Genomic DNA, 55,530 nt, shown 5'->3' on the forward strand with positions numbered 1-55,530 from the left:
GATCAGCAGGCCCGGAGCCAGGCTGAGCACAGTAATCAGCAGGATCAGCTGGATCGAGCGGGCGGAGATCGATTCGCCGTCTGCCAGCGAAAGGCTCAGTTCTTGAGCCAGGGCGGTGTGCGGCATGGCCAGCAGGATTGCTGCAGCCAGGGCCGCCCGCACAATAGTCTTGTGTGTCATCCCAAACCGCTTTGAAGATCAGCAATTTCTGTCAGGCGCACGGCCAGCTGGCCAGCCTGATCTCCCTCCAGCTCTTCGAGCTGGCCACGGGCGACCAGCCGGTCGCCGACGTAAAGATCCACGGGGTCTTCAACCCGTTTATCCAAAGTGAGAATCGCGTTTTCGCCAAGGCTGACCAGGTCACGGATCAGCGGCCGGGCTTTGCCGACCGAGACAACTACTTCGACGGGAACCGAAACAAAGGGATTGTTTGCATCAGCGGATTTCATATTCAGGTCGGCAGCATCATCCATACTGGCTGTCCTCTTTCGCGTGATAGGTGAAGGCCTCTATCGAGTCCTGGATCGATTCTAGAAGGGCGTCGCAATTGATTTCGCATTCGGTGCTGCCAATGCGCAGATAGGCTTGGCCGGCAGACAGCACACTGTCTTCCTGCACTGTGACCGGAACGGAAAAATTGTCCGGCAACAGGCTGCGCACTGGTGCCGCCTCCCCGGGAGCGACCACGATCTGCATCGGCTGGTCGGTCTGGCCTTTGGCCATATCAGCAAGCTGATCGACGATATGATGCCCGAAAGAGGCAGCCATGGCATCTGGCAGCACTGCACTGGTCAGCACCTTGAACATCGGGTCCAGCGAATCGAGCAGCTGACTTTGGGCTTCGTGATAAGTGAAACTGAGATCTTCCAGAGAATTGGCCAGCTCGGTCGAAATACGGCTGCTTTCCTGGTCTTTGGCCGTTACGGCATCATCCCACCCGGCGCTGTAGCCGTTCTCAAAGGAAGCCAGCCGCTGCTCTTCTATGAGTTCCTCGGAAACCGCGGGCAGGGCAGGCTCTGCCGAGGTGTTCATTGCGAAGTCTTCGAGCAAATGTGCAATCGTCATCAGGCTTGCTCCTTGTTTTCTTCCAGCCAACCGCGCAGGATCTGGACGGTTTCTTCCTGCCGCTCGCCAATCAAGTTGCGCAGACGGTCGACCGGGTCATCCATGCTGCCGCCCAGTGCCGGAAAACCGGCCGCCCCCATCATGTCGCCGCCAGTACCCATTGCCGGCAGGTCGCCCAAGGGTTCGAACTGTCCGGTTTCGTTGTTTTCAATTTCACCCTCTAGTGCGAGTCCCGAACCAAGTTCAGGCGCAGTCATGAAGCCGTCGCCGCCAACACCTGGCAGCCCGGGCAGCCCGCCACCATCCGGACCAGTCAGCGCCGCCACCGGAGCTGCCTGATTCGACAGGATCGGGCGTACGACGAACAGGCCCAGGATCAGGCTGACCAGGGCCAGAGCCGCAAGCTGGATCAGCGACATAGCATCAAAGTAGAGGTTGTCCATGAACCCCGCAGTGGCCACGGACCCCTGCGGTTCCACTGTCGGCAACTCCATGGACTTGAGCGTAATCACATCCCCGCGGTCTGCGTCAAAACCGACAGCGGCGGAAATCAACTCCCGCAAGGCGGCCAATTCGTCTTCCGGCCGGGGCTGGAAGACAGTTTCACCTGCGTCATTTGTCACCGCAGAGCCATTGACCAGCACTGCAACAGTCAGGCGCTTGATAGCCCCGGGACCGCGGAGGATCTCTTTCTCGGTTTCCGAAATTTCATAATTGATTCGCTCCCGGGTGGCGCTGGTATTGGCTTTTGACCCCTGGCCAGAGGCCGCGTCACCGTCGGGGATATTGGAGGCAACCGTGACCTCTCCGGATTGGTTGGTAGAGGAGTCGGCGCGTTCCTCGACGTCAGTGCTGACGGCGACACGGCTTTTCGGGTCCACCCGCTTTTCCCGGATTGATTCGGTGTCGGTGACGGTCGCGACACTCACTTCCACCACTGCATTGCCCTGGCCGACGCGTGCCTCAACCAATCGGATGACACGTTCGCGCAGCGTTTGGGACCGGTCATCGGTCCCGGCACCGGCGGCTGCAGTGGCATCCGAAGACCCGATCAACGCGCCGTTGGCATCAATCACTGCAACGTTTTCAACGGCAAGGCCGGTCACCGCAGACGAAATGAGGAAGCGGATCGCATTTGCTTGCGCAGGTGTTACCGGGGATCCCATCGGTACGACTGAAACCGACGCGGTGGGTTCTACGGTGCGCTGAAAGGGATTCGAGCCGGCATTGGCGATATGCACCCGTGCCTGGCTTACATGCGGGCTGCCAACAATAGTGCGGGCCAGCTCGCCTTCCTTTGCGCGCCAATAAGCGGCGTCAAACATCTGCGAGGTGGTGCCAAAGCCACTGAGCGAATCGAGCAGCTCGTACCCTTTGCCGCCATTGGCGGGCAGGCCTTCGCTGGCCAGTGTCATCCGAAATTCGTCACGCTGCGTTGACGGCACGTAGATTGAGCTGCCACGCACTTCATATTGGGCACCGCGCTGTTCCAGCGCCCGCACCACATCTCCGGCCGAGCCGCTTTCCAGCCCGGCATAGAGCAGTGTCATTGTTGGCTTGCTTGCCACATGGGACATCGCGATCACGCTGAGAATCATGATTACCGTGGCACCCACGGCTATCAGACGCTTTCGCATGTCCATTTCAGCCCAGACATTCTTGATCTGCTGCACATTAACCTCCGTCGCACCGGCGTTCTCTCCGGCGTGCAACCCTTTTGACGGATCGGCCTTAACATTCGGTTAGTTCCTCGCAGGTTATGAAGATGCTGCACGACGTTTTAGGGATAGCCATGACAGACGCTGCAGTAGACACACAAGCAGAAGCCCCGGCCAAGAAAAGCAAACTGCCCCTGATTATCGGGGTGGTGCTGGCATTGGCTGGCGGCGGCGGCGGTTTCTTCGCCGTACAGTCAGGCCTTCTTCCCTTTGGTCAGAAAGCAGCGCCAGAACCGGCGCATGCGGCCGAAGAGGCGCCAGAAGGCGTGGACAGTGGTGAGACGGCGGAGGATATCGCCAATCTTGCCTTTATCGAAATGGACCCGATTGTGATTACCCTGCGTAAAGCCAGCGGTATCAAGCATTTGCGGTTCCGCGCGCAACTTGAGGTCGATCTGGCTCACCAAGCCGAGGTCGAGAAAATCCTCCCGCGGGTTATCGATGTCCTTAACAGCTACCTGAGAGCACTGGAGCTAGAGGATCTGACTGATCCGATGGCGCTGCCGAAACTGAGGGCGCAGATGCTGCGGCGGATCAATATTGCAACCGGCCAGGGCCGGGTGCGTGATCTGCTGATTATGGATTTCGTACTGAATTAGGAGGACAGGATGGAAATTATTGCTGATATCCTGCTTGCGGCCGGTGCGCTGGGTGCCGGATTCTATTGTCTGGTACTGTCGCGCAGGCTGAAGCGGTTCAATGATTTGGAAAAAGGTGTGGGCGGTGCAGTTGCCGTCCTGTCTGCCCAGGTCGATGATCTGAACAAGTCACTGCAATCGGCGCAACAGGTGTCCGACGGCTCCAGCAAGGCGCTGCAGCAACTGACGGGCCGGGCCGAAACAGTGGCTCAGCGGCTGGAACTGATGATGGCATCCATGCATGACATCCCCGAGGCCGGAACTGCGGCTCCGGCAGCTAAACCTTCGGCCGAGGACGACGCGATGGCGGCCGCATACGAGGCCGATTCGCAGCCGTCTGCTGAAGAACAGGACGAGGCAAAGCCTTCCGGCTTGATGTTCGTCCGGCATAACCGCAGCCAGAATCGGGTGGCGTAATGGCAAAGGCAGCAAAGAAAACCAGGCGGTTCCGGCGCAGCGGCACCTTGATGATGCTGGCGGTGCTGCTGATGGGATCCGCTGCGGTCCGGCTGGCTCTTGAAGCGGGGCCTGCAATTGCCCGTGAAGTGGCCAGCCTGCAGGAACCCGGCGGCGACGCGCAGCCTCACAAGGGGGAGCCGCAGCGCGAATCGATGCCCACATCTGCAGAGCTGCAAACAATGCTGGCAGCCTTTAAGGAGCGGGAACAGGCTCTGGCCGCTCGTGAAGCGGAAATTCAGGACCGGATGAAAGCCCTGGAAATTGCTGATCAGGCAATCGACAAGAAACTGGCTTCGCTGGAACAGGCCGAAGAGAATTTACGGGCAACGCTCGCGTTGGCGGATGGTGCGACCGAAGCGGATGTGACGCGTCTTACGTCGGTCTATGAACAGATGAAACCCAAAGAGGCCGCTGCTTTGTTTGAGGAAATGGATCCTGCCTTTGCGGCTGGTTTCCTCGCCCGGATGCAGCCCGAGGCTGCGGCGGGAATCATGGCAGGGCTGAGCCCGGAAGCCGCCTATACTATCAGCGTTGTTTTGGCTGGCCGCAACGGAGCAGTGCCGAAGGAGTAATTCGGCCGCCGCCGCTTAGTCTTTCCTTAGGAAGACTCGCCTAAGCTAATAAAAACCAATGGAATTCGGAGTGGACCCATGATCGGGATTGTAGGCATAGTTGTGATCTTTGTCATGGTGTTCGGCGGCTATCTCCTGGCCGGCGGCAAGATGGCGATCATTATTAAGGCCATGCCCTTTGAGTTGATGATGATCGGTGGTGCCGGAGCCGGTGCTTTTCTGATCGGCAACGATATGGGCGGCATCAAGCATACGTTGAAGGACGTCGGTAAGGTGTTCAAGGGCCCTAAGTGGAAACCGGACGACTACCGCGACTTGCTGTGCCTTCTGTTTGCTCTGATCCGGATCGCGCGGGCGAATCCGGTTGAAGTGGAGCAACACATTGAAGACCCCGAAAACTCCTCTGTCTTCAATAAATACCCCAAGATTCTGGCAGACAAGGAAACAGTGAACCTGATTTGCGACACCATGCGGTCGGCCTCGATGAACTATGACGATCCGCATCAGGTGGAAGAAGTGCTGGAAAAGCGCATGGAGGCCAACCTGCACCATGCAATGCACTCCAGCCATGCTTTGCAAACCCTGGCAGACGGGCTGCCGGCGCTGGGAATTGTTGCGGCGGTGCTTGGTATCATCAAAACTATGGGCTCTATTGATCAACCCCCGGAAGTTCTGGGTAAACTGATTGGCGGCGCTCTGGTCGGTACCTTTCTTGGCGTGTTCCTGGCTTATGGCCTCGTGGGTCCCTTTGCGACCAAGGTAAAAGCGGTAACCGAGGAAGACGCGCATTTTTATCAGCTTATCCGTGAGGTTCTGGTGGCCAATCTGCACAACCATGCAGCAGCAATCTGCATCGAAGTCGGGCGCCAGAACACACCTTCGCATTTCCGTCCCGGCTTTGCTGAACTTGAAGAAGCCCTCAAATCGGTGAAACAGGACGCAGCATGATTTGGCGAGCACTTGCCATTGCAGTCGCGCTTCTGACGGCAGGAGCTGTCCAGGCGCAGACAATTGTGACCCGGTCAGGAGAGCACAACGGCTTCACCCGCCTGGTGATGCGCCTGCCGGATGGCGCGGACTGGTCGCTGGCTCAAAGCGGCACGACGGCGACAGTGAACATTGACGCGCCACAGGCAGTTTTCGATACTTCACGTGTCTTCAACCTGATCCCTCGCACCCGGTTGCAATCACTCGTGCAGAACGGGCCAGGTCAGCCGCTTCGATTGCAGCTAGGCTGTGACTGCACGGTCACGTCTTATGTTCAGAAGAATGGCTACTTGGTGCTTGATATACGTGATGGCGGTAAACCGGAAACACAGCGGCAGTATTCTGCAACTAGCAGTATTCTGCCACTCACTCCGCAGGCCACACAGAGCGGTTACAGGTTCAGTTTCTCTCAATCGGCCGCAGCTGACGCGCGGATGGCTCTGGAATTGGCAGCGGCTGTTGCGGGGCGAGCGGATCCGGCGCAAACAATCCGGCCGCAGGACGCTGAAGAAGCACCGGAACTGAGTGCAACCAAACAGCAAGAAGAAGCTGTAGAAGTCGTCTTGCCGTTGGATGGCAACAGCTTTCCGGATCAGACAGAAACCGCTGAAGCCAATGCGGCTTCCGGGCTCCCTGAGACCAGAGTGCTGCTCAACCTGGAAGAAACTGAGCGCGCGGCCGCGGTCCAAGATTCCGAGCAACGGTTGCTGCAACAGATTGGTCGGGCTGCAAATCAAGGACTTTTGAGTGTTGCGGCAAATGGGCTTCCTGGTGCCGATAGCACTGCTGTATTGGATCCTCTGGGCCGTGCAGACAGGCCGTTGAACCCTTTGGATCACATCTCCGTGACCTCTGCAATCGATCGCGAAACCGGGCTGAAGGCTGCCCTGACTGGTGGCAACGGAGAAGCAGAGCATTGTTTGCAAAACCGTGATGTTGCCATTCATTCCTGGGGCAATGAAAGCCCGTTTGCGGATCAGCTGGCACCGGTGCGCAGCGCATTGGTCCGGGAATTCGATGATGTGAATCCAGCGAGTGTATTTGCACTCGCACGGATGTATCTCTATTTCGGCTTTGGTGCCGAAGCTCGCTCCATTTTGACTATTCTCCCTCCAGAAAATCAGGATGCGCCGGATATAGCCTTTCTTGATGCAATGGCGATGCTGATGGATGGAGCAGTTCTGCCGGTTAATCACCCGTTCTCAGGACAGCAAGGCTGCGAAGGCGATAGTGCCCTGTGGGGCGCTTTGGCGGATGGCCTGGTCAAGAAGAGCGCCAACACCGACGCCATTCAGCAAGCGTTCTCCAAAATGCCGACTCACCTGCGGGTGCACCTGGGGCCTCGGATCAGCAAGATGTTTGCCGAAGCCGGAGATAACCATATCGCCGAGGCAGTGCTGAGAGCGGTTGACCGGACCGGGGTTGAGGACGTTCCGGAAATCAACCTTGCTGAGGCGGCGATTGCCGAATTGGCAGGCGATACCGAAAAGGTGGCCGAAGAGCTGACCAGCGAGGTTGCAGAACGGAACGGCAATGCACCGGCCGCACTGATCGATCTGGTTGCTCTTAGCGTCAAGGAGCGCAAGGCGCTGTCTCCTGACGTGCCGGATTTGATTGCCTCTTACGAACTTGAAAACCGCGAAACCGAGCTGGGAGCGGAGTTGCGTCAGGCGCAGGTCGCTTCTCTGGCCCTGATGGGGCAGTTTCAGGATGCTTTTCAAGAACTGAACAGCCTGTCTGAGCAGGACGGCCCGAATGCCCGGTCGGCAGCGCTGGAGCCGTTGATGCTGCTGTTGGCAGAACGTGCAGATGACGTGACATTTTTGCAGTACTCACTGGTTTTCTCTGGTCAGGCCAGCGCGGCTGAAGCCGCATCGGTAGCTCCGGCCGTTGCCCGCAGGCTGCTGGACCTTGGATTTGCCGAACAAGCACAGGGCCTGCTCACCAAGCTTGCGCTGGAGCCGGAAAACGAAGCCCGCCGCCTGATGATGGCCGAGGCCGCATTGGAGCTGGACAAGCCGCATCGGGCCCTTGTCGAGCTGATGGGGCTGGAAAGTTCCGAAGCCAACAAAATGCGTGCGGCGGCCTTGTGGCGCAATGGTGAATATGACCGGGCCGGTGAGTATCTTCTTGCCGAAGATGAGGCCAACGCAGCCGCCCGCGGGTTCTGGCATTCCGAAAACCTGGGCGCCATAGAAGCGATGGAGACTGGAGATGACGCGCAATTCGGTGCTGTTGCTTCTGTCACCACGCAAATTGGCGAAACTGCGCAAGATCCAGAGGGCTTGTCTCCTTTGGCTCACGCACGGGCCTTGGTTGAAAGCAGTGCGGGCACACGTGGCGGCATTGCTGATCTGTTGAGCAAAGTTGGCACAGACTTGGAAAGTCCTTAGTATTTTCAGCGATCTGACAGAATGTTAACACAAACAAAGGCCGCCCGGATCAAGGGCGGCCTTTGTTTGTGCTGATAACACTTTGTCAACGGGCTGCCGGTAACGTGATGATCGGGTGAATCCTGATTTGGACGGGCAGAATGCCGGAAAACTATTTAGTACTTTGCCTGAAAGGGCTGTTTCTGCGCGCAATTGGCGCAGAAATCTGGGCGCGCTCTGTAACGAGTTCCGTTCTGAAATCTCACTTGATTGAGACTGACAGGCACCGATTGCCGGCAACCGGTATCGCAAAGCCTGATCGTCGGCACCGGTTGGCTGGCAGACGGCTATTGGCGCGGCAACCGCAGGTGCTGACAAAGCTCCGGAAAACGGACATGCGCTTCAGATTGGATCCTTGGGCACCAATCCAGGCATTCCATAAGTTTGAATCTAGCAATTTGCGGGGCCTGAACTGTGCCTAAGCTTACCACTGAACAACTTTTCAGCCCGACCGTCCTGCTGGCGCTGGCGCTTATGGCGATTATTGTGATGATGATCCTGCCGATGCCGGCCTGGGTGCTGGATGTTGGCCTGGCGGCCTCCTTTGGGCTTGCCATCCTGATCTTCACCATCACCCTGTTCATTGAACGGCCGTTGGATTTTTCCTCATTTCCGACGATCCTTCTGGCCTCGCTGATGCTTCGGCTGTCACTGAACATATCCTCCACCAAACTGATCATCGGCCAGGGGCATTCCGGCACCGACGCGGCCGGCAATGTGATCGAAGGTTTCGCCCAATTTGTGATGGGGGGCAGCGTATTCCTGGGTCTAGTGGTGTTCGGAGTTTTGTTGATCGTCAACTTCATGGTGATCACCAAGGGGCCGCCAGGATGGCCGAAGTGGGTGCCCGTTTTGCACTGGATGGAATGCCAGGCAAACAGCTGGCGATCGACGCCGACATGTCAGCCGGCGCCATCGACCACCAGACCGCCAAGGAACGCCGTGAGCGGGATCAGCAGGAAACCACTTTCTTTGGTTCGCTCGACGGCGCGTCGAAATTTGTCAAAGGCGACGCCATTGCCGGGCTTTTGATCACCTTGCTGAACTTGGTCATGGGGCTGATCATGGGCGTTCTGGTCCATGGCATGCCTGTTGGCAGCGCGTTTGAAACCTATGCCATTCTGACTGTGGGCGACGGTCTGGTGTCGCAGATCCCATCTGTGATCATTTCCATTGCAGCGGCGCTGCTGCTGGCTCGCGGTGGCACCACCGGTGCCACCGATACCGCCCTGTTCGAGCAATTCGGCCGCCATCCCGCTGCGCTGACTACTGTCGCGGTGCTGATGGTCCTGTTTGCACTGGTTCCCGGTCTGCCATTTCTGCCCTTTGTGACCGGTGGCAGTGTGCTGGGCTACGCGGCTTTCCGGATGGCAAAGAAGAAGCAGGATGATGCAGAGGCGGAGATCGAGGAAAAGATCGAAGAGGCCGCAGATCCTACTGCAAGCCGGCCGCTCGGAGATATTCTGGATCTGGATGATCTGCATCTGGAGTTTTCACCGGATCTGGTCAGCATGGTACTTGATGCCGGCACCGGGCTTGATGCCCGCATTGCCAACATGCGGTCCCATATTGCCACCACCTTTGGTCTGATCCTGCCGGAAATCCGGCTGACTGATCAGCATGAGCTGGAAAGAGGCACCTATGTGGTCAAAGTGCAGGGGGTTGAGCAGGTGCGCGGCACTTTGCATCCCGACATGGTTCTGGCCTTGATGCCGGACAATCATGACGCGTTGCCACCCGGCACTGATGTGACTGAGCCGGTCTACGGCGCGCCGGCCCGCTGGATCTCAGCCAAGTCGCAGGAACAGGCCGCCCTGGCCGGGGCTACTGTGGTCACACCGCCGGAAATCCTGGCAACCCATCTGCTGGAGATCATCAAACAGAATTTCTCCCGCTTGCTGACACTCAAATCGCTGCGTCGCCTGTTGGATGAGATGACGCAGCTTTCCGATAACTTCCGATCCGAAGCGAACCGCAAGCTGCTGGATGCGCTGGTGCCGGACAAGGTTCCGATGGATACACTTCACTCGGTGCTACGTCTGCTGCTGGAGGAGCGGGTTTCCATCCGCAATATGCCGCTGATCTTGGAATCGATTGCCGAAGCCCGGCAACACACCACCCAGCCCGAGCTGATCTGTGAACATGTGCGCCAGCGGCTGGGGTTCCAGCTGGTGGCCGAGATGAAACGCGAGGACGGGACCATTCCTTTGATCCAGCTGGCACCGGAATGGGAAGACAAATTCTCAACGTATCAAGTCGATGCGCAAGGTGCCGGGTTGGACATTGCCTTGCCGCCCGACTTGTTCAATATGCTTGCGGATGGGCTGACCGAGAAGCTGTCGGCAATCACCGACCAAGGTGTGTTTGCGGCGGTTGTGACCTCGACCCGCCGCCGCCGTTACCTGAAGACCATTTTGAAATCACGGGGTATCAGCAACCCGGTTCTATCGTTCGAAGAAATCGGCCTTGAGGCGCGGCCTGCCCTGGTTGGAATGGTGCAAGCATGAACCTGAACTTTCTGCCGCCAGAGCTTATAGCGCTGCTGGGGCAGGGTTCTGGCATGCTGCAATCGTATTTCTGCGGGTGTCGGCCATGGTATCGGTGCTGCCCGCGGTGGGTGAGCTGTATGTCCCCTCCCGGGTCAAACTTGCAGTTGCTGCGGCCTTTACTTTTGTGGTGGCGCCTGCACTTCCGGCCCTTCCTGAGCCGGATGGTGCGATAGAATTTGCCCGGATTGCTGTTGCCGAAGCGATCATTGGCCTGGCACTGGGGATTGGTGTCCGGATCTTTGTATTGGCATTGCAGACGGCCGGCACCATGGCGGCGCAAAGCACGTCGTTGTCACAGGTTCTTGGCGGCATCGGTGCAGAGCCAATGCCGGCTCTAGGGGCCGTTCTGATGATTTCCGGTGTGACCCTTGCTGTCATGATGGGTCTGCATATCCGGGCGGCGGAATTGCTCATTGGCTCCTACCGGCTGTTTCCTGCTGGTCAGTTTCCCGCGGCTTCCGGCTTGGCGGAATGGGGGGTGTACCGGGTTTCGCAAAGCTTTTCGCTGGCGTTCACGCTAGCGGCGCCTTTTGTCATTACAGCGGTGATCTACAACTTGGCGCTGGGCGTGATTAACCGGGCTATGCCGCAGCTGATGGTGGCCATGGTCGGCGCGCCGGCGATTACCTTCGGCGGCCTGTTTATCCTGATGGTCGGCAGTCCGATGATCCTGGATGTTTGGTCCAGGGCTCTGATGACGTTTATGTCGAATCCTGGAGGCGGAATGCCATGAGCGGCCAGGACGACGATTCAGACAAGTCATTCGAGCCGACGGAACAGAAACTCCGCAAGGCCCGGGAGAAAGGCGAAGTTGCCAAATCTACGGATCTGTCCGTCGCCGCAGCCTATCTGGGTCTGATCATCGCAGTCTACACTGCCGGAAGCAGCAGCGTTGAGGGGATAGGCACTGCTCTGATGGCCTTTCTGGACCAGCCGGACAAGCTGGCCCCGCTGTTTTTTGAAGGGTCGGCTGCGGCCCCCGTGGGGGGCTTCATCGAAAGTGCCGTGCGCCCTGCTCTGCCATGGTTTCTGGTGCCCTTTGCATTGGTTCTGTTGTCGATTGTCGGACAGCGTGCGCTGGTTTTTGCGCCCAGTAAGCTGGAGCCGAAGCTGTCTCGTATTTCTCTCATCTCGGGGGCCAAGAACAAATTTGGCAGATCCGGGCTGTTCGAGTTTTTCAAAAGTTTTGTGAAGCTGGTGCTCTATTCGATCTGCCTGGGCGTCTACCTGTCTTACCGGCTTCCGGACATGATCGCTTCGTCCGGCACTGGCCCGCAGTCTGTTGTCTTGATGCTGTCGCAGCTGGCGATGGAGTTTTTGTTTTTGGCGCTGCTCATCGCGATAACGATCGGTATTGTGGATGCGGCCTTTCAACATGCGGAACACCACCGCAAAAACATGATGTCCCGGAAGGAGATCCAGGACGAAATGAAGGAGTCCGAAGGCGATCCCCATATGAAAGGCCAGCGCCGTCAGCGCGGCCAGCAGATCGCGATGGGGCAAATGATGGCCGATGTGCCCAAAGCCGACGTCGTGGTTGTCAACCCGACTCACTATGCGGTGGCCCTGCAATGGAGCCGCGAGAAGGGTTCCGCGCCTGTCTGCGTTGCCAAAGGGGTTGATGAAGTGGCCGCGGCGATCCGGCGTGTTGCCAATGAAAACGGCGTTCCGATTCATAGTGATCCGCCAACAGCGCGGGCATTGCATGCCACGATTGAGATCGGCGGCGAAATTCTGGAAGAGCATTATGCACCGGTGGCGGCGGCCATCCGGTTTGCCGAAGAGATGCGCAAGCGTGCTAAAGGAAAGATCACATGAAGCAGAAGATGCTGGATCAGATGGCGGCAGTGACTGCAGCGCAGTATATGCAGGAGCATGCGAAAATACAGCCGGCTCTGGCCCGGGAGGCGCAACTTCGCGGCCAGTTGGCCAAACTGAACAGCCAAGTGCAGGCCGCCCGGGAACCGGCAGACAGCGATCACACAATGAAGGCTTTGGGGGCAGATCTGTTGTGGCAAGGCTGGCATACCCGCACCCGGCGCCAATTGAACCTGGAGCTGGCGCAGGCAACGGCACAAAAGCTGCGGATGATGGATCAGCTGCGCAAAGCCTTTGGGCGCAAACACGCGGTGGAAACCATGGCGGCCTCCGAACGCAAGCGGCACAAAGCTGAGCAGGCAAAAGCCTTCATGGACCGGCTGTTGGACGGTTGAAATACCTTGAGTATGGCGTAAAGCAAAAAGGCCGGTCCTTAGCGGGACCGGCCTTTTCTATGTTGGATCGGCTGCTCGCCGGTCAGACGTCCTGCCGTGATATTTCCATGATCAAAACGTCATAGACGCCTTTGCCGATATGTTTCTGTGCCGCCTCGCGCAGCGCCGTGCGCAGGGGTTCCAAGACATCTGAGCGGGTAAACGCCCCGCGGAAACCGCCCATATTGGCGTGGTCGAAGAGAACTTGCAGAAAAACATCCCGCAACTTGGGCGCGTAGGAATGCACTTTTTCCGCAATACCTTTCTTTACCTCAAGGCTGAGCGAGATCACCACCAGGGATGTCATCTGGTCGCGCTCCACAATCGGCACAACAAACTGGTCGCCGACTTTGATGTATTCGCGCTGGTTTTCTTCGCTTTCTTCAGCGGTTTCCTCTGCGGCCTCTTCCGGGGCCGGCGCGGCCTCGCCGCCGGCAGCGGCTTGATTTTCTTCAGGCGGAGGCGCCAGCATGATGCCGGCGCCAATGCCGCCTCCGGTCCCGATGATCAGCAGGATGACTGGAAGGAGTTTAGACAGCATGGCAACCCTCAGAACGGCAGAATGGCGTCGAGCAGCTGCTGGCCGTAGCGCGGCTGCTGAACGTCAGTGATTTGGCCACGGCCGCCATAGGACACACGGGCCGAAGCGATCTTGTCATAAGTGATCTCGTTCTGGCGGCTGATGTCTTGCGGCCGGACATAGCCGGTCACCAAGAGCTCGCGCAGCTCGAAATTCACCCTCAGTTCCTGGGTGCCGCTGATCGCCAGCACGCCGTTGGGCAGAACGTCGACAACAGTCGCAGCAACTCGCAATTCCAGCTTTTCGCTGCGTTTGACGGATCCTTTGCCGCCGGCAGAACTGGAACTGCCCAGTTCCACGGCGTCGGCGGAGGTGGCACCTTCCGGCAGTTTTCTGTCCAGACGCTGGGGCAGGCCAAGGAGATGCGGCATGTTCAGGCTTTCAGCCCCCGAGCGTGAGCGCTGGGTGTCGTTGGAAATTTCGGCCTCTTCATCGATCTCGATCACCACTGTCAGAATATCGCCGCGCTTGATCGCGCGGCGGTCGCCCAGCAGTGATTGCTGCGAGCCGCTCCACAGGGATGCGCCATCAACGGTGCGCCGGTTCTGTGTCTGTGCAGGCAATCCCTGGTACAGCATTGCAACATGTTCAGAGCTTTCATTGGACGGGGTGAAAGAGGGCGGTTTGCCCATATGATCCATCCGGCCGCAGGCACCCAGCAGGGCGAGCCCGAACAGCAGCGGTTTGACGGGGGAAAGTTTCTTTTTCATCAGTTTACCTCAACGGAACCGTCTGCCGCGATCCGCCCGGTTACGGTGGTGCGGGAGTTAAGATTCATGACCCGGACGGCCTCGCCTGCAGCGCCGCGTCCCAAGGCGCGGCCTTCGGCCGCTATGGTCAGGACACCCTGGCGGAAGGTCAAAGTGACCAGGTCATTGCGTTCAATGATGGCCGGCGGGCCGATATCGCCAGCCCGCAACGGCCGACCTGCGTATAGTGCGACGCGCGCCTCCTGACCGACAACCGCTGCCGGGTCCGACAGTGCACCAAGGATCTCGCCTTTTTTCAGAGCCAGGTCCTCGGCATTGACGATCGCCTTTGCGCGTATCGTACGCAGCGGGATCAGATATTCCGCCCAGGCGGGCGGTGCGCAAAGCGCCGCGGCGGTCAGACAGGCAAGAGCAAGTTTCATCAGCGCACCTGTGTTGTTGCGCCCATCATCTGGTCGACAGCCGAGATGACCTTGGCATTCATTTCATAGCCCCGCTGGGCTTCGATCAGCTCGGTGACCTCGCGCACCGCATCCACTGAACTTGCCTCCAGATATCCTTGGCGCAGGGTGCCAAGCCCGTCTTCGCCGGCCGTAGATACAGTGGCAGCACCAGAGGCCTCTGTTTCGGTGAACAGGTTGCTGCCGATCGCCTCAAGGCCTTTGGGGTTGGTGAAGCCTGCCAGAGTGAACTGGCCCAACAGCTGGCCTGCCGAGGTTTCATCAAAGTACCCGTAGACTTCGCCCTCAGCGTTGATCGAGATACTGACAGCATCATCAGGAATGGTGACTTCGGGAGAAACTGCAAAACCGTCCGACGTCACGATCAGCCCTTCGGCTGAGCGTTTCAATGCGCCGTCGCGGGTATAGGCGGTCTGGCCGGAGGGCAATGTGACCTCAAGATAGCCCTTGCCGTCGATGGCGAGATCCAGATCATTGTTGGTCTGCTGCAGCGCGCCTTGCGACAAATGCACCGAGACGGCGGCGGGGCGCACACCCAGGCCAACCTGCACGCCGGTCGGCAGCACCGTGCCATCCGATGCGTTGACACTTCCGGCCCGCGAGATCTGCTGGTAGTGCAAATCGGCAAATTCGGCGCGCCGGGCGTTGTAGGCTGTGGTGTTCATATTGGCGAGGTTGTTGGAGATAGTCTCCACCCGCAATTGCTGAGCGCTCATGCCGGTCGCTGCGATTTTCAAGGCACGCATCTGGATTCTCCTAGGTCTTGATCAGGTTTTTGATGGCATTGCGGATGCGTTCGTCTTCCGCCTGCAGAAAGCTTTGGCCCATTTCATAGGCGCGCTGGACTTCGATCATCCGGGTCACTTCGGAAATCGCATTCACGTTGGAGCCTTCGAGAAAGCCTTGCAGCACTTTCGCATCAAAACTGTCCTCAATCTCGCCGTCGACGCGGAACATCACTCCGTCCTCGCGCACCAGCGTGTGCTGCTCCATCGGCTTGAACAGGCCAAGCTGCCCCAGCAGCCGCCCGTTTGCACTGAGCGAACCATCCGCCCCGACTTCGATCTTGCCGGCATCCGGCGGAACAAAGACCGGCGCGCGGCCGGCATCCAGCACCCGGTATCCATCCATGGTCACCAGATCGCCATCAGCATTGGGGGAGAAGGCACCTGAACGGGTCAACCTTTCGCCTTGCGGCGTTTCCACCATAAAGAAGGCGTCGCCCTCGATTGCAAAGTCAAACGAGCCGCCGGTTTTGGTCAGCTGACCCTGCTCCATCGAGGTGTTGAAGATATTCGCGCGCGACATAGACAGCGACTGCTGACCGGGCGAGGACTGCACAAATTCCGAAAAGATCAGGCCCTCCTGGCGGTAGCCGGTAGTGGCCGAGTTCGCGATATTGTTGGCAATGACGCGCATCTCCCGCATCAGGCCCGTTTGGCGTGAAAGGGTTGCGTAGCCTGCATTTTCCATTACGAACCTCCGGCAATCATCGGAACAACGTGGCCGTGGAAGAAGGCCACCAGCGTTTGTGTCATGAAGCCCATTGTCATCCAGAACACGACCAGGATCGCTGTCAGTTTGGGCACGAAGGTCAGGGTCATTTCCTGCACCGACGTCAGAGCCTGAAACAGGCCGATGGCCAGACCGACAACCAGTGCAACAACCAGGATCGGCGTCGACATGGTGACGGCGGCCCACAGCGCTTGGCGCAGCGTGTCATAGAAGAGGCTTTCGCTCATCATGGCTTAGACCGGCATCCTCAGGATTTCCTGGTAAGCTTCGACGACCTTGTTGCGCACGGTAACCGCAGTTTCGACTGCCAGTTCGGTCTGCGCCAGGGCCTGCACCAAAGCGTGCGGGTCGGCGTTTGAGGTCATCGCCTGCATTGAGACCTGTTCACTTTGCTGCAAAGTCGCCGCGAAATTCTCAAAGCTCTCTTTCAGGCGGGGGCCTGCGCCAGTGCCCGCATATTCGGGATCGGCTTTGGTGGCGGGACGGGCAGCGGCATAGCCGGTTGCCGCGGAAAGACTGCGAATATCCATTCTGGATCTCCAAATGTTTTGGTTAACGTCTCAATAGGTCCATGAGTGATGCGGACATTGTGCGGGTCTGCTCGAACATCTTCAGGTTGGCTTCATAGCTTCGCTGGGCTTCACGGGCGTCGGCGATCTCGATCATCAGATCGACATTGGAGCCGTCGTAATGCCCGCTTTCATCGGCCATCGGATGCGAAGGGTCGTAGACTTCTTCCAGATCGCTGCGGTCCAGCGTGACCCGGCCGGTGCGCACATGCTCCACATCGGTTTGCAATTCGCGCACCGCTTCAAACGGTACCGTTTTGCGCCGGTAGCCCGGAGTGTCAGCGTTGGAGATGTTTTCCGACACGTGGCGCAGACGCGAGGCTTGCGCCTTGAGACCGCTGGCAGTGACGGAAAGGGCTCTTGAAAATTCACTCATCTCTCATCCTCCCTTAGGTTTTGCCAAGGCTTGCGCGCAGGACATTCATCGAGGATTTGTAGATGGCCAAGGCCCGCTTGTGCTGCCGGGAAACTTCAACGCCTTTCAGAAGTTCGGTTTCGACAGACACTGAGTTGTCATTGGGATCGCTGCCGTCCTCGCTTGAAGTGACGGCCCAGTCCATACCGTTGCCGGCGGTGCCGTTCAGATGGCTGCCGCGGGTTGCGATCATGCTGCTCGGGCGGGCCCCGGCTGCAAAGACTTCCTTGAATGGCTTGATGTCCTTGGCGTGGTAACCAGGCGTATCGGCGTTGGCGATGTTCTGGGACACCAATGCCTGGCGCGTCCCGGCATGAACTGCCATGGCGTGAGAAATTTTGAATACGTTCAGTTCTGTGAACACCAGGGCTTCTCCCTTGATCGATTTCAATCAAGGCTTAACCCCGATTCCTTTAGAAATTGTTTTCAGGACATCAATGGAGGCCGCTGCAATGAAAGCAGAGCTGCAAGCACTGACCCGTCAAATAGCCGGAAAACGCCTGGCAACACAGATGGGCAGGGTTACCGCGATCTCTGGCGGGGAAATCGAAGTCAGCGGGTTGGCTTCTGCCGCGCGGATCGGTGACCGGCTGGTGCTGCGGCGCGGCCCGCAGGACGAGTTGAATGGCGAAGTTCTGAAGATTAATGGAAGTAATATCAGCATGTTGCCTGATAGGGCGCCTGATGGCGCTGCTGTCGGTGACCCGGTGGTGCTGCACCCCTCGCCTGAGTTTTTGCCCAGCGATCACTGGATTGGCAGGGTGATTGATCCTTTTGGGGAGCCGCTGGATGGCCGCCCCTTGCTGCCGGGATCCGCGCCGCGGGATCTGATGGCGTCCCCGCCCAAAGCCGCCGGCAGGCGGCCGATGGGAGAGCGTTTGGCGACCGGGCAGGCGGTATTGAACACGATTCTCCCAATTGTGCGCGGCCAAAGGGTGGGTCTTTTTGCGGGCTCCGGCGTCGGAAAATCGTCTCTGTTGGCAAAACTGGCCCAAAGCATGGAAGCGGATGTGGTGGTCATGGCGTTGATCGGGGAACGCGGCCGGGAGGTGAATCACTTTGTCGAACAGGTTCTGGGACCCGATGGCATGCGCCGGGCGGTTGTGGTGGCTGCCACGTCCGATCAGTCCGCGCTGGTCCGGCGCCGTTGCGCCTGGGCCGCCATGACAGTTGCCGAGCATTTTCGCGATCAGGGTAAGAATGTGCTGTTCCTAGCCGACTCGGTTACCCGTTTCGCCGAGGCGCACCGGGAGATTTCAGCCGCTTCGGGCGAAGCACCTGCCTTGCGCGGATACCCTCCATCGGTAACACCGCTGATCACCGGCCTGTGCGAGCGGGCTGGCCCTGGCGCAGACGGGCAGGGTGATATCACGGCTGTGTTCAGCGTCCTGGTGGCCGGTTCCGACATGGATGAGCCGATTGCAGATATTCTTCGCGGTGTTCTGGACGGTCATATTGTATTGAACCGGGAAATCGCCGAACGCGGCAGGTTCCCGGCGATTGACGTCTCACGCTCAGTCTCCCGCAGTCTGCCTGCTGCGGCCACTGCCGATGAAAACACGGCAATCCAGGATGTGCGCAAATTCTTAGGCGCTTATGAACAGTCGGAAGTGATGATCAGGGCCGGTCTCTATGCTGAGGGTAATGACGCGGTGCTGGACAAGGCTGTGAAACTGTGGCCGGAACTGGACGGTTTTTTCGGCCGCGAAGATCCGGAAGGAATCACCAGCAGTTTCAATCGGCTGCTTCTGTTGCTGCGCCGGGCCAAGGCGGGACGGTAAGCGGCGCGTTGGCTCCACCTACCGTCTGATCATTTGATCGGCGAGTAACTGCGGCGATGGAATTTCTCACAGGGATGCTTCAAGGATACCCCTACTGAGGTATTTACATACTTCTGATTTGTAATGGGTCGGTGCGAACATCTGCGTTGGCCTGATGATCTGAAGGCACTGATTGTCTCTGAGACTTTGGAACCTGAAGCGACCGCAAGTAGCGTGCCATGGTATTGAAACATGCGCCCAATCATTTGCCGGCGTAGCGTCGGATGGCGCGCTGGGGGCCTTTGTGGTGTTCTGCATGGCCGTCCTGAAGGACATGAAGTGGGCCGAGCTGAAATCGGCACTGCTGGAAACGGCGAAATTGACGTGATGATCTTCACCATCATCTGGGGCGTGCAGGATATTTTCAAAGGCGTGCCCCCGTTTTTCATCACCGACGCCGTGAGAATTACGTTGCTGGTCGCTTCCCGGGAGTTGTGCTCAATCTGCCGCATCATCGGCAGGTGCGAATCTATGCACGACTGGGCGTCGAACTGGGCTGCACCATGTTGGCGGCATGGGTGGGCAAAGCCGCCTATGAAACGACCGCGGTTTATGCCGCCCAGCAGACGAATCTCAAAATAGCCCACCAAGCTCTTCAGGGACGAGACCACGGCCCCTGGCCATAATCCTGTCAGAAGCAAAGTAAAGAAGGGGTATCTCTGGGCTCTCGCCCGCGATATCTGACCTTGGGGCAGCAACTGTCCACCCAGTTGCCCTAGTGATGGTCGCAGGATTTCGGACCAGTGGCTAAGCTGTATCAGGGTGCGTAATCCGGTGTGATCCGGCCACCCGTTCCAATCACATCCGGAGACCTCTATGACGTGTTGCTGCAAGGCCATCTGCTTGCGGTTCTTTTGGGACCGGAGGGAGCGCGATGAAGAGATTGCCCCCTCTAGGCAGCATGCGCGTATGCGCCTGCCGGGCAGTGGATACGGAAGATACGGGACGTACTGCGGCTTTCAGCCGAGGGCCTGTCGGCCCGCCGGATGGCGGCGAGCCTGGCGATTGGCCACACCACGCTGCTGGGTTATCTAGGGCGTGCCCAAGAGGCAGGCTTAAACTGGCCGCTGCCGCCGGAGATGGCGGATGCCGAGCTTGAGCGGCTCGTCTCTCCGCGAACTGCCCGGGAGGCGGCGCGGCGCGCATTTCAGCCAGATTGGGCATACGTCCACCGGACACTGCGGCGAAGCCGTATCGTCATACTGACGTGTCAGCTCGATCATGTCCGCAACCGGATGGTCTTCGTCAGCCCGACCAACCGGCTCTCGTCTCTGTGTGGATCGGTGCTGGCCCAGGACGCGGCAAACGCGACGCTTGGAGACCTTCATTTGGCTGCTCAAAAAATCAATGCAAGCATGGCAGCGCGAGGGGCTCAGGGGCTCCGCCCGTTCAGGGCTGAAACGGTCTGATGAATGTTTCCGGGACGCTCTTCGCTCCCTTTGCGGCCTCGGACAGAATCAATTTGTCCAACGTCAGGTCCGATACCACCCTGCGCAGGCGCTCGATCTCCTTCTTAAGCCGCTTCAGTTCCTTAAGCTGCTCTGTGCCCATTCCGCCGTACTATTTCTTCCAACGGTAGTACGTTTGTTCAGTCACACAGGCCTGACGGATTGCAGCAATCCGGGGCATGCCTTGCCCCATCAGGACTTCAATCTGCCGCAACTTCACGTCAATCTCTCCGGTCTCCTTTGGCCATCTATGGTCATCCGCATTCCTAAACATAGGCGCGGACCACTTCATTGGGGAGGCTCTGCATCAAACGCGCGACGCGCAAGCAGTATTCATCGGAAGAGAAGATCAGGAATGTGCTGGACGGCCAGGTGCAGGGCATTCAAGCCGAAAGCGGGGTTTACAGGCTGTTGGATTGCGGCTCTGACTTGGTGAGGCAGCCTGAATCTGCCGAGGTATGAAGGATTCTTTGATGGGTGAGATTCTGTTCACATTGCAGGACGCACCGGTGATTCCGGTCGCCGGAGAACCGGCGGGATACCCGGTCGGGCGGATTTTCTGCGTTGGGCGCAATTACGCGGCTCATGCTGCCGAAATGGGCAGTGAAGTGGACCGCGAGGCGCCATTTTATTTCACCAAGACGGCGGTCAATGCGGTGCTGACGGGTGCGGTTGTGCCCTATCCGCCGGGGACTGAAAACTTCCACTATGAGATGGAGCTGTCTGTGGCGATTGGCGCCCCGGTGTTCCAAGCATCCGCCGAAGAGGCGAAGGCTGCTGTCTTTGGCTATGGATGTGCGCTGGATATGACCCGGCGCGATCTGCAGATCCGTGAGCGGCAGAAACAACGCCCCTGGGATCTGGGCAAGGATTTGGAGAACGGGGCGGTGTTTGCGCCGCTGACCCGGGCAGCAGATTGGGGCAGTCCGCCTGGCCGGCGCATTTGGCTGGAGGTGAACGGGGGGATCCGGCAGGACGCCGCGCTGGAGGAAATGATCTGGTCCGTTGAGGAGATTATCTGCCATCTGTCCGGCTTTTATCACTTGCGGCCCGGAGATGTGATTCTGACTGGAACGCCGGCCGGTGTTGGAGCCGTTCAGGCAGGCGACCGGATGCGCGGCGGGATTGATGGTCTGCCACAGGTCGACTTGACGCTGGCTGCTGCGGAATGACGTAAGGCGGCGGAAAGCCATGATTTTTGTTGCCATGCGGCCATCTTAATATGTATCAATTTGAATGTGAGTGCAGGGGGCTTTGTAACATATAAGCTGTGAAACTTGTCTGAGTTCAGGAAGCGCAGGCAGATTTCATGAGTGGAAAATGCATGATCCGCTGTTGATAGTTACAAATGCACCTAATAGCAGGGGGCAACTGGTTCGTAAAACGAACCCTGCGAGGGGCCTTGGTGGCGGATACGGAAAGAATTCTGCCATCTGCCGCAGTAATGTTGCGAGAGCGGCGGACCCTGCAAATAATTTGGTCTAAGGGAGGACAGACATGACTACTCGGAGAAAGCTATTGGGGCAGCGGGGGCAGCGGCCTTGGCAATGTTCGGCGCAATGCCGGCATTTGCTCAGGAGGTGACCCTGAAACTGCACCAGTTCCTGCCGGCACAGGCAAACGTGCCGAAACTGATCCTGGATGTTTGGGCGGACAACGTCGAGGAATCCTCGGGCGGGCGCATCAAGGTTGATCGCTTTCCGTCGATGCAGCTGGGGGCAAGCCGCCTGAGCTGATGGACCAGGCCATTGATGGCGTGGCGGATATCGTCTGGACCGTGGTAGGCTATACCCCGGGCCGCTACCCTTCAACCGAAGTGTTCGAGCTGCCATTCATGATGACCAATGCGCGCGCGGTGTCGCACGCCTATTGGGAAATGTTCGACAAGCACATGAAGGACACCGAGTTCAAGGATGTCCACATTCTGGGCACTTGGGTGCATGGACCCGGCTTAATCCACACCGCCGACCCGGTGGAAACGCCTGAAGATCTGGAAGGCATGAAGATCCGCGGCGGTGGCCGGTCGGTCAACGCATTGCTGACTGAGCTGGGTGCAACCCCGGTGGGGATGCCGGTTCCGGCTATTCCGGAAGGCCTGTCCAAGGGCGTGATCGACGGCACCACCATTCCGTGGGAAGTGACGGCGGCGCTGAAGGTCCCGGAGCTGGTGGAGAACCACACTGAGTTCACTGGCAAGGCGCTGTATACGCTGACCTTTGTTCTGGCGATGAACAAAGAGAAGTATGAGAGCCTGCCGGATGACCTGAAGAAGGCGATCGACGATAACTCCGGCTTGGAATTCTCGGTCTTTGCCGGCGGCACTCAGGCGGATTCGGATGGTCCCTCACGCGAGATGGCGCTGGATCTGGGCAACACTGTGATCACCCTGGACGAAGAACAGACTGCCGTCTGGCGTGAACGCTCGCAACCGATCTACGACAAGTGGATCGCCGACATGGCCGAAAAGGGTATCGACGGCAATGCGCTGATCGAAGAAGCCAGCGGGCTGATCGAGAAATACACGCCGCAGTATCAGTAAGGCGTTTTGATTGATAAAAGTGAAGGGCCGCACGGCATTGGCACTGCGGCCCTTTGCATACCGGAATAAGGCAACTGAATAATGCACAAGCTCATGATGCGGCTGGCCAAATCCATGGCCTACCTGGGCGGTGCGGTCCTCACTCTTCTGATCATTTTGACATGTGTTTCGATCGCCGGGCGTTTGCTCAACGGCGTCTTCCATGGCGATTTGATGGAGCGGATTGCGCCGGGGTTCTCAAAGTGGATGACCGGCTGGGTCGGGCCGGTCAATGGCGACTTTGAACTGGTCGAGGCCGGTGTGGCCTTTGCGATCTTCGCCTTTCTGCCGCTGTGCCAGATCACCGCAGGCCATGCCTCGGTTGATGTGGTGGCCAATACGTTTCCGCGCGGAGTGAACCGGTTTTTGCGGATGGTGACCGAAATAGTCTTTGCCGCGGCGCTGATTCTTATCGCCTGGCGGCTGGGGGCTGGGCTTGCGAGCAAGTTCTCCAATGGCGAGACCTCCTTCCTGCTCGAGTTTCCGGTTTGGTGGGCCTACGGCGTCAGCATGGTGGCGGCTGTCGTCGCCGCGATTGTGGGTCTCTACATGGGTGCAATCCGCACCATCGAATTTTTTACCGGCCGGATCCTGATCTGGGACGGCGTGGAGGGCGAACAGTGACGGCTCTTGAAATTGGCATCGCCTCCTTCCCGGTTCTGATGCTGCTGATCTTTCTGCGGGTGCCTATCGGGCTTTCGATGTTTCTGGTCGGCCTTGGCGGGCTGATCTGGGTCACGGACGGCACCCAGGTTGCGTTCGGGCGGCTGAAAAGCGAAACCTATTCGACCTTCTCCTCCTATTCGCTGACCATTGTGCCGATGTTCCTGCTGATGGGGCATTTCGCGACGCTGGGCGGCATGTCCACCGCGTTGTTCAAAGCGGCTGAAGGATTCCTCGGCCACCGCAAGGGCGGGGTTGCGATGGCGGCCATCGGCGCCTGCGCAGGCTTTGGTGCGATCTGCGGCTCGTCCTTGGCCACCGCGGCCACGATGGGCCGTGTGGCATTGCCAGAGCTGAAGCAATACGGCTATGCCGGCGGATTTTCGACCGCGACGCTGGCGGCGGGCGGCACGCTGGGCATCCTGATCCCGCCTTCTGTTGTGCTGGTCATCTATGCCATCCTGACCGAGCAGAACATCGCCAAGCTGTTCCTGTCAGCCTTCATTCCGGGCTTGCTGGCAGCTTTGGGTTATGTAATTGCAATCTCGGTCTATGTGCGCCTGTTCCCTGAAAGTGCCGGCACCCGCCCGCCAGTTCCGATGCGCGAGCGTTTCGCCGCGCTGGTACATGTCTGGCCGGTGCTTCTGGTGTTCGGCCTGGTGGTGGGCGGCATATATCTGGGATGGTTCACCCCGACCGAGGGTGCAGCCGTGGGCGCATTTGGCACCGGCTTCATCGCCTGGACCAATGGCGGGCTGAACCGCGAAACACTGGCTGACAGCTTTTTGGTAACAGCGCGGTCCACTGCGATGATTTTCTTCATCGTGCTGGGTGCTGGTTTCTACAATGGTTTCCTGGCGCTCACAAAAGTACCGCAGGAATTGGCTGATTACGTTGTGAGCCAGGGTCTTAGTCCTTGGATGGTGCTGGCACTGATCCTGGGATTCTACTTGGTCTTCGGCTGCCTGATGGATTCGCTGTCGATGATCCTGCTGACGATCCCGATCTTCTTTCCGGTGATCTCGGCGATGGACTTCGGTCTGCTGTCGCTGCCAGCAATGCAGGCGGATGCAGCGATGGAGGTGCTGAAGGCCGGCGTGCCTGAAGGGATGGGGCAGAGATGCTCGCCTCGATCAAGGACGCCATTGCGGCCGGAGCAGAACTCACCCGTGAGCAGATGAAAGAGCTGGGTATCCGGGTGACAGAAGGCCGGGTTAACCGGATCGAGGCGGAATATGTCGCTATCTGGTTCGGGATCCTGGTACTGATCGTGGTCGAGGTCGGCCTGATCACCCCGCCAGTGGGCATGAACCTGTTCATCATCAGCGCAATGGACCGTAAGACCAAGATGATCGACACTTACAAGGCGGTGATGTTCTTTGTTGCCTCTGATCTTATCCGGGTGGTCATTCTGGTTGCCTTCCCGATTATCACGCTGCTGCCGCTGATGCTGATGCAATGACGGGGCTAGTGTGATGGCGCAGAACAGTACAGGGCGGCAGCCGGGTTTCGAGCATGAAATCCGCGTGGGCTGGGGCGATTGCGACCCGGCCCGGATTGCCTATACCGGGCGGCTGCCAGTTTTCGCGCTGGAGGCGATTGACGCTTGGTGGGAGCATCACCTGGGCGGCGATGGCTGGTATCAGATGGAGCTGGACCGCGGCACCGGTACGCCATTCGTGCATATGAGCATCGATTTCAGGTCACCGGTTACCCCGCGGCACAGGTTGAAATGCGAGGTCTGGCCTTCGGCACTGGGTGGTAAGTCGGTGACTTTCCGGGTGAAAGCGCGGCAGGATGGGGTGCTGTGCTTTGAAGGCAAGTTTGTTTGCGTTTTCATAGCTCCGGAGAGCTTTACTGCAAAACCCGCGCCGGAAGATTACCGGCAGGTGATCGAGGCCCAGCTACGGCCCGAATAATACCTCAGCGCAACCAGCCGTCAGCGAAACTCACTCTGCTGAGGCCGGTAAAGCGCGCAACCCGGTCCAGTTCTGCCTCCAGCCGCTTGGTGCGGGGCAGGGACCATTTCACATCCCGTTCAGGCCATACGACGGTGACGCGCAGGACGCCCGCGTCCCGGTCTGCCTTCATATCGATCCGGCCAACCAGGCGTGTGCCCTCCAGCAATGGAAAGACGTAATAGCCGTACTGGCGCTTGGGTGCGGGGGTGAAGACCTCGATCCGGTAATGGAAACCGAACAGCCGTTCCGCCCGCTTGCGGTCGCGCAGGGCTGGGTCAAAGGGGCTGAGCACCCGCATCCGGCCCGGTGCCGGACCCAATTCCGCAGCGGCTTCCACGGTGCCCGGACGGGCGAACACTTTGCGCAGCTTGCCGTCCGCCTGCAATATCTCGATCTCTTCCAGCTCTCCTTGGCGCAGCTGTTCGGCGCACCATACCTTGGCTTCCGCCGGAGAGGCGGTGTCCCAGAACGATGCGAGTTCGCCGGAGGTGGCAAAGCCCAACCGGTCCATCGCAGCAGAGCAGAGCCAGTTTATGGTCGCAGTCGCGTCGCAGGAGGTGCTAGGGCGCAGATGCTCCTCAATCACTCTCTCGGTCAGGTCATAGCGTTTCTGAAAACCTTCACGCCCCACCACTGTCAGCGCGCCGGAACGCCAGAGATATTCCAACGCGGTTTTGGACGGATGCCAGTCCCACCAGCCGCCGGAACCCTTTTTTTCATCCTTGCCAAGGTCAGAAGAACTGACTGGGCCGTGATCCCGCACATGGTTCAGGACGGTTTCGAACTGCGCCTCAAACCCGTCGCGCCGCCAGTTGCGCCAGCGTTTGCGCAGCAGCCCGGTGTCACGCTGAAACCGCAGATGCCAATGAGGGTAAAACACCATCGGGATCATTGCGGCGTCATGGGTCCAATGCTCAAACAGCCCGCGGTCCCGCTCGTAGAGCTGCTTCAGATGTTTGGCGCGATAACCCGGGCGGCGTGAATAGAGGATCACGTCATGGGCGCGCGCCACCGTATTGATGCTGTCGAGCTGCACAAACCCCAAACGCTGGATCAGCGCTAGCAAGTCCGCACCCTTGGCAGGGCCAGAAGGCTGCTCCAGCAGGGCGTGGCGGTCCAGGAACAGCCGCCGCGCGCTTTGATTGTCCAGCCGTTGCAGCGCCATCAGCGCCGTTTCAGCGTGTCGCCATAGGAAATGGTCGGGGTCAGCGTGACATGCTTATCGATCTCTGTGTCCGGATCGTCCAGCTGTGCCGCAATGATCTCAGCCGCTTTGCGTCCGATGTCCAGGCGGCAGGCGTCCATGGTGGCCAGCTTGCGGGGCAGCCCCTGCAGCAGCTCCACCCCGTTGAACCCGGCCAGGCCAATCTGGCCCGGCACATCAATGCCCTGATCGAGCAGATACAGCAACCCGCCCGCGCCGATCATGTCATTGGAGAAATATAGAAAATCCAATTCCGGTGAGCGCTCCAGCATGGCTTCAGTCATCTCGCGCCCCTTGGCCAGCGCCGAACCGCCTGAGTAAAACTCGCGGTCTTCGATCTCCACGCCTTCCTTGGCCAGCGCCTCGGTGAAACCTTCGAACCGCTTTCGCGCCCGGTGATCAAGCGGCATCTTGGTGCCCATGAAGCCAATATGCCGGTATCCGGCCTTAAGGATCGCCTTGGCCATTTCGCGGCCCGCACGACGGTGGGAAATGCCGACCATCGCATCCACCGGCTTACCGTCGGTATCCATGATCTCCACCACCGGGATACCGGCGCTGTTCAGCATGGCGCGGGCGGCCTCGGTATGTTCCAATCCTGCAATTATCACACCGGAGGGGCGCCAAGAGAGCATTTCATAAAGCACCTTTTCCTCTTTCTCGGGCTGATAGTCGGTGACGCCGACCACCGGCTGCAGCTCGGTATTCTCCAGCACCTTGTTGACGCCGGTCAGCACCTCGGGGAACACCATATTCGACAACGAGGGGATAATCACCGCCACCAGGTTCACCCGGTTCGAAGCCAGCGCGCCAGCGATCTTGTTGGGCACATAGCCCAGTTCCTTGGCGGCACTCAGTACTTTAGTGCGGGTCTTTTCCGACACATCGCCGCGATTGCGCAGTACGCGGCTTACGGTCATTTCGGATACACCGGTCGCTTCGGATACATCGCGGAGGGTGAGAGGGCGCTTGCTGTCCGTGGTCACGTTCCTGAGCCTCTTGTTATTGCTGTGTGCAACGTTAGCGCAGACATCGGTTGCTGCACAATGGAAACTGCGCGCGGCAAACCGGCATTCGGCCCCGCCCATCCTAATGTGAGCAAGCGTTGCAACTGACCCCGGCAGAGGCTTCTAGCTGACGCGCCCTATGGTCTCCATTTTGGTGCGCAGCGCCAATACGAAACAGTAAGTACTAGACAGCCTCGGCCCGTCGCGGATGAGGTGGGTGGCTCCTGCTCCGCCGGCATCGAATGTGCCAAAGTGCAGTTATCAACGACTGCTAGGAATGGAGCCATCCAATGACAGCAAAGACATTAGGCCTGGATTTGGCCAAGGATGTTTTTCGAGTACACGGCATTTCGGAGAACGGCCGCGTTATCTTCAACAAGGCGATCAAACGCGTGAAGCTGCTAGCGTTTTTTGAGACGCTGCCACCGTGCACGGTTGGCATGGAAGCCTGCGGTTCATCCCATCATTGGGGCCGCCAGCTGCGCCAGCTCGGGCATGATGTGAAGCTCATGCCTGCTGGATATGTCAAACCGTATGTGAAGCGCGGAAAGAACGATGCTGTCGACGCAGAAGCGATTTGCGAGGCGGTCCGCCGTCCGACCATGCGCTTCGTAGATATCAAGACTGAAGATCAGCAGGCCATTTTATCCATCCACAGAACGCGTGACCTGGCCGTCCGGAGCACACCCAACTGGCCAACATGATCCGTAGCCTGTTGCGCGAGTTTGGACATATTTTGCCGATTGGGATCGAAGCCGTTACGGCTTTTGCAAAGCGTCACCATGACGGTGATCACCCGGACATGCCCGCCATTGCGAACGGCATGCTTGGCATCCAGTGCTACCAATTCATCGGCCTGAACGAACGCATCTCTGGCTATTCCAAGATGATCGAGCAACACGCAATGCTGAACGCAGATGCACGTCGATTAATGCGCATGCCTGGAATTGGGCCGGTCACGGCATCGGCGATTGTCGCCACAATCGGTGACGCGCATCAGTTTCGGACAGGGCGCGATCTGGCGGCATGGCTGGGGTTGACCCCTCTCAATAAATCCAGCGGCGGCAAGGAACGTCTTGGAAAGATCACGAAGCAGGGTGATCGCTACATTCGCAAGTTGCTGGTCGTGGGCATGACATCTCGCGCTGTGATGGCGAAACGTTCGCCAGAGAAGGTCGACCTCTGGACAGCCAAGATCATTGCCGGCAAACCGTTCCGGCTGGCAACAGTCGCCATGGCAAACAAGGCAGCCCGGGCCGTCTGGGCGATGCTCACCAAGAAACAGGAATACCGGCAGCCAGCGTTCTAAGCGCTCCGATTGCCTGCGAGGTGCAAGACGTTGAGGTGATGATGCGGACTTAAGTCAACCAAGAGCAAGGACACTCCGGGAATGGCAGCGGCCCTCTGAGGTCGATAAGCCGATTGGAACCTCGCTGGCGGAACGCATCAGGGCCAGTGGAGGCAATGCCAAAACATAAACAGGCCGGACAGACGACAGTACTGACAAAAAAACGCGAATATCACCAGAAAACACTTGCAATGCAGGAGCCACCCACAGAGGCCGTTCGGATCAAACGCACTACACGAGCATTGTTGGCTCATTGCGGTCTGACGTCGCGCTCACCGCACAAACGCGGGGCAGGCACGCAGGGCGGGAAGCCGCCTCTGAAGTTGCAGCACCGCAACCGCAGAAACCGGCAAGAGGAGAGGTTCCACACTTCGCTCGATCTCTGTCACCGCCCTATTCGGGTTCATCGCTCATAGGGTTAGGCTAAATGTCGACCCGTGTTGCGCTCAATGTCGCAGGGATGGCGGCATAGATCACGACATAACGCTGACCGGCTTTAGGCCTGGCTGCCTCCCGCGCGGCGCGAACCTCGGACACTCCCATCTCGAACTGGCACCGATCGCCTTGGCTGGATTTGACCTCGATTAGCCAGGTCCGCCGATCATGCTTCAGCTCGAAATCGTAACCTAGGTCTTCGGACCAAGCCTTGCCGTTTTGCAGCGCGCCGAAGCGCGATACTCATGCCTTGTCGATGACCTGGCTGCGGAAGCGGTCCTTTAGCCAGTGAAAGACTACGAGTTCCCCCAAGCGCCCGATTAAATCCTTCTTGGCTTGTTTTGTTCGATCTGGCCCAGGCGGTACATCACGCGGACTACGATTAGTCGGCGCTTTGTTGGTTCGATTTTCGAGCAGAGCCAGCTCGGTCGGCGTGGATCCACGGCATCCGACGGTCGACGCACTCGCCGAGGAGATGCTAAGCTGACGCCACGGAGCCATCTTCGAGCAGAAGGGTGCGACCGAGGCGAGCAGGTGGAAAAAACCGGACATCAATGAAGGGTATCAAAGGCATTCTATTGATCCTCGGCATGCTGGCTTTGAAAGGGAGCGGGACGGCGTTAGGGCGCAGAAGCAACCCGGCGCCAATCTATCCCTTCGAACAGGGCTTCGAATTGGGCCTTCGTCAGGGTCATTGTCCCATCCGGCAACTTGGGCCAGATGAAACCAGCGCCTTCGATGCGCTTGTAGATCAGAACCAGGTCAGTACCGTCCCACATAGGCACCTTGATCTTGTCGCGCCTCTTGGAACGGAACACGAAAAAGGCACCTGAATAGGGATCGAGTTCGAAGTTACTCATGAGGTAGTTGGCGAGGCCGTCAATGCCCTTGCGGAAATCGATGGGGGTTGTCGCCAGATGGATCTTGAATGAGTTTGACGGAGCGATCATGAAGTCTGACCGGCAACCCGAATGAGCTTCATTAAATCGGCTTCGGGTATGCTAACTGAAAATTCAATACACAGCGCACCGCTGTTGAAGCGCGCAAACCCAGTTGGTGTGCCGCGAGATACGAGCGAGGCCGAAGGAGTTCGGCTTTTTTCGACCATCTTGATTTCGGCGAGCGAGGTACCTTGGACCGCAATAATCTCGCCTCGACTGGGCGGTCAGCGACCCACCACTTGCGAACGAGGCATTCATGGGCTCCCAGTTCTGCGGCGATGTCACCGGGAGACAGGCCGTCCTCCCGGATGCGCCGGGTTGCTTCCCGTTTCAGGTCAAAGGGCCAGATATTCTTGCCTGAAGGGGATGTTTCAATGGCGAAACCCCAAACCTCATGTTTCGACATGTTCGCCTCCTGCTGTGGATTGGAGGCCTACATATCACTGGGTAGTTGAACAAGTTTAGATGCCATCGAGGGGGGCAGATGCATTGCTTCCCATTGTGATCGCAGGAGGGATTTGTTATCGCGTAAACAAGCGCGGCCCCGTGGCTCAACTGGATAGAGCAGCCCCCTCCTAAGGGGCAGGTTGCAGGTTCGAATCCTGCCGGGGTCGCCATTTGCGCAGGTTATTGAATTTTTTCTCATGAAATCAGATCCTTGATCTAGCGTGTCCCGATCTTGAGTTTGCGTGTCCCGTTTCATGCTACCCCCACAAGCAATTTCACCATGCGCTCCCGGTCAGCAGCGCGGGTGTAACGCTCCACCTCTGAAAGGCTCATGTGGCCGGCCATCGCAGCGATCTGGTGTGTCGTCGCATCGTTCTCTGCCCAGTAGATACAGAAGGCTTTGCGCAGGCCATGAAGGCGCGCGGCCATTCCCGCTTCACGCGCAGCATCTCCAAACAGGTTCCCGAGGCTTTCCTTGGCCTTGTTGCACAAATCGGCTGAGGGATTCACTGCATGAATCCAGTATGATAGCTGGTTGGTATGAACAGTTGGGCCCCTACGAAGTACAAGACCACGAACTGGTCGACTTACAATGAAGCGCTGAAGCGGCGCGGATCGCTTTCGATCTGGTTTGATCCGGAGATGACATGGCAACCACCACCGACCGGCAAGCGTGGCCGACAACTGAGTTTCAGCGACGCGGCGATCCAGACCTGTCTGACTATGAAGGTGTTGTTTGGCATGCCGTTGCGGCAAACGACGGGGTTTGTACAAAGCCTGCTGAAGCTTGTCGGCTTGGACTGGACGGTGCCTGACTTCAGTACCCTGCGCCGCCGTCAACGGACGCTGAACGTGAGCATCCCCTATCGTGGCGGTGCGGGTCCGCTGAACCTTCTAATCGACAGCACTGGCATCAAGGCCGAAGGTGAAGGCGAGTGGAATGCCCGCAAGCACGGCGGTGCGAAACGGCGTATCTGGCGCAAGGTACATATCGGGGTCGACGAGGAAACGCTTGAGGTCCGGGCGGTCGAGATCACGGGCAGCAACATTGGTGATGCGCCCGTATTGCCAGAACTGCTGGACCAGATCCCGCCTGATCAGGAGATCGGTAGGGTCATCGCCGACGGCGCCTATGACACCCGAAAGTGCCACGAAGCAATTGCCGCTCGAAACGCCGCCGCCGTCATCCCGCCCCGCAAAAACGCCAAGCCATGGAAGCCGACGAGCCCGGGCGCCGTCGCACGCAACGAAGCTCTGCGGGCCTCAAAGTACTTAGGCCGCGCTATCTGGCGACGATGGAGCGATTATCACCGCCGGAGCCGTGTCGAGTCCAAGATGAACTGCATCAAGCTGCTTGGTCAGTCATTGATGGCTCGAGACTTCGATCGCCAGGTCGCGGAGCTGCAAGTCCGTATCGCTGTGCTGAACGGCTACACCGCGCTTGGCATACCCGCCACAGTGGCCGCAGGTTAAATCCGTCCGGGGAAAGGGGAAGTCAGGACCTCAGCCGATTTGTGCAACAAGGCCCTTGTAGTGGTCGGTGGAGGTGTCGAAGCAGATGGCCCCGTCGCCGGTGGTCGCTCGGACCAATGGCGCAACCACCGGCAACCCCTCCGGATCGACACGCCCCAGTCGACGCACATCCCGGTGACGATCTCGCGCAAACGGCCAGGCTTCAGAGGTTTCGCCGAATGACATCCTGAAGCATTTCCCGGTCCAGCGTCAGATCGGCTACGATCTTCTTCAGCCGGGTGTTTTCATCCTCCAGCGCTCTCAGCCGGCGCATCTCGTCCGGCAGAAGACCCCCGTATTTTTTCTTCCAGTTGAAGTACGTCGCCTGGCTGATCCCCGCCTTGCGGCAGATCTCCGCGACCGGCGTGCCTTGCTCGCCCTGCTTCAGGATGAAGGCCTTCTGCGCCTCCGTGAACTTCGATGCTTTCATGCGATTCCGCTCCTCTCCCAACCAGGGAAACTTAGCGGAAAACTCCAGCTTCATACGGTCCAGTTTTCAGGGGCAGAGCAGCGCTTACGGTTCAGTCTTGGCCGGGACAGCAAAACAGGTGACCGGCTGGGATACGTTATGAAGGGTGACCGCACCCAGCGAAACGCCTTGTGATGGATCGCTCAGGATGTCCTGGCTGACAATGACCGGATGGTTGACCGTCTTGCCGTAGTCGCCCAGCCGGGCGGCGATATTGGCGGCCTGGCCGATCACCGTGAAGTCCAGCCTCTCACGCGAGCCTACGTTGCCGTAGGTCACGCGCCCGTAGGCGATGCCGATGGCGGCTTCGCAGCGGTGGCCGTCTTCTTCCTGGGCGATTTCCTCCAACCGGGCCACAATGGTGCGGGCGCTGTTCAGGGCCTGCCTGCGGGCCCTTTCAGGATCGCTGCCGGCCGGGAACACCGCCAGCACAGCGTCGCCGATGAATTTCAGCACCTCGCCGCCGTGCTCATGCACGATGGTCGAGGCAGTCTCGAAGAACTGGTTCAGAAGCGCGATATAGTCCTGGCGGCCCAGTTGTTCTTCCAGCCGGGTGGAGCCGCGTAGATCGCAAAACATGATGGCGGCGTCGATTTCATCTCCGTCGCCGCGGCGGATCTCGCCGCCCAATACCCGGGCGCCGGTGCGCTTGCCAACATAGGTTTCCAGCAGCGACTGTGCGTTCTCGCGCTGCATGAAGATTTCATAGTAGCGGGCAATCACATCGGAGCATTCGAAGATCAGCCCCAGGTTAGCGGTGGAAAAGCCGTTCGGGTGGTCGCTGGTGAGGGTCAGCACATTGATGCGCCCGTCGGAAAAGCGCAACGGCATGGCGACATAGTCGGTGGCCCCCTCCTTGCGCAGATCTTCAAGGATCGGAAACGCATCTGCGGACCGGCAACAGCCGAGGCGGTGGCGCACACCGCCCAGGCCGTTGGAGACGTGGCGCAGCGGGCTGTTCTGATAGGCCGGGTGGTCGTGGATTTCGTAAGACGGGGCATAAGTGGTAACCTCGCCGGACGTCTTCTGCCAGATGAAATTCTTGCCTGCGATCAGCGGATGCAGGGACCATGCCATGACGGACATGCGGGACAAGTAGATGCCTTGCTCCACGAGTTTTTCTGCCAGAGCGGCCGTCAGCTCCTCGGGGGTCGGAACCAGGGCGGCGTCCCGCAGCAGCCAGTCGATCACCGGGCCGGAGATATTGCCGTAGTCCGGCATTTCCACGCTGTTGCTGCCCAGGTCGAATTCGGCCTCTGCGCCAGGCATAAAACCAATATGGCCAGATATGGCCGCTGCCTCCGGCATTGCCTCGTCGTAAGACCAGACAGCGTTCTTTAAGCCGCCGCCAGTCAACAGTACGTCGCGGTAGCTGGCCGTGCCTTTGAACGGGCAGAAGGTTTGCAAGGGGGTGTTGGACGATAGCTGTGCTGTCACGTCTTCCGAGGGAAAATAGATCGCTGGGGGAAGCCGGGTTTCATACATCACCTTGGCGCGGGAGCTTTGCGCCAGAACGGTGCCATTGCGCCGGGCCGTGACCAAGCCTTGAAGCGGCTCGATAACAATGCCGTAGCCCCGATGCGGTGCGTGTACCTGTGCATCCATCCCTGAGGTCCTTGTCCGTTGCGCCGGAAATGTGCTGAAAACCAGGACCGGCCGGCGTGGGCCGGTTCTGGACTATGTGGGGTCTGGGGACTGAAATTCCAGAGTTGAACACATGATGTTGAGCAAAGCGGAGCCAGACGGTTCAGACCATACGGATCACGTCTCTGCTGATGGCCAGCACATAACCGCGCTTGGCGATATTTTTGACAAGCAGTTCACTCACCATCTGGTTGCCCAGCGTATCCCGCAGCCGTTTTATCCGGGTGGCGCCGGCGGCTTCCTCGCAGTCGGCGGAGATGCGGCCGGAAATCACGGCTTCGATCTCGGCGCCTGACAGCACGTCATCGTCGAGCCGGGCCTCCGCCAGAACCGCCAGAGTTTCCATCGCGGCGGGCGTCAGTTTGAACCCCATGTTGTTCAGATAGACAGTGTTTTCATCGCGGCTGATCAGCAGTTCGTTCACCTGGATGCCGGAGCGTTCGATCTGCGCCATGCGGCGGTTGAGCATCACCAGCATGCCAAGCACCGCCAATGCTGCCACCATCATCGCAGTGGCAAACAGCAGCAAGACAAAAATCACCATCCGGTAACTGGTCAGCGTGTCGGCAAAGGCAGTGCCGGACTGGGCCAGGATTTCCAGCAGCTTGATCTCGGCCTGGGCTGTCAGATCGTTTTCGATAAACAGCTGCTCAACCCGCGCGTTAAAGGCATTGGCATCGGGCAGCGTCAGCAAGAGAACCGTGCCGGCAATCACCAAAAGTGCAACAATAGCAGCTATGCCGAGCGCGATTACCCTGCTGCCAGCCGCGCGGGCCTCAGAAACGGAGATAGTAGGATCCGGCATTGGCCTTCCTTTGCTGCAGGCCTTCGGGGCCGAAGACGGAAAGGACATTCAAAAGCTTCCAGCCGCCGGGCGCAATACGGGCCTGGACCTCGCGCCGGGCGGCCTTTTTCTTGCAGGCGCCGGAGAGCTGGATCACGCCGTAGTGCAGGCGCAGCGGGTTGTCTTGCTTGGCCTTGTAATCGGCATAGCAATCTGCCGCCTGTGCTGGCAGCGAAAGCGCCAGAAGGGCAGCCGCAAGAGCGGGGATCAGGAGGTTCTGTTTCATATGGGCATCCTGCGGCGGCGGGTCTTGAAATTCAATAACCGCAGGGGGTTGAGACCGCTGATATCCGATAACAAGCGGCCGATATTGCCTGTCTGAAGGGGGCGGGGCCAGGTTGGAGGCATCCAAGCGCACAGGCTGCGCATCCGACAATCAAAAGAAAGGTCCCGAAATGGCCCAGACATATGGTTCCAAGCCGCACCGCAAATTCATTGCCATGATCGTGGCAGCTTCTATTGCCATTACCGGTTTCTCGGCAGCGCCTGCCCGCGCAGACGAGGATGTCGCCAAATTCATTGCCGGCATGGCCCTGCTTGGGATTCTTGGCGCGGCCATTAATGATGCCAGGAAAGACGACGATCACGCAGTAACCCGGACTTACAACCCGCCGCGTGGCCATGGGCATGGCGGCCACAGGCATAACTCGCACAACCGCCATGGCGGCCATGTGAAACCGCTGCCGCCGCGGGTGCACCGCTATGACTTGCCGGCACAGTGTGTCCGCTATTTTCCGCGCTACAGCCGCAACTATCCGCTGGCCGGCAAAGGCTGTCTCGACCGCAATTACGGGTACACACAGAAACTGCCGCGGGCTTGCAAGGTGACCTTCTGGAACGGCAAACGCAACCGCACCGGTTACAAACCCCGCTGTCTCAAGCAGCATGGCTTCCGGATGGTCAACCGTTAACGATATTCCGCTTTCGGGCAGCAGCAACTTGGGGGCTTCGGCCCCCTCTTTTTTGTGCGGGTTGAAATTCCGGCTCGAATTGGCTTTGTGACTGGCATGACAAAACCTGACTACAGCCTGGAAGATGCGGCCCTTGCCAAAGGGTACCTGAGAATAGCCGGAGTGGACGAGGTGGGCCGCGGCCCGCTGGCCGGGCCGGTCACTGCCGCAGCGGTGGTGCTGGACATCTCTGCTATTCCCGAGGGGCTCAACGATTCCAAGAAATTGAGCTTGAAAAAACGCGAAGCGCTGGAAGGAAAAATTCTGGCCGCTGGTCAGGTATCCGTTGCCCATGCCTCAGTCGAAGAGATTGATTCCCTGAATATTTTACGTGCCTCGCATCTGGCGATGGAGCGCGCGGTAGCAGCCCTGGATCCGGCACCGGACTATCTGCTGATAGACGGAAACCTGATACCCAAAGGGTTGGCTTTGACGTCGGAGGCTGTGGTCAAGGGAGATGCCAAATCAGTCTCCATCGCGGCGGCGTCGATAATTGCCAAACAGGTGCGTGACAGGGTCATGGTGGATTTGGCGCAACAGTTTCCTGGATATGGCTGGGAGAAAAACGCAGGCTACCCCTCGAAACAGCACCGTGAGGCGCTAATTGAATTAGGTGTGACCCCACATCATCGGCGGTCATTCAAACCCGTACACAACATCTTGTATCAAGAGTGAACCGTAGGGTGTTGTTCTAATAAACAAATTGACCTCGAATCCGCGATGACTCATCCTGTGGACAACCTAATGAGCGCAAAAATGCGCCGCGGGTATGAGGCAGAGCAATGAATAAAACTATGACAAAGGGCGCGGCAGCGCTCCCTTTAAACACGATTATGGGCGGCGATTGCATCGAGGCGATGAACAGTCTTCCGGCCAATTCGGTCGATCTGATCTTTGCGGATCCGCCGTATAACCTGCAGCTGAAAGGCCAGCTGCATCGCCCTGATAATTCCAAAGTCGATGCTGTTGATGACCATTGGGACCAGTTTTCCAGTTTTGCGGTCTATGATCAGTTCACCCGCGAGTGGCTGAAGGCGGCGCGCCGGGTGCTGAAGCCGAACGGGTCAATCTGGGTGATCGGCTCCTACCACAATATTTTCCGTGTCGGATCGGCGCTGCAGGACGCAGGCTATTGGGTGCTGAATGATGTGGTCTGGCGCAAGTCGAACCCGATGCCGAACTTCCGCGGCAAGCGGTTCACCAACGCGCATGAGACGATGATCTGGGCGTCCAAGTCGGAAGGCGCGAAATACACTTTCAACTACGAAGCCCTGAAGGCGCTGAACGAGGGTATTCAGATGCGCAGCGACTGGGTGCTGCCGATCTGCACCGGACATGAGCGGCTGAAAGACGAAAACGGCGACAAGGCGCATCCGACGCAAAAGCCGGAATCGCTGCTGCACCGGATCCTGGTCGGCTCGACAAACCCGGGCGATGTGGTTCTGGATCCGTTCTTTGGCACTGGCACCACCGGCGCTGTGGCCAAGATGCTCGGGCGTGAGTTCATTGGCATCGAACGCGAGGAAGCTTATCGCAAGGTGGCGGAGAAGCGGATCAAGGCTGTGCGCAAATTCGACCGCGAGGCCCTGGAAGTTTCCGCCAGCAAACGCGCGGCACCGCGGGTGCCCTTCGGTCAGCTGGTTGAGCGCGGCATGCTGCGCCCGGGCGAAGAGCTTTATTCGATGAACCGCCGCCACAAGGCCAAGGTGCGCGCCGACGGCACCCTGATCGGCGACAACATCAAGGGCTCGATCCACCAGGTGGGCGCACATCTGGAAAACGCGCCGTCCTGCAACGGCTGGACCTACTGGTGTTTCAAGCGCGAGGGCAAGACAGTGCCGATCGACGTGCTGCGCCAGCAGATCCGGGCTGAGATGCAGAACTGAGGCCCGGGGCTTTTGTGAGCGTGAAAACCTATTGCAGGTGCCTGTGCATAATGCACAGGCGCACACCTTGCCCCGCCTGCATCAGGCGGGGTTTTTTAGTTTCTGCGCTGTGATGCGCTATTCCCTGATCAGAATAGCGCAACTATCTGCATTACTGACGCGGCGGCAGCCAGCGGGAAGAGGGGAAAGCCCATGACCGATACCGCATTTATCTCCGGAACCGGAGCTGTCCAGGAACCCGGAACCGGTGGTCAGAACATTTCAACTGCGGAAAACAGATTTGCAGAGGCGGCGCTGGATGCGCACAAGCGGCGCGGGCTGCAGCTGGCTGTGCGGGCCCGCTGGATCGCACTGCCCATAATCGCGGTCTTCATCGTCTTCCTGAACCCAGTCTGGAGCGTGCTGTACTACCACGGCATTCTTGCGCTCTTGTGCCTTAACGGCTGGTTCATCAGCCGGGTGGGGACAGTGGGCAGGTCACGGCAGGAGCTGTTTCTGATCTTTCTCGATCTTCTCATTATGACCATCGGCCTGGTCGTGCCCAACCCGTTCGACGCCCGGGATATACCGGTAGCTATGCAATACAGGTTTGATAACTTTCAATATTTCTTTGTCATCTTGGCCGCAGGCACTATGGCTTATTCCTGGCGCACAGTGATTGCGATCGGCACATGGACGGCGACGATGTGGCTCAGCGCGCTGGCGCTGGCGTGGTGGTTTGCCGTTCCGGTTCCCGGCCTTTCGGAGGCTGTAACCACAGCGCTTGATTTTGACCCGGAGCTGGCCGGGTTTTTTGACCCAAACAGCTTTGTGATCCAGCTGCGGGTGCAGGAGGCCGTGGTCTTTGTGCTGGTGGCGGTGACGCTGGGCTTTTCGGTGCGCCGGTTCAACGCGCTGCTGAGGAGCAACGCCAGCCTGGAGCGGGAGCGGGCCAATCTGTCGCGCTATTTCTCGCCCAATGTGGTGGACCAGCTGTCGCAGAACGACGAGCCGCTGAAGCAGGTGCGCAGCGAAAATGTGGCGGTGCTGTTCATCGATATCGTTGGCTTTACCCGGTTGTCTTCAGGGATGGACCCGCGAATGGTGATTGACCTCTTGCGGGAATTCCACGGCCGGATGGAGGGGGAGGTGTTCCGCCATCACGGCACGCTGGACAAATACTTGGGCGACGGGCTGATGGCGACATTTGGAACGCCGGTTGCCGGCCGGCAGGATGCCACCAATGCACTGGCCTGTGCCCATTCCATGCGCGAGTCGCTGATGGCATGGAACAGGGAGCGCGCCCGTCAGGGTAAGGCGGAAATCCGCGCCGGGATCGGAATTCACTATGGCGAAGCGTTGCTGGGCGATATCGGCTCCAACCGGCTGGAGTTTGCCGTGCTGGGCATGACAGTGAACATCGCCGCCCGGCTGGAGAACCTGACCCGCAAGCTGCAGGCCGGGATTGTGATCAGCGAAACGCTGGCCGCGCAGGTGAGGGCAGAGCAGGCCGGCCTGGACCTGCTGGACGGCAACGCCCGGCATCCGGATCAAGAGGTGCGCGGGCTGGATCAGCCGATGACGGTTCTGGCCTGGACGTAAGCCCTACCGGGGTAACGGATTCTGCGCTTTGTTGTAGGCGTGCCAATCGGTGATCTCGGGGTAATACCTCTGCCGCCAGCGCCGCACCCGCGGGTTCATCACCCGGCGCCATAAGGGCGGGATCATCGCAGCGACGGTCATCACCGGGTAGCCATAGGGCAGCTGCGGCGCGTCGGCTTCAGTATAGTTCTGCAACAGCGGAAAGCGGCGGTTTGGTTTGTAGTGATGATCCGAATGGCGTTGCAGGTTGATCAGCAGCCAGTTCGACGCCTTATGCGCCGCGTTCCACGAGTGGCGAGGCTGCACCGGTTCGTATTTGCCATCGCCCAGGTGTTTGCGGGTCAGCCCGTAGTGTTCGACATAGTTGACCACCTCCAGCTGCCAGATGGCGACCCCGGCCTGCACCAGAAACAAGAGCACCCCGGTCAGCCCGCCCAGCAGCATCGCCAGCAGCAGCATCGCGGCCTGCAACGCCCAGTAGCGGAAGAACGGGTTCGAACGGTCGGTCCAGTGGCGGTTCTTCTTCGCCAGCTTCTCCCGTTCAGCGCGGAATGCGGAATGCCAGCATTGCCGCAGAACCCGAGGGTAGAACCGGTGGAAGCCCTCGTTATAGCGGGCTGTCACCGGGTCGCGCGGAGTGCCGACATAGCGGTGATGCACCAGCAGGTGCTCGGACCGGAAATGCGAGTACATCACCATAGCCAGCAGGATATCCCCCAGCCAGCGCTCAACCCGGCTGGACTGGTGCATCAGCTCGTGACTGTAGGTGATACCCACTGCGCCGGTGACGACGCCGACCCCAAAGAAAACAGCGAATTTGCCGAATGCACTCAGATGATCGGCACCGCTGACGTACCAGATCAATCCGAACAGCGTGACGAATTGCAGGGGCACCCAAGCTGCGGTCAGCGCCTTGTACCAAGTGAGGTCTCTGTCCGGCGTTTCCGGGTCGGCGTTCTCCAGGTTCAGCCCGAATGCCCCGTCCAGCATCGCAAACAGATGCCAGGTTACCAGCGGCGGCAGGATAAGTGTCCAACCACCATGAAGTGCGGCGACCCAAACCAGCGGCAATAGCAAAAAAGACATCCAGAATGGCAGGGCGCTTTGCCAGCGGGCAAGGGTTTCGGGGGCGATCATGCCTGTGTCTCCCAAATCAATCAGCGCGCGTTTGCGCTGACACTATGCCCTAACATCTGAAAACCCAAGAGCGGCGCCGGGTTCTTTAGAGGCCTTGATAAAGATCGAAAGCCTTGCGCATTACCGTAGGCAGGCTGGAGGGGCGGAAATCGTGGCGTGGTATCAGTTCCTGCGCTGCATTCCGGTTATAACCTTCAAGCAATTCGGCCGTCATCACCCGCAGGATCAGATGGAAATGAGTAAAGGTGTGGCGCACTTCCCCATCCTGCTCTTGCCAATCCGCTTCAAAAGGCGGGTTCGGACCCGGGGCGTCACTCCACTCGGAACCGGGCCAGCCAAGCATGCCGCCCAGCAGCCCCTTGTCTGGCCGCCGTTCCAGCAGCCATGTGCCGTCGGCAGATTTCGCCAGGTAAACGATACCCTTCCGGGTGGGTTTCGGTTTTTTCGGCGTCTTCTTGGGCAGCTCAGCCGCAGTGCCTGCAGCCCGCGAGGCACAGGGATCGCGCCAGGGACAGATGCCGCATGCCGGGTTACGGGGCGTGCAAATGGTGGCGCCAAGGTCCATAACCGCCTGGGCGTAGTCACCGGGCCGCTGAGACGGGGTCAGTTCTGCCGCGCGTTCTTTTAGGACAGGTTTCACACCGGGAAGCGGGTCGTGAATGTCGTGCAGCCTGGCTATCACCCGCTCCACATTACCATCCAGAACGGTCTCCGGGCGGTTAAATGCAATCGAGGCGATGGCGGCGGCGGTGTAGGGGCCGATACCGGGCAGTTTGAGCAGGTCATCGTAATTGTCCGGGAACTCTCCACCGGAACCGCCTGCGACCGAACGGGCGCACTTCAGTAGGTTGCGGGCGCGGGCATAGTAGCCAAGGCCGGCCCATTCGGCCATGACTTCGGCGTCCGCCGCTGCAGCAAGATCGGTTACAGTCGGCCAACGGCTGGTAAAGCGAAGAAAATAATCCCGCACCGCGGCCACCGTGGTCTGCTGCAGCATCACTTCGCTGAGCCAAACCTTGTATGGATCGGGGCGGTTGCCTGCCGCTCGCTCTGCGGGCCCCACCCGCCAGGGCATACCGCGGGCATGGACGTCATACCACGCAAGCAGGTCTCCGCTCATCGCGGCGGAATTACTGATCAAGTCACGCATTCGTTATTCCTTGGATCGCGGTTTGGCTGGCGCCTGCATTCCGGCTCTTTACAATAGGGCAGGCAGTCACGCAAAAGCTAGATCATGGCATTCAGGCGCAGCACCACACGCGGGTTCGCACGAACCTCTAAGCTCCTCAACGAGCAGATCCGCAAAGCGGGGGAAAGCCGCGGTTTTGCTGTGTCACGGCTGCTGACCCACTGGGAAGAGATCGCCGGTCCGGATATCGCTGCCATGGCGCGTCCGGTGAACGTCGGCTACGGACGCGGTTCCTTTGGCGCAACGCTGACGGTGCTGACGACCGGAGCCAATGCGCCAATGCTTGAAATGCAAAAAGAACGCCTGCGTGAGCGGGTGAACGCGGTTTATGGCTTCAATGCCATCTCCAAGGTGCGGATCACGCAAACGGCACCGACGGGATTTTCCGATGGCCGCGTGGAATTCAAATATGCCCCCAAAGTGCAAGCGCCCCGGCAGCCCGACCCGCAGGATACTGCGGCTGCCAGCCAGGCGGCTGCTGGTGTGGAAAACGATGATCTGCGTGCCGCCCTGGAACGCCTGGGGCAGAACGTGCTGACAAAACAGAAAACGCAAGGAAAGGGGTTCAAATGACCCGTCTGATGTCTGGTGTCTTTGCCGCGGTTGCGGTTGTTGCGGGCGGTTATGCCCTGTCGGGGTTCAACACTCAGAACAATCTGCCGCAGAACCCGCTGGTTGGCGCCGCTGTTGCGCAAGAAGCCGAGGTGGACGTCTCAACAATCGCCGAGATGACGCTGGGGGCCGAGGACGCGCCGGTCACGCTGATCGAATACGCCTCTTACACTTGCCCGCATTGCGCCAGTTTCCACAATGAAACCTTCAAGAAGCTGAAGGCTGATTACATTGACACCGGCAAGGTGAAGTTCATCTACCGCGAGGTCTATTTCGACCGCTACGGGCTGTGGGCCTCGATGATTGCGCGCTGCAGCGGACCGGATAAGTTCTTTGGTATTTCCGATCTGATCTACAAGGGCCAGTCCGAATGGACGCGGGCCGGCGGCGCAACCGAGATTGTCGATGAACTGCGCAAGATCGGCCGCCTGGCGGGGATCGAAAATGAGCAGCTGGAAATCTGCCTGCAGGATGGCGAGAAAGCGCAAACCCTGGTGGCCTGGTATCAGGAAAACGCCACTGAGCACGGCATCGAGGCAACGCCGTCGTTCATCCTGAATGGTGAAAAGATCTCTAATCAGTCTTACACAGAGTTCAAGACGCTATTGGACGCAGAGCTGGAAGGCTAAGCTCTTCCTGCAGCAAAATTTTAGGCCCGGGCCGTGTGCCTGGGCTTTTCAGGGCAGAGCAAACCGGCAATTGCTCTCCCGGCAGCCTCTGCGAGAGCTGGGGGTCAGGGTGCAGGTGCGGCCTTTTTCAACAACTCCTTCAACCCATCATCTCCTGCAACCTGCAGCCGCACAGGCAGGGTAATGACCTTGGAGCGGAAGCTGTCCGGCAGGCGGACGGCGTCTTTTTCTGTCGTGACAAGCTGGGCGTTCAGCAGCTTGGATTCGTTCTCCAGCCGGTTCATCAGCGCCGGTGAAAGCGGCTGGTGATCGTCTAGTGCTTCGGCGCGGACGATATCGGCGCCAAGGCTGCGCAGAGTGTTGAAAAATTTCTGCGGCTGGCCGATGCCGGCAAAAGCCAGAACACGTGTGCCGTTCCAGGGCATCCCGGTTTGCAATGGCTCCAGCGCACCAGTGAAATGCGGCAAGCCCTGCAGCTGGCTTCCCCAGGCCGCGGCAAATTTCTTCTGGGCCTCCCCAGGCCCAAGCGAGAGCACCGCGTCAGCCCGTTTCAGGCCAATGGCAACCGGCTCCCGCAATGGACCTGCCGGCAGGCAGCGGCCATTGCCGAAGCCCTGCTGCGCGTCCACCACGATCAGTGACAGGTCCTTGGCAACCGCGGGGTTCTGAAATCCGTCATCCAGCACGATGACGGTTGCCCCTGCGTCTGCTGCGGCGCCTACGCCGGCAGCACGGTCCTTGGCAACCCAAACTTCGGCAAAGGCTGCCAGAAGAAGCGGTTCATCCCCCGTCTGCGCGGCTTTGTGGCGGCCAGGGAAGACTTGCACTGGCCCCTCCATCGTGCCGCCATAGCCGCGGGTCACAACATGCGGTTCATGCCCCTGATTGCGCAATGTTTCCAGCAGCCAGATCACAGTGGGCGTCTTGCCGGTGCCGCCGGCATTCAGATTGCCAACGCAGATCACCGGGACGTTAGCACGCATCGGGTTGCCTTTGGCGACCCGGGAAGCGGTGGCGCGTGCATAGACCCAGCCAAGGGGTGCTAGCAAAGCTGACCGGAAGTCGAATTCTCCCGGCGGTTTGTGCCAGAATTCAGGTGCCCGCATCGGTATCCTCGCGCTGGTCCAGCAGGGTCTGGACCTTCTCCAATAACATGTCGGCTGTGGCGGCGCTTTCGGTGACGCTCTGCCAGCCGGCCAGCGCCATTTCGGCGGCCTTGTCCGGGGCGGATAGCGCAATGACAGCATCGGTCAGATCCGATTGGGTCAGCACCGGCTGGGCAGCGCCCGCCGCGGCCAGTCTCTCATAAAGGTCCCGATGCGCGTGGATACCCGGTCCGTGCAGCAGCGCCGAGCCTAAGGCTGCGGCGTCCAAAGGCGACTGGCCCTGGGCCATGGGGTCCAGGCTGCTGGCGATCAGCGCGGCTGGAGACAGGCGGTACCACAATCCCAAATCCTCGCTGCCCGCCAACAGCACCTGGGTCAGGTCCTCGGGTTCACCGCCGTCTTCCCAATCGGCAAAATACAGCCCGCTGTTTTGCAGCTGGCGGCGGGCTGCTGCAAGATCCGCGCCGTCTTCCAGCGCGACCACCAGCAGCAGCCGGTGCAGCAGCCGCAATGCGCCGCGATGCGCGTCCAGAATACGGGGCAATTCGCTGAGCTTGGTATGGGCGGCGAGCCAGACCGGCCGGCTGCCAAGGGTCTGTTGCATGGCAGAAAGCTCTTCGTCATTGCAACCGGGCGGAATTGCAGACACCCGCAGCTTGCCGGCCAGTTGCACCCGTTCCGCTGGCAGTCCGATCCGGGTCAGCCGGGCCTGCACGGATTTGGACGGGGTCAGGATGCAGGTCAGCCCATCCAGCAGCCGCCGCCGCTGGTCCGGCAGCCAGCGGCTGGTGCGGTTGGGCATTTCATCCTCCAGAAGATCCGCCAGCAGTAACCCGGTACTGCGCTCGCGCATTTGCCGAAGCAGCACCCGTCGTGCCGGCGGGCCGGTCCAGATGCAAGCGTCGGGCCGCCAATGGTTCAAAAACCCGCGGGCCTCGGCCAGGGTGTCTTCAGGCAGCGGGCCAATCGGAATATCGCAGCCAACTGTACCGGTCAGCCGCAGTCCGGGTTCCCAGCTTGCCAGCACCGACAAGTCCGGGCGCAGGGATTTTAGGCGGCGGCCGATATCGCAAAGCGCTTGATAGCGTTCAGGGGTGGTCGCGTGCACCCACAACAGCTCTCCTTTGGGGCGGGGCTGCAGAACGGAAGTGCGGTTGGGAGCTGCGGTTCGCCGTTGCATCTGGCTCGATCTGAAATTTCCGGCCCAAGGTACCTGCAACATGCGGGCTTGTCTGTGAAAAATTTGGGTATGACGATAGCGCTGCTGCTGCCGCTTAAAGCCAGTCCGGTTTAATGTCCAGCGATGCCAGGCGCATTCGGGTCCAGTGCCGTCAGCAGCGAATTCTGAAGGGCCGGATTTCCGGCAACCACCCCGTTCAGGCGCGGATGCGGATTGTTGAAGCGCAAGGGGCGGCCGGTTTGATCGGTAAGGATGCCACCAGCCTCGCGTATCAGCAGATCGCCCGCCGCTATATCCCATTCCCAACTGGGGCGCAGAGTCAGCATGGCACCGAAACGGCCGTCTGCCACCTTGGCCAGCCGGTAGGCAAGCGAGGGCCGGTAGCTGCGGATGAATTCGGGCGGGGTGCCGCCCAGCCAGTGATGGGCCTGCAGGTTAGGTTTGGCGGCCAGCACTTCAGAACTGGAAAGTTCTGTGGTCCGGGACACATGAATCGGGCTGCCATTGCAATCCGCCCCCTGGCCCTTGGCGGCAGTATACATCAGCTCCCGCTGCGGCAGGTAGATCACGGCGGCGGTCACCTCGCCGTGGTCGGCGACAGCAATGGAATGCGCCCAGGTGCGGGAGCCTTCGGCAAAGCTGCGGGTGCCGTCGATCGGGTCGATGATGAAGACCTTTTCGCGCAGCAGCCGCGCGCTATTGTCTTCAGTTTCTTCCGACAGCCAGCCATAGCCGGGCCGTGCCTGCTGCAACATGTCTTCGAGCATAGCATTGACTGCCAGGTCGGCTTCGGTCACGGGACCAGCGCCGCCGGGCTTGTCCCAGCGTTTGGCTTCGGGGCCGGAAAAACGGCACGCAATATCGCCGGCCTGTTCCGCAGCTTTCACAAGCAGGGAAAGGTCAGTTGCCGGCAAGGGTCATTCCTTCGATCAGCAGCGACGGGACCACGGTCGAGAGGTGCCGGCGCGCGTCATTGGCGGGAACGATCCTCCGCAGCATGTCAAGCAGATTGCCCGCGATGGTGCATTCGTTGACCGGATATGCGATCTCGCCGTTTTCCACCCAGTATCCCGAGGCTCCGCGGGAATAGTCGCCGTTGTTGGGGTTGATGGTGGAGCCGATCATCGACGTCACCAAGAGACCGGTGCCCATCTGCGCGACGAGATCCTCGCGGCTGGCTTCGCCTTCAGACAGCGCAAGATTCCAGGTCGCGGGAGAGGGCACGCCGCCGATGCCGCGGGCGGCGTTGCCAGTGCTTTCAAGGCCCAGTTTCCGGGCCGAGGCAAGATCCAGTGTCCAACCGGTCAGCACGCCGTTGTCAACAACAGTGCGCTTGCGGGTCGGCAGCCCTTCGCCGTCAAAGGGGCGGGAGCCGGAAATGCGCGGGCGGTGCGGGTCTTCAACAATGGACAGGGTTTCGGGCAAAACCTGCTCACCTAATGACCCCTTCAGCCAAGAGGAGCCGCGGGCAATCGCCGCCCCATTGGCAGCAGACAGCAAGTGGCCGATCAGAGAGGAAGAGATGCGTTCGTCAAACAGCACCGGAAAGCTGCCGGTTTTGGGCTTGCGGGCGCCCAGCCGGGCAACCGCGCGTTCACCGGCGGTTGTGCCAATGTCCTGAGCGCTGCGCAAATCGGATTGAAAAGTGCGTGAATCCCCGTCGTAGTCACGCTCCATACCTGTGCCGCTGCCTGCAATTCCGGTGCAAGAGAGTGAGCGCCCAGTACGTTGGTAGCCGCCGGAAAACCCATTGGTTGCGGCCATATGCACAACGTGGCGGCCATATCCGGCTGCTGCGGATTGAACCTGGGTGATGCCGCTGATTTCCTGGCAAGCGGTCTCGGCAGCCAGGGCGTCAGATTGCAGGGCAGCAGGCTCCGGCTCGCCGCGGGGATCTTCCAGTTCCAGTGCCGCCAGGTTCCAGCTCTTGGCCAACTGCGATGGATCGGCAAGGCCTGCATAAGGGTCCTCAGGTGCTTCCTTGGCCATTGCAACCGCACGTTCGGCCATTGCTGCGATGGTCTCCGGGCGCATATCCGATGATGAAACCAGCGCCTGCCGTTTGCCGACGAATACCCGCAAGCCCAGGTCAGTGCCCTCAGAGCGTTCCGCATGCTCCAGTTTGCCTTCCCGCACTTCAATGCTGAGGGAACTGCCTTCCGCTGCCATGGCATCGGCGGCATCCGCGCCGGCCTTGCGGGCGGCATCAATCAGGGCGTGGCAAAGCGCTTCGGGGGACTGGGTCATGGGCACCTTCTGTTCTGCTCCTTTCCAGAGCTATCCAGTGAGGCGGCTTGCCGCAAGGGCGGGCAGCAAAAAAGGGGCCGCGCATAGCAGCCCCTTTGCAAAACCTGTCAGGGATTTGACGGTTATTTGATGCGCTGGCCATTGGCGTGGATCTGGCCGTCCTCGGAGATCGCAATCTTCGAGGTCAGCGTGTCCTCACCCTCGCCCGGCACGGCCAGCATGCCCATCATCATCCGCGCGCCCATGGCGTCGCTGTCGGACATCAGGCCCATCCCGATCAGCTTGTCGATCAGGGTGTTGGCACCGGTCAGTTTGAGGTCAGCCTCGCCCGAGGGGGCAGGCATGCCGTCAAAGCTGACGAGGTCTTCATTGTTGAAGGTAAAGTCGCCGGTGCCGGTCAACTCGGCGCCTGCTGCGGTGACCTGCAGTTGTTTCACGGTCAGCGCGTTCAGTTCGCCCGGTTGTTCTTCGCCGGATTCCACCGATTCCATGGCTTCCGGATCGAACAGGTCGAACAGCACCTTGCCCTTGCCGGCAAGGTCCAGCACCACGGTGGCCGGATCATGCGGCAGCTGGCCGGTTGGATCGACCATGCCCCACAGCATATCCGGAACCGCAAAATCGCGCAGGGTGATGCCCAGGGCAAAATCCTGCTCTTCCTCGGATTTGGCGAGCGGCATCATCAGTTTGAATCCGGTCTCCGCCATGCTGAGCGCCAGCGGGAAGGGGATCTCGGAACCGGAGATGTTCACATTGGTGCCGGTCTGGGACACATCATAGGTCAGATGCTGCTTGTCCATAGCCACCGCGATCGAGCCGCCCTGGGAGTTGCTTTCCATGGCGAAGTTTTCGCTGCCGTCCACACCGGAGACGGAACCATTGCCGCTGTCAAAAGTGAAGATTCCGTCAAAGGCAAATCCGGCTGCCAGCAGCGCTGACATATCGGGGCTTTCCAGTCCGGCCGGCACGGTGCTGGTGCCGGTAAAATTCAGCCCCTGCAGCGCGCCTTTGAAAGAGCCTGTGCCGTTGCTTTCGGGATCGTTGAAGCCCATGTCATAGCTCAGGCTGGAAGCAGTCAGCGTCTGGTCATAGTTGCGCGCGCCAGCGATTTTCATTTCGGTCTTGGTCGCAACTTCGTTCATGACGATCTGAATTTTCGCCACGTCCGCCGGCACGGTCTCGCCGTCTGCTGTCAGCCCGTCCAGCGTCATGGTGACTTTGGAGGAACTGTAATCATAGCTCATGCTTTCGGCGTCGCCCGACACTTTCATCGGGGTGCCGTCATGGGCATAGATCAGTTTGCCCGAAAAGCTCTCACCTTCAGCTGTGAAATCAAAACCCATCGGGAATTCCGCGGGCAGCAGCACGTTGACGGTGCCATCGCCGTTTTCCACAAACTGGATTTCGGGCAAGCTCACCGTGCCGGAGCCGTCCTCATCCGGGATCGGCATGACCATCGAGACATCGGAGACAGTCAGGGTGCTGCCCGAAACTGCTTCAGTGCCGGAAACCGTGTAACCGGTGCTGGTCAGATACGCTTTCCAGTCAGCCCAGACGTCCTGGGCACTCAAATCGGCCAGGGCACCCTGGGCGGAAACAACAAAAATTGCCGCTGCAACGCCGCTGCGTGCAAGAATAACGGACATAAGAGAACCTTTCTCAGTGAGATAATTGAAATCATCGTCGGCCCGGCGGGCGGTGCCGTCAAGGGGCCTTGGGCTGGACCGTTCCCCCTAACCGCTTTACCACATGGGTCAGCAGCCACTTGGAGGGACGGCCGATGGATTTCAATGGAAAAACAGTTGCAATTACCGGCGCCAGCCGCGGGATCGGCGCGGATACGGCCCGGGTTTTCGCCGCCGCCGGGGCCAATTTGGCCTTGCTGGCAAGGAGTGGAGAGGCGCTGCGGGAACTGGCAGAGGAGATTGGCGAAAATGTGCTGACCTTTGCCTGCGATGTATCATACTACGCATCGGTAGAGGGCGCGCTGGCCAAGGCCCATCAGCATTTCGGCAGCCTGGACATTCTTATCAACAATGCCGGTGTGATTGAGCCGATTGCCCGGTTGGCGGATGTGCAGCCCGGCGACTGGAGCAAGCTGATCGATATCAATCTGACTGGAGTGTTCAACGGTATCCGCGCCGCTTTGCCGCTGATGAAGCCCGCGGGCACCGGCACCATTATCACCGTCAGTTCCGGCGCGGCGCATCATGCGCTGGAGGGCTGGAGCGCGTATTGTTCGTCCAAAGCAGGCGCAGCAATGCTGACCAGCGCACTGGACCTGGAAGAACGTGCCAATGGTATTCGCGCCATGGGGCTGTCGCCGGGCACGGTCGCAACCCGGATGCAGCGGGAAATCAAGACCAGCGGCATTAACCCGGTGAGCGAGCTGGAGTGGGAAGACCACATCCCTGCCGAATGGCCCGCACGGACGCTGATGTGGATGTGCACAAATGATGCGGACGATTGCATCGGCCAGGAAGTTTCCCTGCGCGAAGACAGCATCCGTCAGCGGGTTGGCTTGGTATGATTGATCTGGAGATTGCGCAAAACGGTCTGTGGACCGTCACCATTAACCGCCCGGATAAGGCCAACTCTCTGACCGAAGCGATGCTGACCGAGCTGGCTGAAATCGCCGAATGCGCGCAGGAGGCCCGGGGGGTGATCCTGACCGGAACCGGCAAAGTGTTCAGCGCGGGTGCTGACCTGGACGAGGCGCGGGCAGGCCTGGCGACCTCGCCGGTGTGGGAGCGGTTGTCCAATTCTATGGCTTCAATTCCCTGTCTGAAAGTGGCGGCGCTGAATGGCACCTTGGCTGGCGGTGCCAATGGCATGGTGCTGGCCTGCGACATCCGGATTGCGGCGCCTTCGGCCAAGTTTTTTTACCCGGTGATGAAGCTTGGGTATTTGCCGCAGCCTTCGGACGCTGGGCGGATGGCGGCGCTGATCGGACCTGCGCGCACCAAGATGATCCTGGCAGCCGGGCAGAAAATCACCGCGCAGGAAGCTTGCAACTATGGCCTGGTCGACCGGATCGTGGAACCGGACGCGCTGATGGATACTGCGCAGGACCTGCTGGCGCATTCTCTTGAGGCCCAGCCAGAGATCGCGGCCGGTATCCTGAGGATGTGTCGGTGAAACGGCTGTCCGGCCTGCGGCTGCAGGTAAGGAGTCCTGAACGTCTCGCCGGGTTCTATGCGGATGTGTTCGGCATGGACGTCCAGGCCGAAGGCGAGGCCTGGCGTGCGGGGTACGCAGGACAGGATGCAGACCTGATTCTGCTGCCCGGCGGTGCCCAGGGTTCCCACACGCGGGACGAGCGGTATTGGAAGATCGGGATCTGTCTGCCCGATCTGGACACCGCCTGCGAACAGCTGCGGCAGAAAGGCATTGAGGTCTCCGCTCCGCATCAGTTCCGCGACATCGGATATATGGCGCATCTGCACGATCCCGAAGGCTTTGCCGTTGAGCTGCTGCAGCATGACTTCCAAGGCAAACGCCCCGATAGGGCAGGCGATCCGGCGCTGCCGCTGGGCGGCGGGGCGCATATCGGGCAGATCACCTTGCGGACCGGGGATATCGCCGCCGAAGTTTCAGCGCATGCGGATATGAAGCTGTTGTCGGTGCAGGATGTTGCGGAATTCGGGTTCGACCTGCATTTTCTGGCCTTCACCGACGAAACACCGCCGAACCCGGATTTGCGGGCCGTGGCAAACCGCGAATGGCTGTGGCGGCGTCCATACACCACTTTGGAATTTCAGCATATTGCCGGTGCGCAGTTGCGGGAGAGCCCGGCGTTTCTGGGGCTGGAAACGACCTAGCCTTGCGCTGTGTTCCAGGCGCCCGGCGTCAGAAAATTGCAGACGGCAGCCAGGTTGCGAGGCCGGGTATCAGCCAGACCAGCAGCACCCCAAGCGCCTGCAGGCCGATGAACGGCACGACCCCTTGGTAGATTTGACGGGTGGTGACCTCCTTTGGCGCGGCGCCGCGCAGGTAGAACAGCGAAAAGCCGAACGGCGGCGTCAAAAAGCTGGTCTGCAGGTTGATCGCGATCAGAATGCCCAGCCAGACCGGGTCATGGCCCATGATGATCAGGGCAGGCGTCACTAGCGGCAGCACGATGACAGAGATCTCGACGAAATCGAGGAAGAAGCCGAGCACGAAAATGAACAGCATGCAGAACAGCAGCGCACCGGACGGGCCACCGGGCATGTTTCCAAGGATATGCGCCACCCGCTCCTCGCCGCCCAGGCCGATGAACACCAACGAGAACATGCCTGCGGCCAGGATGGTGGCAAAAATCATTGCGGTCATGGTGGTGGTCGAAGTTACCGCATCGTGCAGGATGCGTTTCTTCAAACCGCTGCGCAGGGCGGCCAAAACGGCAATGGCTGCAACCGCGGCCAGAAGCGCATAGAACAGCCCCGCTGCGAGGTCGGCCCCGCTGAGGTCGCTGCGTTGCAGACGGACCGGATGAACCCCTGACAGAATCCCCAGCAGGATCAGCGCGGCGGCACCGGAAAGGATCAGCCGGGACGGTCCCCCTGCACGCGCTCCCGCCATCAGCAAGGCACCGATGCCGCCCACCGATGCGGCCTCGGTCGGGGTGGCGACGCCGCCCAGGATGGCACCGAGCACAGCGAAAATCAGCAGGATCGGCGGCACCACGGCACGCATGATCTGGCGTCCGCCAGGGCGGGCCAGCTCCGCTGGGGCGGAGGGCATGTCCTGAGGCCGCAGCATGCCTCTGACCAGGATATAAAGAAGATACAGCACCACCAGCACCAGTCCGGGCACCAGCGCGGCGGCGAAAAACTGGCCCACGGACAGCGCCTCGACTGAGAATTTTCCTTGCTCATACTGGGCCTGCTGATAGGCGTTGGACATAACGTCGGCGAGGATAATCAGCAGCGTCGAGGGCGGGATGATCTGCCCCAGTGTGCCGGCGGTACAGACAATGCCAGAGGCCACCCGCGGGTCATAGCCGGCGCGCAGCATGGCCGGCAGGGCGATCATGCCCATGGCCACAACCGTGGCGCCGACAATGCCGGTCGAGGCCGCCAGCAGCGCACCCACCAGCACCACCGAAATGCCCAGGCCGCCCTTCAGCTGGCCGAACAGCCGCCCCATCGTGTCCAGGAGTTCTTCGGCAATGCGGCTTTTCTCCAGGATCGCCCCCATCAGAACGAACAGCGGAATGGCGATCAGCACCTGATTGCTCAGCAGGCCGAATACCCGTTGGCCAAGCGCGCCCAGCAGCGAGATGTCCATCACGCCCAGTATCCACCCGAGACAGGCAAAGATGATCGCAACGCCGGCGATGGAAAAGGCCACCGGAAACCCAATGAGGATCGCTGCCATCAGGGCTGCGAACATGATCAGGTCAAGGTATGCGGTCATCGGGCGTCACTTTCGGAAAACAGGCGGATCAGCAGGGCAGCAGATTGCAGCATCACCAGGACGCAGAACGCCGGGATCAGCGATTTCAGCAGGAAAACGGCTTCGATGCCGCCGACTGCAATCGGACCTTCGAAAATAGCCCAGGAATTCCGCACCGACGGCCAGGACCAGTACAGAAGCGCGGCCATTGATGGCAGCAGCAGGAACAGGTGGCCGAAAATGTCGATGCGGCGCTGCGACCGGGGGCTGAGGCCGGCGTAAAACACGTCAACACGCACATGTTTGTCGACAAGCAGCGTGTAGCCGGCGGCGAGCATGAACAGGGTTGCATGCATATAAAGGACGCTTTCCTGTGCGGCGATGGAATTCACTCCGAACACATAGCGGCCGACCACGATCGCAAACTGTGTCAGCACCATGATCAGCGCCAGCCAGCGCACCACATGCGCCAGCCCCCGGTTGATACCGTCCAGCGCATTTGCAATCCGCCGCATTCCGCTCTCTCCCCATCAAAAAGCCGGCACCCGCCGTTCCGGGCGCCGGCTGCCGTTGCTGCCCGTCAGTAACCCATTACCGAAGCACGGGCGTTCATCTGGCCGTTATCGGCATAGGTCATATAGCTGCCGATGCTATCGCGGTAGCCAAGGAAGCTTTCGGTAATGCGGCGCACCAGCTCATCGTCGTCTTCCTGCAAGTCGGTGATTACCTCCTTGGCAGCGGCGCCCATCGCGGCGATCACATCCTCGGGGAACATCTTCACCTGCACGCCATCCTCTTCGACCATCTTCTTCAGCGCCAGGGCGTGTTTGGTGGTGTATTCCGTCCAAACCGGATTGTAGAGGCTTTCGCAGGCCAGCGACACAACCTGCTGCAAGTCTTCCGGCAGGTTCCCGAAGGCCGCGGCATTGACTCCGCATTCCTCGGCCGAGGAAGGTTCGCCGACACCGGGCCAGTAATAGTTCTTGGCCACTTGGTAATAGCCGAGCGCGCTGTCGGTCCAGGGGCCAATGAATTCACCGGCATCCAGCGCCCCGGTCTGCAGGCCCTGGAACATCGCCGGGCCGCTGGTGGCCTCGGCCGCCATGCCAAGTTTCGATGCCATTTCCGAGGCCAGCCCGGTGGTGCGGAACTTGAGGCCCTTCAGGTCCTCGGCAGAGTTGATCTCGGTCTTGAACCAGCCGCCCCACTGCGGGCCGGAGTTGCCGCACAGGAACGGTTTGATCCCGAAGCGGCCGTACATCTCGTCATAAAGCGCCTGGCCGCCGCCGTGGTACATCCAGCCGAACTGCTCATCTGCGCGCAGACCGAAAGGCTGCGAGCCGAACAGCAGGATACCTTTGGATTTCGATCCCCAATAGGCCGGCACGGCGTGATACAGCTCGGCGGTGCCTTCAGAAACCGCGTCAAACACGCCGCGGCCCGGAACCAGCTCACCGGCGGCGAAAAGCTTCACCTCGATCCGGCCGCCTGAAAGGGTGGTGATCCGGTCAGCCAGCATCTGTGCCGCCACACCGGGTCCAGGCAGGTTCTTCGGCCAGGCGGTGACCATCTTCCATTGCATCTTGCCCTGGGCAATGGCGGGGCTGGCCAACGCTGTTGCCGTTGCACCCAATACGCCGGTTTTCAAAAACGCGCGTCTTTCCATGTCTCCATTCCTCCGTCTGTCGGTGCATCTGCGATGGGCGGATGCCGGCAGCGCAGACTTTGTTATGTTTTGTAGGCGCTTTACATTAATATGTAGCTACATATTCTTGTCAATCACAGTTGCGCGGTTCAAGTTCGCCTTTCTGCGCAGAATGCAATATGGAGCGGCGGCAAACATTTTCCCGTTTGACCTGGGGGATGAATATTGACGGACAAGCCACGGCATTCCTGGGTAACCATCCGGGACAGCATCCGGGAGATGATCCTGAACTCCACCTATGGGCCGGGAGACAAACTGCCGCGGGACGAGGAGTTTGCCGCACGGTTCGGCTGTGCCCGCTCCACCGTTCACCGGGCCATGCGGGATCTGGCTCAAAGCGGTCTGGTGGAACGGCGCCGCAAGGGCGGCACAATGGTGCAGCGCGATCCTGTGACCCGCGCAACCCTGAACATCCCGATCACCAGGCTAGAGGTCGAACAGAAAGGCTGCGTGCACCGCTACCAGTTGATCAGGCAGTCGGTACAGCGGTCCAGCCCGGCCATAATGGCAAACTTCGGCCTGCATGAAGCCCGGCCGATGCTGCGGGTTGAAGCTTTGCATCTTGCCGACAGCCGCCCCTATATCTTCGAGGACCGCTGGATCTGCCTGGAAACCGTACCGGAAATAAATACGGTGGACCTGACACGCGAAAGCGCAAACGAATGGCTTGTCCGCAACCGCCCCTA

At 59.6% G+C, this 55,530-nt stretch carries 55 protein-coding genes, 1 tRNA gene and 8 pseudogenes (2 of these 64 only partly in view); 30 read left to right on the plus strand and 34 right to left on the minus strand.

Annotated features, from left to right (window positions below; all coding sequences use genetic code 11):
• The 4 genes in view from fliP to fliF are tightly spaced (each overlapping or abutting the next) and all read right to left on the minus strand, a layout consistent with a single transcriptional unit that may run on beyond the window.
• Positions 1–180, minus strand: partial view of a flagellar type III secretion system pore protein FliP gene (fliP, locus tag ETW23_RS20645; RefSeq protein WP_129372546.1) — the start only. Its footprint begins 564 nt before the window's first position; only the first 180 of its 744 coding nucleotides appear in the window; the start codon lies at positions 178–180; its stop codon lies beyond the left edge, outside the window.
• Positions 177–473, minus strand: a complete 297-nt coding sequence (locus ETW23_RS20650; RefSeq protein WP_027257075.1) for a FliM/FliN family flagellar motor C-terminal domain-containing protein — start codon at positions 471–473, stop codon at positions 177–179. The genes fliP and ETW23_RS20650 overlap by 4 nt, the downstream gene beginning before the upstream one ends.
• Complete coding sequence (locus ETW23_RS20655) at positions 466–1,065, minus strand: ABC transporter ATP-binding protein (RefSeq protein WP_134831112.1); 600 nt, start codon at positions 1,063–1,065, stop codon at positions 466–468. Before ETW23_RS20655 ends, ETW23_RS20650 begins: the two co-directional genes overlap by 8 nt.
• The gene (gene fliF / locus ETW23_RS20660) at positions 1,065–2,738 is read right to left on the minus strand and encodes a flagellar basal-body MS-ring/collar protein FliF (RefSeq protein ID WP_129372544.1); all 1,674 of its coding nucleotides are present in this window, start codon (positions 2,736–2,738) and stop codon (positions 1,065–1,067) included. The genes ETW23_RS20655 and fliF overlap by 1 nt, the downstream gene beginning before the upstream one ends.
• 119 nt (positions 2,739–2,857) lie before the next feature.
• Here fliF and fliL point away from each other — a divergent pair, with 119 nt between their 5' ends.
• The 9 genes and pseudogenes from fliL (at position 2,858) to ETW23_RS20705 (ending at position 12,633) form a co-directional block, all read left to right on the plus strand.
• Positions 2,858–3,382: a flagellar basal body-associated protein FliL gene (fliL, locus tag ETW23_RS20665; protein WP_134831370.1), complete on the plus strand. Its 525-nt coding sequence runs from the start codon at positions 2,858–2,860 to the stop codon at positions 3,380–3,382.
• Positions 3,383–3,391: 9 nt separating this feature from the next.
• Positions 3,392–3,838: a hypothetical protein gene (locus ETW23_RS20670; RefSeq protein ID WP_129372542.1), complete on the plus strand. Its 447-nt coding sequence runs from the start codon at positions 3,392–3,394 to the stop codon at positions 3,836–3,838.
• The gene (locus ETW23_RS20675; RefSeq protein ID WP_129372541.1) at positions 3,838–4,452 is read left to right on the plus strand and encodes a MotE family protein; all 615 of its coding nucleotides are present in this window, start codon (positions 3,838–3,840) and stop codon (positions 4,450–4,452) included. Before ETW23_RS20670 ends, ETW23_RS20675 begins: the two co-directional genes overlap by 1 nt.
• 78 nt (positions 4,453–4,530) lie before the next feature.
• Positions 4,531–5,400: a flagellar motor stator protein MotA gene (motA, locus tag ETW23_RS20680; RefSeq protein ID WP_027257081.1), complete on the plus strand. Its 870-nt coding sequence runs from the start codon at positions 4,531–4,533 to the stop codon at positions 5,398–5,400.
• Positions 5,397–7,832: a hypothetical protein gene (locus ETW23_RS20685; RefSeq protein ID WP_205879923.1), complete on the plus strand. Its 2,436-nt coding sequence runs from the start codon at positions 5,397–5,399 to the stop codon at positions 7,830–7,832. The genes motA and ETW23_RS20685 overlap by 4 nt, the downstream gene beginning before the upstream one ends.
• A gap of 453 nt (positions 7,833–8,285) precedes the next feature.
• A pseudogene (gene flhA / locus ETW23_RS20690) lies at positions 8,286–10,378 on the plus strand (flagellar biosynthesis protein FlhA).
• A pseudogene (locus ETW23_RS20695) lies at positions 10,375–11,153 on the plus strand (flagellar biosynthetic protein FliR). Before flhA ends, ETW23_RS20695 begins: the two co-directional pseudogenes overlap by 4 nt.
• The gene (gene flhB, locus ETW23_RS20700; protein WP_134831113.1) at positions 11,150–12,238 is read left to right on the plus strand and encodes a flagellar type III secretion system protein FlhB; all 1,089 of its coding nucleotides are present in this window, start codon (positions 11,150–11,152) and stop codon (positions 12,236–12,238) included. Before ETW23_RS20695 ends, flhB begins: the two are co-directional and overlap by 4 nt.
• A complete protein-coding gene (locus ETW23_RS20705) occupies positions 12,235–12,633 on the plus strand; it encodes a hypothetical protein (RefSeq protein WP_134831114.1) in 399 nt (132 codons plus the stop codon). The genes flhB and ETW23_RS20705 overlap by 4 nt, the downstream gene beginning before the upstream one ends.
• Positions 12,634–12,715: 82 nt before the next feature.
• Here ETW23_RS20705 and ETW23_RS20710 read toward each other — a convergent pair whose 3' ends face one another.
• Genes ETW23_RS20710 through ETW23_RS20750 form a run of 9 tightly spaced genes read right to left on the minus strand, consistent with a single transcriptional unit; the run spans position 12,716 to position 17,286 of the window.
• The gene (locus ETW23_RS20710) at positions 12,716–13,213 is read right to left on the minus strand and encodes a flagellar basal body-associated FliL family protein (RefSeq protein WP_134831115.1); all 498 of its coding nucleotides are present in this window, start codon (positions 13,211–13,213) and stop codon (positions 12,716–12,718) included.
• Positions 13,214–13,221: 8 nt separating this feature from the next.
• Positions 13,222–13,962: a flagellar basal body L-ring protein FlgH gene (gene flgH / locus ETW23_RS20715; protein ID WP_129372535.1), complete on the minus strand. Its 741-nt coding sequence runs from the start codon at positions 13,960–13,962 to the stop codon at positions 13,222–13,224.
• Positions 13,962–14,384 (minus strand): flagellar basal body P-ring formation chaperone FlgA, encoded by a 423-nt coding sequence (flgA, locus tag ETW23_RS20720; protein WP_129372534.1) that lies wholly within the window; start codon positions 14,382–14,384, stop codon positions 13,962–13,964. The genes flgH and flgA overlap by 1 nt, the downstream gene beginning before the upstream one ends.
• Positions 14,384–15,169 carry a flagellar basal-body rod protein FlgG gene (flgG, locus tag ETW23_RS20725; RefSeq protein ID WP_027257090.1) on the minus strand — a complete coding sequence of 262 codons (786 nt, stop codon included), beginning with the start codon at positions 15,167–15,169 and terminating at the stop codon, positions 14,384–14,386. The genes flgA and flgG overlap by 1 nt, the downstream gene beginning before the upstream one ends.
• A 10-nt stretch (positions 15,170–15,179) precedes the next feature.
• Entirely contained in the window at positions 15,180–15,896 is a 717-nt protein-coding gene (locus tag ETW23_RS20730) for a flagellar hook-basal body complex protein (RefSeq protein ID WP_129372533.1), read from the minus strand.
• Positions 15,896–16,168, minus strand: a complete 273-nt coding sequence (locus tag ETW23_RS20735; protein ID WP_027257092.1) for a flagellar biosynthetic protein FliQ — start codon at positions 16,166–16,168, stop codon at positions 15,896–15,898. Before ETW23_RS20735 ends, ETW23_RS20730 begins: the two co-directional genes overlap by 1 nt.
• Positions 16,169–16,171: 3 nt before the next feature.
• On the minus strand, positions 16,172–16,468 hold the full coding sequence (fliE, locus tag ETW23_RS20740) for a flagellar hook-basal body complex protein FliE (protein ID WP_129372532.1): 297 nt from the start codon (positions 16,466–16,468) through the stop codon (positions 16,172–16,174).
• A gap of 22 nt (positions 16,469–16,490) precedes the next feature.
• On the minus strand, positions 16,491–16,883 hold the full coding sequence (flgC, locus tag ETW23_RS20745; protein WP_024092263.1) for a flagellar basal body rod protein FlgC: 393 nt from the start codon (positions 16,881–16,883) through the stop codon (positions 16,491–16,493).
• A 13-nt stretch (positions 16,884–16,896) separates the two neighbouring features.
• Positions 16,897–17,286 carry a FlgB family protein gene (locus ETW23_RS20750; protein WP_129372531.1) on the minus strand — a complete coding sequence of 130 codons (390 nt, stop codon included), beginning with the start codon at positions 17,284–17,286 and terminating at the stop codon, positions 16,897–16,899.
• An 88-nt stretch (positions 17,287–17,374) separates the two neighbouring features.
• On the opposite strand from ETW23_RS20750, the gene ETW23_RS20755 reads away from it, so the two are divergent.
• From ETW23_RS20755 to ETW23_RS26290, 3 genes and pseudogenes are all read left to right on the plus strand, one after another.
• On the plus strand, positions 17,375–18,703 hold the full coding sequence (locus ETW23_RS20755; protein ID WP_134831116.1) for a FliI/YscN family ATPase: 1,329 nt from the start codon (positions 17,375–17,377) through the stop codon (positions 18,701–18,703).
• 172 nt (positions 18,704–18,875) lie between these two features.
• Positions 18,876–19,070, plus strand: a complete 195-nt coding sequence (locus tag ETW23_RS25265; protein WP_167738045.1) for a hypothetical protein — start codon at positions 18,876–18,878, stop codon at positions 19,068–19,070.
• Between the two features lie 112 nt (positions 19,071–19,182).
• Positions 19,183–19,275 (plus strand): annotated as a pseudogene (locus tag ETW23_RS26290) (hypothetical protein); the annotation flags it as partial.
• Between the two features lie 666 nt (positions 19,276–19,941).
• On the opposite strand, the pseudogene ETW23_RS20765 reads toward ETW23_RS26290, so the two are convergent.
• A pseudogene (locus ETW23_RS20765) lies at positions 19,942–20,464 on the minus strand (transposase); the annotation flags it as partial.
• Between the two features lie 199 nt (positions 20,465–20,663).
• Here ETW23_RS20765 and ETW23_RS20770 point away from each other — a divergent pair.
• The 5 genes and pseudogenes from ETW23_RS20770 to ETW23_RS20790 all read left to right on the plus strand — a co-directional run bounded on the left by ETW23_RS20770 (position 20,664) and on the right by ETW23_RS20790 (position 25,350).
• A complete protein-coding gene (locus tag ETW23_RS20770; RefSeq protein WP_134831117.1) occupies positions 20,664–21,362 on the plus strand; it encodes a fumarylacetoacetate hydrolase family protein in 699 nt (232 codons plus the stop codon).
• Positions 21,363–21,687: 325 nt separating this feature from the next.
• Positions 21,688–22,729, plus strand: a pseudogene (locus tag ETW23_RS20775) (TRAP transporter substrate-binding protein).
• Between the two features lie 81 nt (positions 22,730–22,810).
• Positions 22,811–23,392, plus strand: coding sequence for a TRAP transporter small permease (locus ETW23_RS20780; RefSeq protein ID WP_129372527.1), 582 nt, complete (start codon positions 22,811–22,813; stop codon positions 23,390–23,392).
• Positions 23,389–24,893 (plus strand): annotated as a pseudogene (locus ETW23_RS20785) (TRAP transporter large permease). The gene ETW23_RS20780 and the pseudogene ETW23_RS20785 overlap by 4 nt, the downstream one beginning before the upstream one ends.
• Before the next feature lie 13 nt (positions 24,894–24,906).
• The gene (locus tag ETW23_RS20790; RefSeq protein ID WP_129372525.1) at positions 24,907–25,350 is read left to right on the plus strand and encodes a thioesterase family protein; all 444 of its coding nucleotides are present in this window, start codon (positions 24,907–24,909) and stop codon (positions 25,348–25,350) included.
• A 4-nt stretch (positions 25,351–25,354) separates the two neighbouring features.
• On the opposite strand, the gene ETW23_RS20795 is transcribed toward ETW23_RS20790, so the two are convergent.
• Both ETW23_RS20795 and ETW23_RS20800 read right to left on the minus strand, forming a co-directional pair.
• Entirely contained in the window at positions 25,355–26,557 is a 1,203-nt protein-coding gene (locus tag ETW23_RS20795) for a winged helix-turn-helix domain-containing protein (RefSeq protein WP_134831118.1), read from the minus strand.
• Positions 26,557–27,582, minus strand: a complete 1,026-nt coding sequence (locus ETW23_RS20800) for a LacI family DNA-binding transcriptional regulator (RefSeq protein WP_134831119.1) — start codon at positions 27,580–27,582, stop codon at positions 26,557–26,559. Before ETW23_RS20800 ends, ETW23_RS20795 begins: the two co-directional genes overlap by 1 nt.
• A 311-nt stretch (positions 27,583–27,893) precedes the next feature.
• Between ETW23_RS20800 and ETW23_RS20805 the strand changes: the two are divergent.
• Positions 27,894–28,912: pseudogene (locus ETW23_RS20805) on the plus strand (IS110 family transposase).
• Positions 28,913–29,374: 462 nt separating this feature from the next.
• Here the strand turns inward: ETW23_RS20805 and ETW23_RS26910 are convergent.
• The 3 genes from ETW23_RS26910 to ETW23_RS20820 all read right to left on the minus strand — a co-directional run bounded on the left by ETW23_RS26910 (position 29,375) and on the right by ETW23_RS20820 (position 30,733).
• Positions 29,375–29,611, minus strand: coding sequence for a DUF3883 domain-containing protein (locus tag ETW23_RS26910; RefSeq protein ID WP_134831373.1), 237 nt, complete (start codon positions 29,609–29,611; stop codon positions 29,375–29,377).
• Between the two features lie 395 nt (positions 29,612–30,006).
• Positions 30,007–30,336, minus strand: coding sequence for an IS66 family insertion sequence element accessory protein TnpB (gene tnpB / locus ETW23_RS20815; protein ID WP_134831120.1), 330 nt, complete (start codon positions 30,334–30,336; stop codon positions 30,007–30,009).
• A 31-nt stretch (positions 30,337–30,367) separates the two neighbouring features.
• The gene (locus ETW23_RS20820; RefSeq protein WP_134831121.1) at positions 30,368–30,733 is read right to left on the minus strand and encodes a hypothetical protein; all 366 of its coding nucleotides are present in this window, start codon (positions 30,731–30,733) and stop codon (positions 30,368–30,370) included.
• 134 nt (positions 30,734–30,867) lie between these two features.
• Between ETW23_RS20820 and ETW23_RS20825 the strand changes: the two genes are divergently transcribed.
• Positions 30,868–30,944 (plus strand) — tRNA-Arg (locus ETW23_RS20825).
• A gap of 82 nt (positions 30,945–31,026) precedes the next feature.
• Here the strand turns inward: ETW23_RS20825 and ETW23_RS26915 are convergent.
• A complete protein-coding gene (locus ETW23_RS26915) occupies positions 31,027–31,428 on the minus strand; it encodes a tyrosine-type recombinase/integrase (protein WP_134831122.1) in 402 nt (133 codons plus the stop codon).
• Between ETW23_RS26915 and ETW23_RS20835 the strand changes: the two genes are divergently transcribed.
• Complete coding sequence (locus ETW23_RS20835) at positions 31,315–32,247, plus strand: IS5 family transposase (protein ID WP_134831123.1); 933 nt, start codon at positions 31,315–31,317, stop codon at positions 32,245–32,247. The two genes, ETW23_RS26915 and ETW23_RS20835, sit on opposite strands and share 114 nt — an antisense overlap.
• Before the next feature lie 131 nt (positions 32,248–32,378).
• On the opposite strand, the pseudogene ETW23_RS20840 reads toward ETW23_RS20835, so the two are convergent.
• The 4 genes and pseudogenes from ETW23_RS20840 to ETW23_RS20855 all read right to left on the minus strand — a co-directional run.
• Positions 32,379–32,716, minus strand: a pseudogene (locus ETW23_RS20840) (transposase); the annotation flags it as partial.
• Between the two features lie 84 nt (positions 32,717–32,800).
• On the minus strand, positions 32,801–34,360 hold the full coding sequence (locus tag ETW23_RS20845; protein ID WP_129372481.1) for a DUF427 domain-containing protein: 1,560 nt from the start codon (positions 34,358–34,360) through the stop codon (positions 32,801–32,803).
• A gap of 142 nt (positions 34,361–34,502) precedes the next feature.
• On the minus strand, positions 34,503–35,204 hold the full coding sequence (locus tag ETW23_RS20850) for a hypothetical protein (protein WP_129372480.1): 702 nt from the start codon (positions 35,202–35,204) through the stop codon (positions 34,503–34,505).
• The gene (locus tag ETW23_RS20855; protein WP_134831124.1) at positions 35,176–35,469 is read right to left on the minus strand and encodes a hypothetical protein; all 294 of its coding nucleotides are present in this window, start codon (positions 35,467–35,469) and stop codon (positions 35,176–35,178) included. The genes ETW23_RS20850 and ETW23_RS20855 overlap by 29 nt, the downstream gene beginning before the upstream one ends.
• 169 nt (positions 35,470–35,638) lie before the next feature.
• Here ETW23_RS20855 and ETW23_RS20860 point away from each other — a divergent pair, with 169 nt between their 5' ends.
• From ETW23_RS20860 to ETW23_RS20875, 4 genes are all read left to right on the plus strand, one after another.
• Positions 35,639–36,154, plus strand: coding sequence for a hypothetical protein (locus ETW23_RS20860; RefSeq protein WP_129372478.1), 516 nt, complete (start codon positions 35,639–35,641; stop codon positions 36,152–36,154).
• 96 nt (positions 36,155–36,250) lie between these two features.
• Complete coding sequence (locus tag ETW23_RS20865) at positions 36,251–36,868, plus strand: ribonuclease HII (protein WP_134831125.1); 618 nt, start codon at positions 36,251–36,253, stop codon at positions 36,866–36,868.
• A 107-nt stretch (positions 36,869–36,975) separates the two neighbouring features.
• Entirely contained in the window at positions 36,976–38,079 is a 1,104-nt protein-coding gene (locus ETW23_RS20870; RefSeq protein WP_024092002.1) for a site-specific DNA-methyltransferase, read from the plus strand.
• A 192-nt stretch (positions 38,080–38,271) separates the two neighbouring features.
• Positions 38,272–39,660: an adenylate/guanylate cyclase domain-containing protein gene (locus ETW23_RS20875; protein WP_129372476.1), complete on the plus strand. Its 1,389-nt coding sequence runs from the start codon at positions 38,272–38,274 to the stop codon at positions 39,658–39,660.
• Between the two features lie 3 nt (positions 39,661–39,663).
• Here the strand turns inward: ETW23_RS20875 and ETW23_RS20880 are convergent, their stop codons facing one another.
• Together ETW23_RS20880 and mutY are read right to left on the minus strand one after the other, a co-directional pair.
• Positions 39,664–40,797: an alkane 1-monooxygenase gene (locus ETW23_RS20880; RefSeq protein ID WP_134831126.1), complete on the minus strand. Its 1,134-nt coding sequence runs from the start codon at positions 40,795–40,797 to the stop codon at positions 39,664–39,666.
• 85 nt (positions 40,798–40,882) lie between these two features.
• Entirely contained in the window at positions 40,883–41,947 is a 1,065-nt protein-coding gene (mutY, locus tag ETW23_RS20885) for an A/G-specific adenine glycosylase (RefSeq protein WP_134831127.1), read from the minus strand.
• Between the two features lie 84 nt (positions 41,948–42,031).
• On the opposite strand from mutY, the gene ETW23_RS20890 reads away from it, so the two are divergent.
• Together ETW23_RS20890 and ETW23_RS20895 are read left to right on the plus strand one after the other, a co-directional pair.
• Positions 42,032–42,559: a DUF721 domain-containing protein gene (locus tag ETW23_RS20890; protein WP_134831128.1), complete on the plus strand. Its 528-nt coding sequence runs from the start codon at positions 42,032–42,034 to the stop codon at positions 42,557–42,559.
• Complete coding sequence (locus ETW23_RS20895) at positions 42,556–43,227, plus strand: DsbA family protein (protein ID WP_134831129.1); 672 nt, start codon at positions 42,556–42,558, stop codon at positions 43,225–43,227. Before ETW23_RS20890 ends, ETW23_RS20895 begins: the two co-directional genes overlap by 4 nt.
• A 104-nt stretch (positions 43,228–43,331) precedes the next feature.
• Here the strand turns inward: ETW23_RS20895 and lpxK are convergent, their stop codons facing one another.
• The 5 genes from lpxK to ETW23_RS20920 form a co-directional block, all read right to left on the minus strand.
• Entirely contained in the window at positions 43,332–44,333 is a 1,002-nt protein-coding gene (gene lpxK, locus ETW23_RS20900; protein WP_134831130.1) for a tetraacyldisaccharide 4'-kinase, read from the minus strand.
• Entirely contained in the window at positions 44,320–45,441 is a 1,122-nt protein-coding gene (locus ETW23_RS20905; protein WP_254695091.1) for a 3-deoxy-D-manno-octulosonic acid transferase, read from the minus strand. The genes lpxK and ETW23_RS20905 overlap by 14 nt, the downstream gene beginning before the upstream one ends.
• Positions 45,442–45,623: 182 nt before the next feature.
• Complete coding sequence (locus tag ETW23_RS20910) at positions 45,624–46,427, minus strand: 3'(2'),5'-bisphosphate nucleotidase CysQ (protein ID WP_129372469.1); 804 nt, start codon at positions 46,425–46,427, stop codon at positions 45,624–45,626.
• Positions 46,414–47,760, minus strand: a complete 1,347-nt coding sequence (locus ETW23_RS20915) for a TldD/PmbA family protein (RefSeq protein WP_134831132.1) — start codon at positions 47,758–47,760, stop codon at positions 46,414–46,416. The genes ETW23_RS20910 and ETW23_RS20915 overlap by 14 nt, the downstream gene beginning before the upstream one ends.
• A 122-nt stretch (positions 47,761–47,882) precedes the next feature.
• Positions 47,883–49,406, minus strand: a complete 1,524-nt coding sequence (locus ETW23_RS20920) for a DUF2125 domain-containing protein (RefSeq protein WP_134831133.1) — start codon at positions 49,404–49,406, stop codon at positions 47,883–47,885.
• A gap of 134 nt (positions 49,407–49,540) precedes the next feature.
• Between ETW23_RS20920 and ETW23_RS20925 the strand changes: the two genes are divergently transcribed.
• From ETW23_RS20925 to ETW23_RS20935, 3 genes are read left to right on the plus strand one after another with little or no spacing between them, the layout of a single operon-like run.
• Positions 49,541–50,290, plus strand: coding sequence for an SDR family oxidoreductase (locus tag ETW23_RS20925; RefSeq protein WP_134831134.1), 750 nt, complete (start codon positions 49,541–49,543; stop codon positions 50,288–50,290).
• Positions 50,287–50,898, plus strand: coding sequence for an enoyl-CoA hydratase/isomerase family protein (locus ETW23_RS20930; RefSeq protein ID WP_134831135.1), 612 nt, complete (start codon positions 50,287–50,289; stop codon positions 50,896–50,898). The genes ETW23_RS20925 and ETW23_RS20930 overlap by 4 nt, the downstream gene beginning before the upstream one ends.
• Complete coding sequence (locus tag ETW23_RS20935) at positions 50,895–51,581, plus strand: VOC family protein (protein WP_254695092.1); 687 nt, start codon at positions 50,895–50,897, stop codon at positions 51,579–51,581. Before ETW23_RS20930 ends, ETW23_RS20935 begins: the two co-directional genes overlap by 4 nt.
• 28 nt (positions 51,582–51,609) lie before the next feature.
• Here ETW23_RS20935 and ETW23_RS20940 read toward each other — a convergent pair whose 3' ends face one another.
• The 3 genes from ETW23_RS20940 to ETW23_RS20950 all read right to left on the minus strand — a co-directional run bounded on the left by ETW23_RS20940 (position 51,610) and on the right by ETW23_RS20950 (position 54,805).
• The gene (locus ETW23_RS20940) at positions 51,610–53,160 is read right to left on the minus strand and encodes a TRAP transporter large permease subunit (RefSeq protein ID WP_129372463.1); all 1,551 of its coding nucleotides are present in this window, start codon (positions 53,158–53,160) and stop codon (positions 51,610–51,612) included.
• Entirely contained in the window at positions 53,157–53,654 is a 498-nt protein-coding gene (locus ETW23_RS20945; protein WP_134831137.1) for a TRAP transporter small permease subunit, read from the minus strand. The genes ETW23_RS20940 and ETW23_RS20945 overlap by 4 nt, the downstream gene beginning before the upstream one ends.
• 65 nt (positions 53,655–53,719) lie before the next feature.
• Entirely contained in the window at positions 53,720–54,805 is a 1,086-nt protein-coding gene (locus tag ETW23_RS20950; RefSeq protein WP_129372461.1) for a TRAP transporter substrate-binding protein, read from the minus strand.
• Between the two features lie 204 nt (positions 54,806–55,009).
• Here ETW23_RS20950 and ETW23_RS20955 point away from each other — a divergent pair, with 204 nt between their 5' ends.
• Positions 55,010–55,530, plus strand: the 5' portion of a protein-coding gene (locus ETW23_RS20955; RefSeq protein WP_134831138.1) for a GntR family transcriptional regulator. The gene runs 181 nt beyond the window's last position; only the first 521 of its 702 coding nucleotides appear in the window; the start codon lies at positions 55,010–55,012; its stop codon lies off the right edge, out of view.

The sequence above is a fragment of the Leisingera sp. NJS201 genome, from assembly GCF_004535885.1.
GTDB lineage: Bacteria > Pseudomonadota > Alphaproteobacteria > Rhodobacterales > Rhodobacteraceae > Leisingera.

Coding starts and splice junctions, on each gene's coding strand:
- ETW23_RS20650 (WP_027257075.1), bottom strand. CDS start 473: ATGGATGATGCTGCCGACCTGAATATGAAATCCGCTGATGCAAACAAT.
- ETW23_RS20655 (WP_134831112.1), bottom strand. CDS start 1,065: ATGACGATTGCACATTTGCTCGAAGACTTCGCAATGAACACCTCGGCA.
- fliL (WP_134831370.1), top strand. CDS start 2,858: ATGACAGACGCTGCAGTAGACACACAAGCAGAAGCCCCGGCCAAGAAA.
- ETW23_RS20670 (WP_129372542.1), top strand. CDS start 3,392: ATGGAAATTATTGCTGATATCCTGCTTGCGGCCGGTGCGCTGGGTGCC.
- ETW23_RS20675 (WP_129372541.1), top strand. CDS start 3,838: ATGGCAAAGGCAGCAAAGAAAACCAGGCGGTTCCGGCGCAGCGGCACC.
- motA (WP_027257081.1), top strand. CDS start 4,531: ATGATCGGGATTGTAGGCATAGTTGTGATCTTTGTCATGGTGTTCGGC.
- ETW23_RS20685 (WP_205879923.1), top strand. CDS start 5,397: ATGATTTGGCGAGCACTTGCCATTGCAGTCGCGCTTCTGACGGCAGGA.
- flhB (WP_134831113.1), top strand. CDS start 11,150: ATGAGCGGCCAGGACGACGATTCAGACAAGTCATTCGAGCCGACGGAA.
- ETW23_RS20705 (WP_134831114.1), top strand. CDS start 12,235: ATGAAGCAGAAGATGCTGGATCAGATGGCGGCAGTGACTGCAGCGCAG.
- ETW23_RS20710 (WP_134831115.1), bottom strand. CDS start 13,213: ATGCTGTCTAAACTCCTTCCAGTCATCCTGCTGATCATCGGGACCGGA.
- flgH (WP_129372535.1), bottom strand. CDS start 13,962: ATGAAAAAGAAACTTTCCCCCGTCAAACCGCTGCTGTTCGGGCTCGCC.
- flgA (WP_129372534.1), bottom strand. CDS start 14,384: ATGAAACTTGCTCTTGCCTGTCTGACCGCCGCGGCGCTTTGCGCACCG.
- flgG (WP_027257090.1), bottom strand. CDS start 15,169: ATGCGTGCCTTGAAAATCGCAGCGACCGGCATGAGCGCTCAGCAATTG.
- ETW23_RS20730 (WP_129372533.1), bottom strand. CDS start 15,896: ATGGAAAATGCAGGCTACGCAACCCTTTCACGCCAAACGGGCCTGATG.
- ETW23_RS20735 (WP_027257092.1), bottom strand. CDS start 16,168: ATGATGAGCGAAAGCCTCTTCTATGACACGCTGCGCCAAGCGCTGTGG.
- fliE (WP_129372532.1), bottom strand. CDS start 16,468: ATGGATATTCGCAGTCTTTCCGCGGCAACCGGCTATGCCGCTGCCCGT.
- flgC (WP_024092263.1), bottom strand. CDS start 16,883: ATGAGTGAATTTTCAAGAGCCCTTTCCGTCACTGCCAGCGGTCTCAAG.
- ETW23_RS20755 (WP_134831116.1), top strand. CDS start 17,375: ATGAAAGCAGAGCTGCAAGCACTGACCCGTCAAATAGCCGGAAAACGC.
- ETW23_RS20770 (WP_134831117.1), top strand. CDS start 20,664: ATGGGTGAGATTCTGTTCACATTGCAGGACGCACCGGTGATTCCGGTC.
- ETW23_RS20780 (WP_129372527.1), top strand. CDS start 22,811: ATGCACAAGCTCATGATGCGGCTGGCCAAATCCATGGCCTACCTGGGC.
- ETW23_RS20790 (WP_129372525.1), top strand. CDS start 24,907: ATGGCGCAGAACAGTACAGGGCGGCAGCCGGGTTTCGAGCATGAAATC.
- ETW23_RS20795 (WP_134831118.1), bottom strand. CDS start 26,557: ATGGCGCTGCAACGGCTGGACAATCAAAGCGCGCGGCGGCTGTTCCTG.
- tnpB (WP_134831120.1), bottom strand. CDS start 30,336: ATGATCGCTCCGTCAAACTCATTCAAGATCCATCTGGCGACAACCCCC.
- ETW23_RS20820 (WP_134831121.1), bottom strand. CDS start 30,733: ATGTCGAAACATGAGGTTTGGGGTTTCGCCATTGAAACATCCCCTTCA.
- ETW23_RS20835 (WP_134831123.1), top strand. CDS start 31,315: ATGAACAGTTGGGCCCCTACGAAGTACAAGACCACGAACTGGTCGACT.
- ETW23_RS20845 (WP_129372481.1), bottom strand. CDS start 34,360: ATGGATGCACAGGTACACGCACCGCATCGGGGCTACGGCATTGTTATC.
- ETW23_RS20850 (WP_129372480.1), bottom strand. CDS start 35,204: ATGCCGGATCCTACTATCTCCGTTTCTGAGGCCCGCGCGGCTGGCAGC.
- ETW23_RS20855 (WP_134831124.1), bottom strand. CDS start 35,469: ATGAAACAGAACCTCCTGATCCCCGCTCTTGCGGCTGCCCTTCTGGCG.
- ETW23_RS20860 (WP_129372478.1), top strand. CDS start 35,639: ATGGCCCAGACATATGGTTCCAAGCCGCACCGCAAATTCATTGCCATG.
- ETW23_RS20865 (WP_134831125.1), top strand. CDS start 36,251: ATGACAAAACCTGACTACAGCCTGGAAGATGCGGCCCTTGCCAAAGGG.
- ETW23_RS20870 (WP_024092002.1), top strand. CDS start 36,976: ATGAATAAAACTATGACAAAGGGCGCGGCAGCGCTCCCTTTAAACACG.
- ETW23_RS20875 (WP_129372476.1), top strand. CDS start 38,272: ATGACCGATACCGCATTTATCTCCGGAACCGGAGCTGTCCAGGAACCC.
- ETW23_RS20880 (WP_134831126.1), bottom strand. CDS start 40,797: ATGATCGCCCCCGAAACCCTTGCCCGCTGGCAAAGCGCCCTGCCATTC.
- mutY (WP_134831127.1), bottom strand. CDS start 41,947: ATGCGTGACTTGATCAGTAATTCCGCCGCGATGAGCGGAGACCTGCTT.
- ETW23_RS20890 (WP_134831128.1), top strand. CDS start 42,032: ATGGCATTCAGGCGCAGCACCACACGCGGGTTCGCACGAACCTCTAAG.
- ETW23_RS20895 (WP_134831129.1), top strand. CDS start 42,556: ATGACCCGTCTGATGTCTGGTGTCTTTGCCGCGGTTGCGGTTGTTGCG.
- lpxK (WP_134831130.1), bottom strand. CDS start 44,333: ATGCGGGCACCTGAATTCTGGCACAAACCGCCGGGAGAATTCGACTTC.
- ETW23_RS20915 (WP_134831132.1), bottom strand. CDS start 47,760: ATGACCCAGTCCCCCGAAGCGCTTTGCCACGCCCTGATTGATGCCGCC.
- ETW23_RS20920 (WP_134831133.1), bottom strand. CDS start 49,406: ATGTCCGTTATTCTTGCACGCAGCGGCGTTGCAGCGGCAATTTTTGTT.
- ETW23_RS20925 (WP_134831134.1), top strand. CDS start 49,541: ATGGATTTCAATGGAAAAACAGTTGCAATTACCGGCGCCAGCCGCGGG.
- ETW23_RS20930 (WP_134831135.1), top strand. CDS start 50,287: ATGATTGATCTGGAGATTGCGCAAAACGGTCTGTGGACCGTCACCATT.
- ETW23_RS20940 (WP_129372463.1), bottom strand. CDS start 53,160: ATGACCGCATACCTTGACCTGATCATGTTCGCAGCCCTGATGGCAGCG.
- ETW23_RS20945 (WP_134831137.1), bottom strand. CDS start 53,654: ATGCGGCGGATTGCAAATGCGCTGGACGGTATCAACCGGGGGCTGGCG.
- ETW23_RS20950 (WP_129372461.1), bottom strand. CDS start 54,805: ATGGAAAGACGCGCGTTTTTGAAAACCGGCGTATTGGGTGCAACGGCA.